The organism is Teichococcus coralli, from assembly GCF_009829925.1.
GTDB lineage: Bacteria > Pseudomonadota > Alphaproteobacteria > Acetobacterales > Acetobacteraceae > Pseudoroseomonas > Pseudoroseomonas coralli.
Map to the genome: position 1 here is coordinate 1 of NZ_SNVJ01000006.1, position 56044 is coordinate 56044.

55 protein-coding genes, 1 tRNA gene and 1 pseudogene (1 of these 57 cut by a window edge) are annotated in these 56044 nt (G+C 71.0%); 22 read left to right on the plus strand and 35 right to left on the minus strand.

What is annotated here, in order from left to right:
• Nucleotides 1-66: 66 nt before the first annotated feature.
• The 5 genes from E0493_RS08620 to E0493_RS08640 form a co-directional block, all read right to left on the minus strand.
• Nucleotides 67-318 (minus strand): hypothetical protein, encoded by a 252-nt coding sequence (locus E0493_RS08620; protein WP_160936541.1) that lies wholly within the window; start codon nt 316-318, stop codon nt 67-69.
• 38 nt (nt 319-356) lie between these two features.
• Nucleotides 357-593 (minus strand): helix-turn-helix transcriptional regulator, encoded by a 237-nt coding sequence (locus E0493_RS08625; protein WP_160936542.1) that lies wholly within the window; start codon nt 591-593, stop codon nt 357-359.
• Nucleotides 594-700: 107 nt separating this feature from the next.
• Nucleotides 701-1402: a hypothetical protein gene (locus E0493_RS08630; protein WP_160936543.1), complete on the minus strand. Its 702-nt coding sequence runs from the start codon at nt 1400-1402 to the stop codon at nt 701-703.
• A 300-nt stretch (nt 1403-1702) separates the two neighbouring features.
• Nucleotides 1703-3067, minus strand: a complete 1365-nt coding sequence (locus E0493_RS08635; RefSeq protein WP_367614475.1) for a tyrosine-type recombinase/integrase — start codon at nt 3065-3067, stop codon at nt 1703-1705.
• Nucleotides 3068-3229: 162 nt separating this feature from the next.
• Nucleotides 3230-3319 (minus strand) — tRNA-Ser (locus tag E0493_RS08640).
• 227 nt (nt 3320-3546) lie between these two features.
• On the opposite strand from E0493_RS08640, the gene rplU reads away from it, so the two are divergent.
• From rplU to proB, 4 genes are all read left to right on the plus strand, one after another.
• On the plus strand, nt 3547-3864 hold the full coding sequence (rplU, locus tag E0493_RS08645) for a 50S ribosomal protein L21 (RefSeq protein ID WP_160936544.1): 318 nt from the start codon (nt 3547-3549) through the stop codon (nt 3862-3864).
• 25 nt (nt 3865-3889) lie between these two features.
• Nucleotides 3890-4159 carry a 50S ribosomal protein L27 gene (gene rpmA / locus E0493_RS08650; RefSeq protein ID WP_160936545.1) on the plus strand — a complete coding sequence of 90 codons (270 nt, stop codon included), beginning with the start codon at nt 3890-3892 and terminating at the stop codon, nt 4157-4159.
• Nucleotides 4160-4252: 93 nt separating this feature from the next.
• Nucleotides 4253-5263 (plus strand): GTPase ObgE, encoded by a 1011-nt coding sequence (obgE, locus tag E0493_RS08655; protein ID WP_160936546.1) that lies wholly within the window; start codon nt 4253-4255, stop codon nt 5261-5263.
• Complete coding sequence (proB, locus tag E0493_RS08660) at nt 5260-6378, plus strand: glutamate 5-kinase (protein WP_160936547.1); 1119 nt, start codon at nt 5260-5262, stop codon at nt 6376-6378. Before obgE ends, proB begins: the two co-directional genes overlap by 4 nt.
• 53 nt (nt 6379-6431) lie before the next feature.
• On the opposite strand, the gene E0493_RS08665 is transcribed toward proB, so the two are convergent.
• Nucleotides 6432-7577 carry a hypothetical protein gene (locus tag E0493_RS08665; protein WP_160936548.1) on the minus strand — a complete coding sequence of 382 codons (1146 nt, stop codon included), beginning with the start codon at nt 7575-7577 and terminating at the stop codon, nt 6432-6434.
• Between the two features lie 175 nt (nt 7578-7752).
• Between E0493_RS08665 and E0493_RS08670 the strand changes: the two genes are divergently transcribed.
• The 7 genes and pseudogenes from E0493_RS08670 to lpxK all read left to right on the plus strand — a co-directional run bounded on the left by E0493_RS08670 (nt 7753) and on the right by lpxK (nt 14737).
• On the plus strand, nt 7753-9018 hold the full coding sequence (locus tag E0493_RS08670; protein ID WP_367614476.1) for a glutamate-5-semialdehyde dehydrogenase: 1266 nt from the start codon (nt 7753-7755) through the stop codon (nt 9016-9018).
• Between the two features lie 53 nt (nt 9019-9071).
• Nucleotides 9072-9668 (plus strand): nicotinate-nucleotide adenylyltransferase, encoded by a 597-nt coding sequence (locus E0493_RS08675; RefSeq protein WP_235913663.1) that lies wholly within the window; start codon nt 9072-9074, stop codon nt 9666-9668.
• Between the two features lie 804 nt (nt 9669-10472).
• A pseudogene (gene rsfS, locus E0493_RS23290) lies at nt 10473-10949 on the plus strand (ribosome silencing factor); the annotation flags it as partial.
• Between the two features lie 194 nt (nt 10950-11143).
• Nucleotides 11144-11593: a 23S rRNA (pseudouridine(1915)-N(3))-methyltransferase RlmH gene (locus tag E0493_RS08685; RefSeq protein WP_160936729.1), complete on the plus strand. Its 450-nt coding sequence runs from the start codon at nt 11144-11146 to the stop codon at nt 11591-11593.
• 106 nt (nt 11594-11699) lie between these two features.
• Entirely contained in the window at nt 11700-12410 is a 711-nt protein-coding gene (locus tag E0493_RS08690) for a lysophospholipid acyltransferase family protein (RefSeq protein ID WP_160936550.1), read from the plus strand.
• 10 nt (nt 12411-12420) lie between these two features.
• Nucleotides 12421-13725: a 3-deoxy-D-manno-octulosonic acid transferase gene (locus E0493_RS08695; RefSeq protein ID WP_160936551.1), complete on the plus strand. Its 1305-nt coding sequence runs from the start codon at nt 12421-12423 to the stop codon at nt 13723-13725.
• Between the two features lie 22 nt (nt 13726-13747).
• Nucleotides 13748-14737 carry a tetraacyldisaccharide 4'-kinase gene (gene lpxK / locus E0493_RS08700; protein ID WP_160936552.1) on the plus strand — a complete coding sequence of 330 codons (990 nt, stop codon included), beginning with the start codon at nt 13748-13750 and terminating at the stop codon, nt 14735-14737.
• A gap of 80 nt (nt 14738-14817) precedes the next feature.
• Here lpxK and E0493_RS08705 read toward each other — a convergent pair whose 3' ends face one another.
• From E0493_RS08705 to E0493_RS08780, 17 genes are all read right to left on the minus strand, one after another.
• Nucleotides 14818-16407 (minus strand): ABC transporter substrate-binding protein, encoded by a 1590-nt coding sequence (locus E0493_RS08705; protein WP_160936553.1) that lies wholly within the window; start codon nt 16405-16407, stop codon nt 14818-14820.
• 21 nt (nt 16408-16428) lie between these two features.
• Nucleotides 16429-17853, minus strand: a complete 1425-nt coding sequence (locus tag E0493_RS08710; RefSeq protein ID WP_160936554.1) for a M20 family metallopeptidase — start codon at nt 17851-17853, stop codon at nt 16429-16431.
• Between the two features lie 110 nt (nt 17854-17963).
• A complete protein-coding gene (locus E0493_RS08715) occupies nt 17964-19307 on the minus strand; it encodes an MATE family efflux transporter (protein ID WP_235913664.1) in 1344 nt (447 codons plus the stop codon).
• Entirely contained in the window at nt 19297-19794 is a 498-nt protein-coding gene (locus E0493_RS08720) for a winged helix-turn-helix transcriptional regulator (protein ID WP_160936555.1), read from the minus strand. Before E0493_RS08720 ends, E0493_RS08715 begins: the two co-directional genes overlap by 11 nt.
• Nucleotides 19795-20025: 231 nt before the next feature.
• The gene (locus E0493_RS08725) at nt 20026-21516 is read right to left on the minus strand and encodes a carboxypeptidase M32 (protein WP_160936556.1); all 1491 of its coding nucleotides are present in this window, start codon (nt 21514-21516) and stop codon (nt 20026-20028) included.
• Nucleotides 21513-22205 (minus strand): SURF1 family protein, encoded by a 693-nt coding sequence (locus tag E0493_RS08730; RefSeq protein ID WP_160936557.1) that lies wholly within the window; start codon nt 22203-22205, stop codon nt 21513-21515. The genes E0493_RS08725 and E0493_RS08730 overlap by 4 nt, the downstream gene beginning before the upstream one ends.
• A 157-nt stretch (nt 22206-22362) precedes the next feature.
• Complete coding sequence (locus E0493_RS08735; protein WP_160936558.1) at nt 22363-23214, minus strand: cytochrome c oxidase subunit 3; 852 nt, start codon at nt 23212-23214, stop codon at nt 22363-22365.
• Nucleotides 23215-23330: 116 nt separating this feature from the next.
• On the minus strand, nt 23331-23960 hold the full coding sequence (locus E0493_RS08740) for a cytochrome c oxidase assembly protein (RefSeq protein WP_160936559.1): 630 nt from the start codon (nt 23958-23960) through the stop codon (nt 23331-23333).
• A gap of 34 nt (nt 23961-23994) precedes the next feature.
• On the minus strand, nt 23995-24150 hold the full coding sequence (locus tag E0493_RS23070) for a hypothetical protein (protein WP_202397035.1): 156 nt from the start codon (nt 24148-24150) through the stop codon (nt 23995-23997).
• Complete coding sequence (locus E0493_RS08745) at nt 24147-25103, minus strand: heme o synthase (RefSeq protein WP_160936560.1); 957 nt, start codon at nt 25101-25103, stop codon at nt 24147-24149. Before E0493_RS08745 ends, E0493_RS23070 begins: the two co-directional genes overlap by 4 nt.
• A gap of 15 nt (nt 25104-25118) precedes the next feature.
• Nucleotides 25119-26720: a cytochrome c oxidase subunit I gene (ctaD, locus tag E0493_RS08750; RefSeq protein WP_160936561.1), complete on the minus strand. Its 1602-nt coding sequence runs from the start codon at nt 26718-26720 to the stop codon at nt 25119-25121.
• Nucleotides 26721-26765: 45 nt separating this feature from the next.
• Entirely contained in the window at nt 26766-27620 is an 855-nt protein-coding gene (gene coxB / locus E0493_RS08755; protein WP_235913665.1) for a cytochrome c oxidase subunit II, read from the minus strand.
• 318 nt (nt 27621-27938) lie between these two features.
• Nucleotides 27939-28280, minus strand: a complete 342-nt coding sequence (locus E0493_RS08760; RefSeq protein WP_160936563.1) for an ArsR/SmtB family transcription factor — start codon at nt 28278-28280, stop codon at nt 27939-27941.
• Entirely contained in the window at nt 28280-29011 is a 732-nt protein-coding gene (locus E0493_RS08765; RefSeq protein ID WP_160936564.1) for a class I SAM-dependent methyltransferase, read from the minus strand. The genes E0493_RS08760 and E0493_RS08765 overlap by 1 nt, the downstream gene beginning before the upstream one ends.
• Before the next feature lie 128 nt (nt 29012-29139).
• Complete coding sequence (locus E0493_RS08770) at nt 29140-30018, minus strand: DMT family transporter (RefSeq protein ID WP_160936565.1); 879 nt, start codon at nt 30016-30018, stop codon at nt 29140-29142.
• 106 nt (nt 30019-30124) lie between these two features.
• Nucleotides 30125-30679 (minus strand): DUF1003 domain-containing protein, encoded by a 555-nt coding sequence (locus E0493_RS08775; protein ID WP_202397006.1) that lies wholly within the window; start codon nt 30677-30679, stop codon nt 30125-30127.
• A 543-nt stretch (nt 30680-31222) separates the two neighbouring features.
• Nucleotides 31223-31942: an SIMPL domain-containing protein gene (locus tag E0493_RS08780; RefSeq protein ID WP_160936566.1), complete on the minus strand. Its 720-nt coding sequence runs from the start codon at nt 31940-31942 to the stop codon at nt 31223-31225.
• Nucleotides 31943-32116: 174 nt separating this feature from the next.
• On the opposite strand from E0493_RS08780, the gene E0493_RS08785 reads away from it, so the two are divergent.
• From E0493_RS08785 to phnE (E0493_RS08810), 6 genes are all read left to right on the plus strand, one after another.
• Nucleotides 32117-32998, plus strand: a complete 882-nt coding sequence (locus E0493_RS08785) for a LysR family transcriptional regulator (RefSeq protein WP_202397019.1) — start codon at nt 32117-32119, stop codon at nt 32996-32998.
• A gap of 94 nt (nt 32999-33092) precedes the next feature.
• Nucleotides 33093-33998 (plus strand): EamA family transporter, encoded by a 906-nt coding sequence (locus E0493_RS08790; RefSeq protein ID WP_160936567.1) that lies wholly within the window; start codon nt 33093-33095, stop codon nt 33996-33998.
• 93 nt (nt 33999-34091) lie between these two features.
• Nucleotides 34092-34931 carry a phosphonate ABC transporter ATP-binding protein gene (gene phnC, locus E0493_RS08795; RefSeq protein WP_160936568.1) on the plus strand — a complete coding sequence of 280 codons (840 nt, stop codon included), beginning with the start codon at nt 34092-34094 and terminating at the stop codon, nt 34929-34931.
• A gap of 49 nt (nt 34932-34980) precedes the next feature.
• Entirely contained in the window at nt 34981-35952 is a 972-nt protein-coding gene (gene phnD, locus E0493_RS08800) for a phosphate/phosphite/phosphonate ABC transporter substrate-binding protein (RefSeq protein ID WP_160936569.1), read from the plus strand.
• Between the two features lie 176 nt (nt 35953-36128).
• A complete protein-coding gene (gene phnE / locus E0493_RS08805) occupies nt 36129-37025 on the plus strand; it encodes a phosphonate ABC transporter, permease protein PhnE (RefSeq protein ID WP_160936570.1) in 897 nt (298 codons plus the stop codon).
• Between the two features lies 1 nt (nt 37026).
• A complete protein-coding gene (gene phnE, locus E0493_RS08810; RefSeq protein ID WP_235913666.1) occupies nt 37027-37878 on the plus strand; it encodes a phosphonate ABC transporter, permease protein PhnE in 852 nt (283 codons plus the stop codon).
• Nucleotides 37879-37973: 95 nt separating this feature from the next.
• Here the strand turns inward: phnE (E0493_RS08810) and E0493_RS08815 are convergent, their stop codons facing one another.
• The 12 genes from E0493_RS08815 to E0493_RS08870 all read right to left on the minus strand — a co-directional run bounded on the left by E0493_RS08815 (nt 37974) and on the right by E0493_RS08870 (nt 51789).
• Nucleotides 37974-38513, minus strand: coding sequence for a GcrA family cell cycle regulator (locus E0493_RS08815; RefSeq protein ID WP_160936572.1), 540 nt, complete (start codon nt 38511-38513; stop codon nt 37974-37976).
• A 186-nt stretch (nt 38514-38699) separates the two neighbouring features.
• On the minus strand, nt 38700-39698 hold the full coding sequence (locus E0493_RS08820) for an acetamidase/formamidase family protein (RefSeq protein ID WP_160936573.1): 999 nt from the start codon (nt 39696-39698) through the stop codon (nt 38700-38702).
• 49 nt (nt 39699-39747) lie between these two features.
• Nucleotides 39748-41652: an ABC transporter ATP-binding protein gene (locus E0493_RS08825; RefSeq protein WP_235913667.1), complete on the minus strand. Its 1905-nt coding sequence runs from the start codon at nt 41650-41652 to the stop codon at nt 39748-39750.
• A gap of 67 nt (nt 41653-41719) precedes the next feature.
• Complete coding sequence (locus tag E0493_RS08830; RefSeq protein ID WP_160936574.1) at nt 41720-43294, minus strand: hypothetical protein; 1575 nt, start codon at nt 43292-43294, stop codon at nt 41720-41722.
• A gap of 177 nt (nt 43295-43471) precedes the next feature.
• The gene (locus tag E0493_RS08835) at nt 43472-45112 is read right to left on the minus strand and encodes an NAD(P)/FAD-dependent oxidoreductase (RefSeq protein WP_160936575.1); all 1641 of its coding nucleotides are present in this window, start codon (nt 45110-45112) and stop codon (nt 43472-43474) included.
• Between the two features lie 95 nt (nt 45113-45207).
• The gene (locus E0493_RS08840) at nt 45208-46344 is read right to left on the minus strand and encodes a DegT/DnrJ/EryC1/StrS family aminotransferase (RefSeq protein WP_160936576.1); all 1137 of its coding nucleotides are present in this window, start codon (nt 46342-46344) and stop codon (nt 45208-45210) included.
• Between the two features lie 30 nt (nt 46345-46374).
• On the minus strand, nt 46375-47358 hold the full coding sequence (locus E0493_RS08845) for an NAD-dependent epimerase/dehydratase family protein (protein ID WP_160936577.1): 984 nt from the start codon (nt 47356-47358) through the stop codon (nt 46375-46377).
• Between the two features lie 245 nt (nt 47359-47603).
• Entirely contained in the window at nt 47604-48923 is a 1320-nt protein-coding gene (locus tag E0493_RS08850) for a dicarboxylate/amino acid:cation symporter (RefSeq protein WP_160936578.1), read from the minus strand.
• Between the two features lie 334 nt (nt 48924-49257).
• Nucleotides 49258-49626 (minus strand): RidA family protein, encoded by a 369-nt coding sequence (locus E0493_RS08855; protein ID WP_367614477.1) that lies wholly within the window; start codon nt 49624-49626, stop codon nt 49258-49260.
• Nucleotides 49627-50034: 408 nt separating this feature from the next.
• On the minus strand, nt 50035-50913 hold the full coding sequence (locus E0493_RS08860; RefSeq protein WP_160936580.1) for a metal ABC transporter permease: 879 nt from the start codon (nt 50911-50913) through the stop codon (nt 50035-50037).
• 1 nt (nt 50914) lies between these two features.
• Nucleotides 50915-51655, minus strand: coding sequence for a metal ABC transporter ATP-binding protein (locus E0493_RS08865; RefSeq protein ID WP_160936581.1), 741 nt, complete (start codon nt 51653-51655; stop codon nt 50915-50917).
• Nucleotides 51652-51789, minus strand: coding sequence for a hypothetical protein (locus E0493_RS08870; protein ID WP_160936582.1), 138 nt, complete (start codon nt 51787-51789; stop codon nt 51652-51654). The genes E0493_RS08865 and E0493_RS08870 overlap by 4 nt, the downstream gene beginning before the upstream one ends.
• A gap of 130 nt (nt 51790-51919) precedes the next feature.
• Between E0493_RS08870 and E0493_RS08875 the strand changes: the two genes are divergently transcribed.
• From E0493_RS08875 to E0493_RS08895, 5 genes are all read left to right on the plus strand, one after another.
• Nucleotides 51920-53194, plus strand: coding sequence for a DUF445 domain-containing protein (locus E0493_RS08875; protein WP_160936583.1), 1275 nt, complete (start codon nt 51920-51922; stop codon nt 53192-53194).
• Nucleotides 53195-53350: 156 nt separating this feature from the next.
• The gene (gene efp / locus E0493_RS08880; RefSeq protein ID WP_160936584.1) at nt 53351-53917 is read left to right on the plus strand and encodes an elongation factor P; all 567 of its coding nucleotides are present in this window, start codon (nt 53351-53353) and stop codon (nt 53915-53917) included.
• Nucleotides 53918-54087: 170 nt separating this feature from the next.
• Complete coding sequence (locus E0493_RS08885) at nt 54088-54933, plus strand: inositol monophosphatase family protein (RefSeq protein ID WP_160936585.1); 846 nt, start codon at nt 54088-54090, stop codon at nt 54931-54933.
• Nucleotides 54934-54998: 65 nt separating this feature from the next.
• Entirely contained in the window at nt 54999-55571 is a 573-nt protein-coding gene (locus tag E0493_RS08890) for a hypothetical protein (protein ID WP_160936586.1), read from the plus strand.
• On the plus strand, nt 55568-56044 hold the 5' end (the start) of the coding sequence (locus tag E0493_RS08895) for a MotA/TolQ/ExbB proton channel family protein (RefSeq protein ID WP_160936587.1). 681 nt of this gene lie beyond the right edge of the window; 477 of the gene's 1158 nt are visible here — the first part of the coding sequence; its start codon is at nt 55568-55570; its stop codon lies beyond the right edge, outside the window. The genes E0493_RS08890 and E0493_RS08895 overlap by 4 nt, the downstream gene beginning before the upstream one ends.

Sequence of the window (56044 nt, forward strand, 5' to 3'; positions counted from 1 at the left end):
CGGTTCCAGGTTCTGTTAGACGCTCTAAGACAGCACCAATGACTTACCCGCAGCCCCCGCCGGTCCTCAGCCGCGCGGGGGTTGTTCGTTGTGAGGGATCGGCAGCGCCACGGCGGGCGCGGCCAGGTCATGCAGCACCTTCACCAAGTCCCGCCGCAGCGCTGGGCTGGCGGCGGTGACGATGGCGCGGCAGGCGGCGAACAGATCGCCTTCAATCAGGTCGCCCATTTCATGCGCGCCGCTGGCGCGGGCCTCGTTCAGCAGCGCCAAAGTCTCGGCGGTATGGGCGTGCAGGGGCGGCAGGGTCCGCGGCGTCACTGCGTCGGATGAGCGGCACTCAGGGGCGCGCGCCATCATCACGATAAGCCCAGCGCGGCATGGAGCACGGAACGGCGCCAGCGGGGCGAGCGGCCAACCTTCACGCAGGGCTGCGGCAGCAACCCGGCGCGCAGATCACGATAGAAGGTCGAAAGCGCGCGGCCCGTCTCGGAGGCGGCCTCCCGCGCGGTCAACAACGGGTCGGCGGGGGTGTAGGTTAGGCGGCGGGCGGAGGATGCCTCGCCGATGGGCGGGACTGGGTGGGATTGATGCATGGAACGCCATCTCCGTTCAGGTGACGGCGCAATCATTTATGGGAAGACTTCGAAGACGCGAAAATAGGAAAACGGAAAATCGGACGTCCGATTTTTCGGGCCTATGTTCAGCCACGACCACCACGAGGGCGCCCGCGTTTCCGACGCTCCTTTATGGTGGCAAGAGCGGCACGAGCTTCCGGGACAGTGATGCCAAGCGCTACACGGCAATCCTCAATCGCATCATCCCGCTTTGGCTTGATCGGGCGCGAATAGGCTTCCCGCATCCATTCAACCGCCTTAGAGGGCGGTGGTGGGAGCGCGCGACCCTTCGCTGCCGAAGTACGTTTCCACTGATCCTGCGTGAAAACTGTCACGTGGACATAGCTGTCCCCATTCCCCACCAATGGGCGTGCCGTGTTGTCGAGACGGAAATCCCACGCATCAAGGGCTGAGGCATCGAAGCTATGCCATTGCGCATTGGCTGCTAGGGGAACCTGCTTACCGGCGAGAATTAGCCAGCCGTCGCGCACCTTCTCGGCAAGCCGGAACCGCATTTCAGCTACCAACCAATCGGGCAGGCGATGCCCGATATATCCTGCCACAGCAGCAGCAAAATTTGCAGGCAGTTCGCCGGTAAGCGCCGCGAAGAACGATAGGGGTTCGTTGCCTGCCTTGCCGCGCGCGATAATGCGCTGTCGCGTTACGAACCCGCCGTGACTCAGTAAAATACGTCCGTCTCCGCGATCCTGGCCACGATCGATGGCTAATCCGCCGTCGGGCGTTACACACCAAACCCAGAGTCCATCAGAGCCCGAAAAGTCAAACATTGCCCGCCTCCGATACGCGCCTCCGACGATTCAGGCGGCGGGGCAGCCCGTTCGGAGTTCCGTGCGTTGGGGATCAGCCTAGCCCCACCAGAGACGGATATAGGCAGTCCGATACGAAAGTAGAATGGCGACGCTGGCGGTCATGCGGAAAGCCAGTTACCCCATCTGCGCCTGCCCACGCTTGCAGCAGGAGGAGCGAATGCACCTCTCCCCACCCGCTAACGTCGCCAGGGCATTGCTCCCTCGGACAAAGGGGCTTTTGGCAGTTTTGGCATCGGCCTAATCAGCGACGGAGAGTAATCAACCCGCCTTCGCCCCCGGCAGCTTCACTACCTCGGCCGGCGCCTTGCCACACCATTCTCCCCAGGCATTCATGAGAGGGCGGCGCTTCTCCAAGAGGTCAGACCGGGCATAGGCGGCCTCGGCCTTGCCCTTGATGGCATGGGCCAAGGCAGCTTCCGCTACCTCTCTCCCCTCCGGTCGCGTCTCTCCGGCCCAATCCCGAAAGGTGGAGCGGAAGCCGTGGGGCACTACCGCCCGGCCCTCGGCATCGCGCCAGCGGGGCAGTTCGCCTCCCGCCTCCTCGTTCATCCGGCGGATGACGGCGGAGAGGGTCATGTCGGAAAGGGCCGCTCCCTCCCGCATAGCGCTCGGGAAGATCAGGCTCTCACCCTCCTTGGCTAGCGGTGCCACGGCATCCAGCACCGCCAGGGCCGCCGGAGAGAGCGGAACGCGATGCACCTTCCTGGCCTTCATCCTGGCAGCGGGCACGGTCCAAACAGCTTGCTCCCGGTCGATCTCCCGCCACCGCGCCAGCCGGACCTCGCCCGTTCTGGCGGCGGTCAGGATGGCGAAAGCTAGGGCATGAATGGCTACCCCCTCCCGCTTCAGCATCGCCGCCATGAAGGCCGGCATTTCCCGCCAAGGCAGCGCCGGGCGATGCTCGGGGCGCTTCACCTTCCGGGGGTTGGCAAGCATGTGGTCGAGGTGCCCTCGCCAGCGCGCCGGGTTCTCCCCTTCCCGCCAGCCTCGCACGCGGGCGAAGTTCAGCACCGCCTCGATGCGCCCACGCAGGCGCGAGGCTGTCTCGGGGGTTTGGGTCCAGATGCCGCGTAGGACGTTCAGCACGTCCTCCGTGCCGATCCGCTCCACCGGCATCTTGCCCAGGGCGGGAAAGGCCAGAGTGCGCAGGGTGGCCTCCCACTGGGCGCGATGCTTGGGGTTGCTCCACCCCCCTTCCCGGTCGGTCAGGAAGGCTTCCGTGACACTCTTAAAGGTGCGCGGCGAGGCTGCCAGGGTAGCGGCGGCATCGGCGGCTTTGCGAGCTTCAGCCTCATCCTGGCGTGCGTCGATGGGGTCTACCCCCTCCCGCATCAGCTTGCGGGCGGTGGCAGCCTTCTCCCGCGCTTCGGCCAGGGTCACGCCGCCGCTGCGGCCTTCGGGATCAGCCGCGCCCAGGCCCATTTCCCGGTCCTTCTCCCGCAGCCGGAAGCGGAACAGCCAGGACTTGCTGCCGCCGGCAGCGATCTGGAGATAAAGCCCGCCGCCGTCACCAATCCGCACGGGGCGCTTGTGGGTGCCAGGATGCTTGGCATTTGCCACCGCTCGCGCCGTGAGTGTGTTCGCCTTGCCCGCCATGCTCCACCCCAACGGAAGGTCCGCCATTGGGGGTCGATGCTACCTTACCCCCAACGCTACCCCCAACGAGAATTGGGGTAGAGGTGGATTTCAGTAGTCCATTATGGACGGAGATAGAGTGTAAGACATTGATATTTCACACCAAAAGACAAGGCTATGGCGTGGAGTGGAAAGCTGCAGAGGGGTGAATGGCGGAGAGGGTGGGATTCGAACCCACGGTACCCTTGCGAGTACAACGGTTTTCGAGACCGTCCCAATCGACCACTCTGGCACCTCTCCGCGGGGTGAGCCTGGCCGACAGGCGGGCGGGGTATAAAGGGGCCGCGCGCGTTGCGCAACGCACCCGGTGCGAGAATCCGCCGAATCCACGCCCAAGATTGACTCTTGAGGGCTCGCGGGGCTATAGGCGCGTCCTCCCGGCGGGGCCATGTGTTCCGCCGATGGCCGTTCTCGGCCATCTATCGTTCCAGATCAGGCCAGTACGGCAGAGCTTTTCAGGGCGTCCCATGACCTATGCAGTGATCCGCACCGGCGGCAAGCAGTACCGCGTCACCCCGAACGCGGTGCTGATGGTCGAGAAGCTGGAGGCCGAACCCGGCCAGACCGTGACCTTCCAGGACGTCCTGGCCGTGGCGACCGACGCCGGCCTGACGATCGGCGCGCCCACCGTGGCCGGCGCCACCGTCACCGCCACGGTGCTCGAGCAGAAGAAGGGCGAGAAGGTCATCATCTTCAAGAAGCGCCGCCGCCAGAACAGCCGGCGCAAGAACGGCCATCGCCAGCACATCACCGTGCTGCGCGTGTCCGAGATCGCCGCGGCCTGAACCGACATACCAGGAGACACCCACCATGGCGCATAAGAAGGCTGGCGGCTCCTCCCGCAACGGCCGCGATTCCGCCGGCAAGCGGCTTGGCGTGAAGAAGTTCGGTGGCGAGCAGGTCGCCGCCGGCAACATCATCGTCACCCAGCGCGGCACCAAGATGAAGCCGGGCCAGAACGTGCTGGTCGGCCGCACCCACTCGCTGCATGCCACGGTTGATGGGCATGTGAAGTTCAGCCGGGGTGCCGAGGGCCGCGTCTTCGTGTCCGTCGAGCCGGTGGCGCAGGCCGCCGAGTAAGTCTCGCGCCTCCGCGAGACAACCAGACCGCAAGCGGGGGCCCCAAGGCCCCCGCTTTTGTTTGTGCGACCCCCTTCCCCGGACCCCCTCCCCATGAAGTTCCTCGACGAAGCCAAGATCTGGGTGAAGGCCGGCGACGGGGGCGACGGCGTCGTCGCCTTCCGGCGCGAGAAGTATATCGAGTTCGGCGGCCCGGATGGCGGCAACGGCGGCAAGGGCGGCGACATCATCGTCGAGGCGGTGCCGGGGCTGAACACCCTCATCGACTACCGCTATGCCCAGCACTTCAAGGCCCGCAAGGGTGGCAACGGCGCCGGCTCCGACCGCACCGGCGCCGCCAGCGACGACGTCACGCTGAAGGTGCCTGTGGGCACCGTCATCCTGGCCGAGGACAAGGAGACGGTGCTGGCCGACCTCACCCAGGAGGGCCAGCGCGCCGTCATCTGCCGCGGCGGCGATGGCGGCCATGGCAACGCCCACTTCAAGTCCAGCACCAACCGCGCCCCCCGCCGCGCCGACAGGGGCTGGCCGGGCGAGGAGCGCTGGCTCTGGCTGCGCCTCAAGCTGATCGCCGATGCCGGGCTGGTGGGCCTGCCCAATGCCGGCAAGTCCACCTTCCTGTCCGTCGCCAGCGCCGCCCGGCCGAAGATCGCCGACTATCCCTTCACCACGCTCACGCCCCAGCTCGGGGTTGTCCGGCTGAACGCGACCGAGGAGTTCGTGCTGGCCGACATCCCCGGGCTGATCGAGGGCGCGCATGAGGGCGCCGGGCTCGGCACCCGCTTCCTCGGCCATGTCGAGCGCTGCGCCGTGCTGCTGCACCTGATCGACGGCAGCCAGCCCGACCCGGTCGGCGCCTACGAGACGGTGCGCGCCGAGCTGGAAGGCTACGGCGGCGGCTTGTCCGAGAAGCCGGAAATCGTCGCCTTGAACAAGCTGGACGCCATGACGCCGCAGGCCAAGGTAAGTCGCGTCAAGGCGCTGGAGCGGGCCCTCGGCCGCCCCGTCCACCTGATCAGCGGCGCCACGCGGGACGGTGTGGACGAGGTTCTGCGCGAGCTGGCCGACACCATCTATCGCGAGCGCGAGAAGGCCCCCGCATGATCTCCCCCTCCCTCGCCGCGGCGCGGCGCGTCGTCGTCAAGATTGGCTCCGCCCTGGTCGTGGATGCCGAGACCGCCGCCCCGCGCGAGGGCTGGATCGCCTCTGTCGCCGCCGACGTCGCCGCGCTGCGGGCGCGGGGCACCGAGGTGGTGCTGGTCTCCTCCGGCGCCATCGCCTTGGCCCGCCGCGCGCTGGGCCTCACTCGCAAGAAGCTGCGGCTGGAGGAAAAGCAGGCCGCCGCCGCGGTCGGGCAGATCCGCCTGGCCGGCGCCTGGCAGGCCGCCCTCGCGCAGCACGGGCTGACCGCGGCCCAGCTCCTGCTGACGCTGCAGGACAGCGAGGACCGCCGCCGCTACCTGAACGCCCGCGCCACGCTGGGCACGCTGCTCGACCTCGGCTGCGTCCCCGTCATCAACGAGAACGACACCGTGGCCACCGCCGAGATCCGCTTCGGCGACAATGACCGCCTCGCCGCCCGCGTCGCCGAAATGCTGCACGCCGACGCGCTGGTGCTGCTCTCCGACATCGACGGCCTCTACACCGCCGATCCGCGCAACGATCCCGAGGCGCGACATCTTCCCATCGTCGAGCGCATCACGGACGAGATCATGGCCATGGGGGGCGAGCCGCCGCCGGGCTATTCCTCGGGCGGGATGCGCACCAAGCTGATCGCCGCCCGCATCGCGACGGGCGCCGGCTGCGCCATGGCGATCGCGCTCGGCAAGCGGGAGCATCCGCTTCAGGCGCTGATGAAGGGCGCGCGCTGCTCCTGGTTCCTGCCGGCGCCCGAAGGCCGCACCGCCCGGAAGCAGTGGATCGCCGGCAGCCTGGCGCCGCTCGGCGTGCTGCGGGTGGATGCCGGTGCGGCGCAGGCCCTGCGCGATGGCCGTTCCCTGCTGCCGGCCGGCGTGCGCGAGGTGGCGGGCAGCTTCACGCGCGGAGACCCGGTCGCGGTGCAGGACGAGGCCGGCGCCGAGCTGGCGCGCGGCCTTTCGGCCTATGATGCCGAGTCAGCGCGGCAGATCGCCGGGCGCCGCTCGGAGGAGATCGAGGCCATCCTCGGCTGGCGCGGGCGGGACGAGATCATCCACCGGGACGACCTGGTCCTGCTCTGAGCCCGGAAGGCCGGGAGGGGGGAACGGTTCTCCCCGACCTGGTTCCGCCGCGCTCAGTCCTTCGGCCGCCACTCGCCCGGCAGCGGGTTCCGCATGCGGAACTCGTCGGTGAAGATCAGCCGGCGCCGCAGTTCGCGGATCGTCCGCTTGCCGACGAAGTTGTTGAACATGTTCTCCCCATGCGGCCGCTTGTCGAGCACCAGGCGATACATGTCCTCGACGTCCTCGCGCGTCACCAGCCGGTCCTCGTCGAAGCGCCTGGCGGCATGGGCGGCGAACATCTCGTCGAACTTCTCGGCGCGGAAGCGGCGCAGACCCTCCGCGCTGCGGGCCTGGATCTGCTCGACTTCCGCGGCGCTGACGGGCGCGAGATGAACGTCCTCCCGGTCCACCCACTTCATGTCGCGGAAGCCGTGGCGGTCGAAGGTGGCGGCGTTGAAGTGCACCCCCTTCTCGCCGATGTAGCGGGCGAAGCAGACGTCGGTGCGCAGCCGCGCCAGGCCGAGCTCGGCGCAGGCCTGCGACTTGAAGGCATCCTGCGAGGTGGCGTTGGTGGCGAACTCGCTCTCCTGCATGAGCTCATAGAGGCGGAAGTGGTTGCGCGCGCCATAGTCCCGCCCCTCCAGCACCGTGTAGAAGGAGGCCAGCCGGGCATCGATCCTGCGCCAGGCGTCGCGCAGCAGGGCGAAGCCCCAGTTGTGCGCCATCGGCAGCAGCTTCACCTCGGGGCCGGGCGCCTGCAGCTTCACGTCGCCATAGGCGGTGAAGTAGCCGATGTTCGGCAGCGGACGGAGGGCAGCGTAGAGCTCCTCCATCATGTGCATGTAGAGCGGCCCCAGTTCGAGGTCGTCCTCGAAGAAGTAGCCGATCTCCTGGTCCAGCGTCTCGAAGACCAGCTTCTCGCCACGCCGGATGTTCTGCGCGATGCCGAGGTTGTCCGGGCTCTGCATCACCACCCCGCCCGGGAAATGCTCCCGGAAGGCGGCCACGCAGGCCGCGATGGCCTCGTCCTGCGCCACCCGCACGCCGCTATGCGGCGAAACGGCGCCGTCCTGCAGCAGGTAGACGCCGCCTTCCGGGATGCTCACCCGCTGCTGCGTCTTCAGCGAGGCGCACAGCCGGCCGAGATATTCGGGCCGGTCGAAAGAGAAGATGACGATGGGGCCCGAGAGAGGGCGGGGCTCGGCATTGGCGGGCAAGTCGGGTCTCCCGGGGAAAGGTCGCGCGGCCTGCGGCAGCGCGCCGAAACTAGAGGTTGGCCCGCTTCCCTGGCAAGGCAGCCGCCGCGCGTTGCGCGCTTCCCCTCGCCCGCGCCGCGCGCTACCGATGGGGCGGGCCCTGCCGAGGGCGGGCCGCCAACAGGAAGCCAGGACCGTGAACGCCATCACCGACACGATCGCCCAAGCGCTTGACGCCGCCGCCCGCGCCGCCCGGGAGGCGGCCGGCCAGCTCGCGCGCGCCGGCCGACCGTCGAAGGACGCGGCGCTCCGCGAGGCCGCCTCCCGTCTGCGCGCGCGGCAGGAGGAGATCCTGGCGGCCAACGCGGCCGATCTCGCCGGCGCCGGCGACCTCACCGCCTCCTTCCGCGACCGGCTGACCCTCACTCCCGCCCGCGTCGAGGCCATGGCGCAAGGGCTGGAGGAGATCGCCGCCCTGCCCGACCCCGCCGGCCGCGTGCTGGCGGAATGGACCCGCCCCAACGGGCTCACCATTCGCCGCGTGGCGCAGCCCATGGGCGTCATCGGCATGATCTACGAGAGCCGCCCGAACGTGACGGCGGATGCCGCCGGGCTCTGCCTGAAGGCCGGCTCCGCCGTGCTGCTGCGCGGCGGCAGCGAGAGCGCGCGCTCGGCCGTGGCCATCCGCGGCTGCATCGCCGAGGGGCTGCGCGCCGCCGGCCTTCCGGAGGCCGCCGTGCAGATGGCGCCGACGCAGGACCGCGCCTTCGTCGGCGCCATGCTGCGCGCGGCGGGGCTGATCGACCTGATCATCCCGCGCGGCGGCAAGGGGCTGGTGACGCGGGTGATGCAGGAGGCCCGCGTGCCGGTGCTCGCCCATGCCGAGGGGCTGAACCACACCTACGTCCACGCCGCCGCCGACCCCGAGATGGCGCGCCGCGTGCTGGCCAATGCCAAGATGCGCCGCACCGGCGTCTGCGGCGCCACCGAGACGCTGCTGATCGACGCCGCGATCGCGCCGAGCCTGCTGCCGCTGCTGGTGCAGGACCTTTCGGCGCTGGGCTGCGCCTTCCGGGCGGACGAGCGCGCCCGCGCCATCCTGCCGGAGCTGCCGCCCGCCACCGAGACCGACTTCGCGACGGAATGGCTGGACGCCATCCTTTCCATCCGCGTGGTGAAGGACATCACGGAGGCGCTGACGCATATCCGCCGCTTCGGCAGCGAGCATACCGACGCCATCGTCACCGAGGATGCCGCCGCCGCGCAGGCTTTCCTCGAAGGCATCGATTCCGCCGTCGGCCTCTGGAACGCCTCCACCCAGTTCTGCGACGGCGGCGAGTTCGGCTTCGGCGCCGAGATCGGCATCGCCACCGGAAGGCTGCACGCGCGCGGCCCGGTCGGTTTGGAGCAGCTCTGCACCTACCGCTACCAGGTGCTCGGCACCGGCCAGACGCGGCCCTGACGGCGATGCGACGCGCCTCCCGGGGCCTCGCCGCCCCGGGGCGGTGGGGCGACATGCGCCGGCGCCGCATCGGGCTGCTCGGCGGCAGCTTCAACCCGGCCCATGCGGGGCATCTGCATGTGGCGCGGCAGGCGTTGCGCGCGCTGCGGCTGGACCAGGTCTGGCTGCTGGTCTCGCCGGGCAACCCGCTGAAGCCGCGCGCCGGCATGGCGCCCTTCGCGGAGCGCCTCGCCTCGGCGCGCGCCATCGCCGACGGCGTGCGGGTGATCGCCACCAGCATCGAGGCGGCGATCGGCCAGCGCTACACCGCGCGCACGCTGCGCCGCCTCACCCGCCTCTTTCCGCACGCGCGATTCGTCTGGATCATCGGCGCGGACAACCTCTGGCAACTGCCGCGCTGGCAACGCTGGCGCACCATGGCGGCGCGTACGCCCCTGGCGGTGCTGCCGCGCCCGGGCTGGACCCGCAAGGCGCTGCATGGCGCCGCCGCCGCGCAGCTTCGCCGCCATCGCCGCCGGCCAGGCGCGCTGCTGCCGGCATCGCCGCCCGGCCGGCATGCCGGCTGGGCGCTGGTGCCGGCGCGCGAGCACCCGGCCAGCGCCACCGCATTGCGGGCCGCGCGCGCGCGGGCGGAGCGGCGCGCGGGATAATCCGCAATTTCGGTGCTGGTTCGAAACCCGGCACTGGCGTCATACATCACACTCAAAGAACCGCTACAGGAGGCCGCCATAGCCCGCACCCCCAAGAGCCCGGACGATACGCGCCGCCGGACGGCGGCGCCCCGCACCGGCAGCACCGGCCGCGCGTCGGCCAAGGGCACGTCCACCCGCGCCGCCGCCGCGAAGGCGCCACGCAGCACCGCCACCGCCAAGCCGGCGCGCAGCACCGCCACCGCCAAGCCGGCGCGCAGCACCGCCACCGCCAAGCCGGCGCGCAGCACCGCCACCGCCAAGCCGGCGCGCAGCACCGCCACCGCCAAGCCGGCGCGCAGCACGGCCGCCGCCAAGCCTGCCCGCGGCGGCACGGCCGCTGCCAAGCCCGCTCGCGGCGGCACGGCCGGCGCCAACCATGTCCGCGGCGGCACAGCCGCCAAGGCTCCCCGTACGCCAGCGGCGACGAAGCCGGCCCGCGCCACGGCCGCCAAGGCGCCGCGCGACACCGCTGCCGCAAAGCCCGGCCGCGGCAGCACTGCGGGCAAGCCGGCCCGCGCCACCACCGCCCCGACGGCTCGCGGCGGCACGGCCGCCAAGGCTCCCCGCACGTCAGCGGCGGCGAAGCCGGCCCGCCCCATGACCGACAAGGCGCCGCGCGGCACCGATGCCGCAAAGCCCGGCCGCGGCGGCACAAGCGCAAGGACGACGCGCAGCGGCACGGCTGCCACGGCCTCGCGCAGCGCCGCCAACCGCACGCCGCGCGCCTCGGCAAAGCCAAGCCGCGCTGCCACCGCCAAGCCGGTGCGTTCCACCACCGCGACAGCCGCGCGGAGCGCGAAGCCGGCGACGCCGCGCGGCGCCGCCAAGGCTCCGCCCCGCAAGGCGGCCCCGGCCGCCGCGCCAGCCGCTCCGAAGCGCCCGCGCGCGAAGGCCAGGCTGGCGCTGCCACCGATCGACCAGATCGTGCAGGCGGCCGTCGCCAGCCTGGAAGACGACAAGGCCGAGGACGTGGTGGTGCTCGACGTCGCCACCCGCGCCACCTTCGCCGACCGGCTGATCATCGCCACCGGCCTCGCCGACCGGCAGATCCAGGCCATGGCCGGCCATCTGGAACGCACCCTGGCCGAGCATGGCATCCGTCGCATCCGCACCGAGACCTCGCCCGACTGGGTGCTGCTCGATGCCGGCGACCTCGTGGTCCACCTCTTCAAGCCGGAGGCGCGCGCCAACTACCGGTTGGAGAAGATGTGGGGCCCGGACAGTCCGCCCGCGGGCGAGAGCGTCACCGCGGATGAGCCCGATGCCCTGAGCGAATCCGGCTTCGAAGCCGGTGAGGAGGAAGAGGACGAGGACGACCTGCCGCTCCTCCAGGACGCCCTCGACGGCCTCGTGGACGAGGAGGAGGACGAGGAGGACGAGGACGAGGAGGGCGACACGGGCCCGGGCAGGACGGACTGAGCCGGGCACCGCTGCTGATCGCGGTCGGGCGGCTGAAATCCGGCCCGGAGGCGGCGCTGTTCGCGCAACATAACGCTCGGTTGCGCCCGCCGCTGGAGGTCCGCGAGATTCCCGAGGCGCGCGGCGCGGCGGTCGAGGTGCGGCGGCGGGAGGGGGCGGGCCTTCTCGCCGCCCTCCCGCCCGGCGCCCTCGCCATCGCTCTCGACCTCGGCGGGCACACGCCCGGTAGCGAAGGCCTGGCCGCCCTGCTGGAACGCTGGGAGGCGGGCGGCAAGCCGCTGGCCTTCCTGATCGGCGGCGCCGAGGGGCTGGATTCCGCCGTGCTGGCCCGGGCCGAGCACCGCCTTTCCCTCGGCCCGATGACCTGGCCGCATTTCCTGGTTCGGGGGATGCTGGCCGAGCAGCTCTACCGTGCGCAGGCGATCCGCACCGGCCACCCCTATCACCGTGCCTGGCGGCCCTGACGGGACCTCCGGCGCAGCCCGGGCGGGAAAGCGGCCGCCATGCGGGCCGCATTTCCGCCTTGGCCGCAACCGTGCTAGGGGCGCTTCCCCTCATGTCACCGATGCCATGCTCCGCAAGCTGATCCGTCACCCCACCAGCCAGGCGGCCTTCGCGCGCCTGCTCACCCTCTACCTCGCCTTCTGCTACCGCACGGCGCGCTGGTCGCTGGCGGGCCACGAGAACATCGCGCCCCTGGCCGAACAGGGCGCGCCGGTGATCGTCGCCTTCTGGCACGAGCGCCTGCCGATGATGCCGATGCTCTGGACGGTGACGCACCGGCTCTTCCCAGGCGCGGAGCACTGGCAGCCGCACGTGCTGGTCTCGCGCCACCGCGACGGGCGCTTCATCGGCGAGGTGGTTTCTCGTTTCCGGCTGGTGATGGTGCACGGCTCCACCTCTCGTGGCGGCGCGGCGGGGCTGCGCGCCATGCTCCGTGTGCTGCGCGACCGCAGCCCGGTGGCGATCACCCCCGACGGCCCGCGCGGGCCGCGCCGCGTGGCCGCGGAGGGCGTGGCGCAGCTTGCCGCCATTGCGGGGGTGCCGGTGCTGCCCACCGCGGCCGCCGCAAGCCGCCACCACCTGCTGCCGAGCTGGGACCGCATGATGCTGCCCCTGCCCTTCGCGCGCGCCGTGCTGGTCTGCGGCGCCCCGGTGCGGGTGCCGCGCGGGGACGCGCTGGTCGCGCTGCCGGCCATCGAGGCGGCGCTGAACGCGGCCTGCGACACCGCCGATGCCTGGGTGGCGAATCCCGCAGCGGTCGCGAGCCGGCGGGTGTGAGGGGCAGCGCATGAGCCTGGCGGGACATGCCGGACGGCTGATCGGCACCGGGCTGGCGCCGGTGCTGCCTTTCTGGCTGCGCCTTCGCGCGCGCCAGGGCAAGGAGATCCCGGAACGGCTGGGCGAGCGACGCGGCCTCGGCGCCGCCCGGCCGCCGGGTCCGCTGCTTTGGCTGCACGCCGCCAGCGTGGGCGAATCCCTCTCCCTGATCCCGCTGCTCGCCGCGCTGGCCGAACGCGCGCCGGATCTGCACCTGCTGCTGACCACGGGCACCGTCACCGCCGCCTCGCTGCTGCGGCAGCGCCTTCCGCCCATCCTCGCGGGGCGCGTTACCCACCGCTTCGTGCCGCTGGACGTGCCCCGCTGGGCGGCCGCCTTTCTTGACGGCTGGCAGCCGGACGGTGCGGTTTTCGTTGAAAGCGAGCTTTGGCCGAACCTCACGGCGGCGCTGGCGCAGCGTGGCATTCCGGCGGCGCTGGTGAACGCCCGCCTCTCCCCCCGTTCGGCGCGGCTCTGGCGCTGGGCGCCGGCGCTGGCGCGGGAAATGCTCGGCCGCTTCCGCCTGGTGGTGGCGCAGAGCGAGGACGACGCCGCCCGGCTGCGCGGCCTCGGCGCCACGGAGGCCGCCTTCTGGGGGCAGCTCAAGGCCGCCGCCGAGCCGCCGCCCGCCGACCCGGACGAACTCGCCCGCCTGCGTGCCCTGGTCGGCGCACGCCCGGTGTTCCTCGCCGCCAGCACCCATGCGGGCGAGGAGGCGGCGGCGCTGGACGCGCACCGCCTGCTGCGGGACCGGCTGCCGGGCCTGCTCACCATCATCGCCCCGCGCCACCCGCAGCGTGGCGACCAGGTGGCCGACCTGATCGCGCCGCTTCCGTTCAGCCGGCGCAGCGCCGGCGGTCTGCCGGGTCCGGAGCAGGAGGTCTATCTCGCCGACACGCTGGGCGAGATGGGGCTGTTCTTCCGCCTGGCGGGGGTGGCGCTGGTCGGCGCCACGCTCGTGCCGAAGGGCGGCCACAACCCGCTGGAGCCAGCACGGCTGGGCTGCCCGATCCTGCTTGGTCCGCATACCGAGCATGTGCGGGAAATGGCCGATGCCCTGGCAGCCGCCGGCGGCGCCCTGCGCGTGACGGATGCCGCCACGCTGGCCGAGGCCGCCTCAACCGTGCTAACGAATTCATGCCGCGCACAGGCCATGACCTGTGCCGCGGCGGATGTCGCCGCCGATGCCGCCCATCTCCCCGGGCGGCTGGCCACGGCAATCCTGGACATGATGCGCCCCGCAGCCGGCACGCCGCCGGTATCGCGCGGGGAGTAGGGAAAGGACGGGTTCGAGCCGGATGCGTGCCCCCGACTTCTGGAGCGGGGGCAGCGGGGGAATCGCGCCCCTGCTGCTGTCCCCCATCGCGGCGCTCTACGCGGCCGCGACCGCGCGCCGCATGGCCCGGCCGGGCTGGCGCGCGCCGATCCCCGTCATCTGCTGCGGCAACGCCACGGCCGGTGGCGCGGGCAAGACCACCGTGGCGCTCGACCTCGGCCAGCGTCTCTCCAACCGCGGTGTCTCGACGCATTTCCTGACGCGCGGCTATGGCGGCAAGCTGAAGGGCCCGGTGCGGGTGGACGCCGCCCAGCACGACAGCCAGGCGGTGGGCGACGAGGCCCTGCTGCTGGCCGCCACCCGCCCGACCTGGGTGGCCGCCGACCGCGCCGCCGGCGCGCGCGCCGCCGTCGGGGCCGGCGCCCAGGCCATCGTGATGGATGACGGGCTGCAGAATCCCACGCTGGAGAAGGACCTTTCGCTGCTGGTCATCGACGGCAGCTACGGGTTCGGCAACGGGTACATCATTCCCTCCGGCCCGCTGCGCGAGCCGGTTGCCGCCGCCGCCGCGCGCTGCCGCGCCGCCGTGCTGATCGGCGAGGACGAAACCGGCGCCGCCGCCGCGCTGCCGCCCGGCCTGCCGGTGCTGCGCGCCCGGCTGGCCCCCGGGCCCGAGGCCGAGCTGCTCGCCGGGCAGCCGGTCTTCGCCTTCTGCGGCATTGCCAACCCGCGCAAGTTCTTCACCACCTTGCAGCAGGCCGGAGCGGTGCTGGCAGGGCGCGTCGCCTATGCCGACCACTACCCCTTCGACGCCGGCGACATGCGGGATCTCCTCGCGCAGGCCGAGGCGCTGCGCGCCATCCCGGTGACGACGCGCAAGGACTATGTCCGCATCCCGCCCGCCTTCCGCAACCGCGTGACCGTGCTGAGCGTGAAGCTGGAATGGGAGGAGCCGGTCTCCATCGAGGCGCTGCTCGATCCGCTCGCGCAGCGCGTACCCGTGCCGGCCTGAAAGAAATGGGCCGGGGGACGCATCCCCCCGGCCCCTTGTTCATCCCCGGCTAGCCTGGGCGACGGAACTCCCGCCGCCGGTCATTTCTCGTGGCCGACGCCCATCGCGAGGGTCTGCTCGTCCATCCGCGCCTCGTAGGTCAGCGGACGGCGCACGGCCCAAGCGTTCTTGTACATGATCATCGGGATCAGCGGCAGGTCCTTGACCGCCGCCGCCACGGCGTCGGCGAGGCGCTTCTCGCGCAGCGCCGGGTCCATGGTGGAAAGCGCTTCCTCGATCTGCCGGTCCAGCGCCGGGTTGGCGTAGCGCGTGTCGTTGCTGGCGCCCAGGCGCTTGTCGTGGTCGTAGCTGTGGACGATGTTCAGCAGCGCGCTGCCGGCCTCGCCCGAGGAACTGCCCCAGCTGTTCTGCACCATCGAGAACTCCTGCTTGGACAGCCGGCTGAGCCAGGTGGCGAAGGGCAGCGTCTCGACCGAGGTGGCGACGCCGATGCGCGTCCACATCTGCGCCACCGCCTGCGCCGTCTGGGCGTCGCCGGGATAACGGTCGCCGCTGGAATGCAGCGTCAGGCGGAAGCCCTGCGGGTAGCCGGCCTCGGCCAGCAGGCGGCGCGCCGTCTCAGGGTCCGGCTTCGGCACCGGGATGTTCGGGTTGTAGCCAAAGGCGCCGGGCGGCATCCACTGGCCGGTCGGCTCGGCCATCCCCTGCTGCACCCGCTCGGCCAGCGCCTGCCGGTTGATCGCCAGCGAGAGCGCCTGCCGCACCCGCAGGTCGAGCAGCGGGTTCTTCGGCAGCGGCTTGCCGTCGTTGCCGGTGAGGAAGGGCTCCTCGCCGTTGCGGCTGAAATCGGGCGAAAGGAACAGCGAGCGCGCGCCCTGCCGCTCGAAGATGCGCACCTCCGCCTCCTGCCGCAGCCGCGGCAGGTCCGAGGTGGAGGGCGCGGAGATCATGTCCACGTCGCCCGAGAGCAGCGCCGCCGTGCGTGCCCCGGGATTGGTGATGATGCGGAAGCTGACCTTGTCCCAGTCCTGCTTCTGGCCCCACCAGTCCGGGTTGCGCTCCACGGCCAGGGTCGAGCCGGGAGCGTAGCTGACGAAGCGGTAGGGGCCGGTGCCGATCGCCGCCTTGCCGCTGTTGAAGTCGGCGGTGGTCGCCCCCTCGCCCGCATGGCGCGAGACGATGGCGATGGCGCTGAGGTCGAGCGGCAGGTTCGGGTTCGGCGCGGAGGTGGTGATGCGCAGCGTCAGCGGGTCCACCGCCTCCGCCTTGGCGAGGCTGCGCAGGTTGCCGGCATAGCTGCCGGGATTGTTCGGCACGTTGGGCACGCGGCCGAAGGAGAAGATCACGTCATCGGCGGTGAAGGGCTGGCCGTCGTGCCATTTCACGCCGGGACGGAGCTTGAACTCCCAGAGATTGTCCTCCAGCGCCGTCCAGGAGACGGCCAGGCCAGGCGCCACGCGGCCATCGGCGCCGCGGGCCACCAGCGCCTCGAAGATGTGCCGCCCGAAGGCCGAGTTCGGCGTAGCGTTGGCGAAGTGCGGGTCAATGGTGCTCACCGGCGCGGCGAGGCCGATGCGCAGCTCGGCGGCGGAGGCGGCCCCCGCCAGCAGCGCGGCCGCGAAGGCCGGCGCCAGGACGAAGCGGTTCAGGGCGGTGCGGAATGAGGTCATGGCTGCGAGGTCCGGATCGGGTCAGTGGCCGCCGGCCATGTCGAGCGGCGGCGGGACGTCCTTCGGGATGGGAAAGACGTCGGGCATCTCGGCGGTGCGGGCGGCGTGGTCGGCCTTGGCGCGCGCCACCAGGCCAGGGTCCTGGAACAGGTCCACGGCGGTGCCGGCCATGATCTTGGCGACGTGCTCCAGCCCCTTGTGCGCCGCCGGCGCCTTGCCCTGCGCCACAAGCTGCCAGGAATGGCCGGGCGTGCCGATCGCGTAGGTGGCGCCGCGCGCCTGCACGGTCGGCACCTTCCAGCTCACCGTGCCGACATCGGTGGAGCCCACCCCGGCCGGCTCGGGGGCCGAAAGCGGCACCAGCCGCTCGGCCAGCACCTCGCCGGGGAGCGGCGCCAGCCCGGCGCGGCGATAGGCGCTCTCGATCTCGTCCGGCGTGAAGGTCGCCTGCATCCGGCGGGCGAAGTCCTTGTCCGCCTCGTCGAACCGCGGCGGCCCGAGGCGGAGGAAGTTTTCCTCCATGGCCTGCTCCAGCGGGGGGTTGGCCACCAGCTCGGCATCGGCGCTCAGCACGCGGTCGGTGACGCGGGTCTCGGTCATCAGCGCGGCGCCCTGGGCGATCTTGCGGACGCGCTCCAGCAGCGCCAGCACCTCGGCCATGGTCTGCGAGCGCACGAGATAGCGCACCCGCGCCTTGCCCTGCACCACGTTGGGCGCGATGCCGCCGGCATCCTGCAGCGCGTAGTGGATGCGCGCGTGGCTCGGCATGTGCTCGCGCATGTAGTTGACGCCGACATTCATCAGCTCGACGGCATCCAGCGCGCTGCGGCCGAGATGCGGCGCGGCGGCGGCATGGCTGGAGCGGCCGATGAAGGAGAAATCCACCTCCATGCAGGCCAGCGAACGCGGCTTGTTGACGCCGGAGAAGGCCGCCGGATGCCAGCAGATGGCGATGTCCACGTCGTCGAAGGCGCCGTCGCGGACCATGAAGCCCTTGGCGGAGCCGCCTTCCTCGGCGGGGCAGCCGTAGTAGCGCACGCGGCCCTTGAGGCCATTTTCGGCCAGCCAGTCCTTCACCGCTGCGGCGGCCAGCAGGGAGGCGGCGCCAAGCAGGTTGTGGCCACAGCCATGGCCGCTGCCGCCATTCTCGAGCGGCCGGTGCTCGGCGACGCCCGCTTCCTGCGACAGGCCGGGCAGCGCATCGTACTCACCGAGGATGGCGATGACCGGGCCGTCCTCGCCCGCCTCCCCCATTACCGCCGTCGGGATGCCGGCGACGCCGGTGGTGACGCGGAAACCCTCCGCCCGCAGCGCTTCGGCATGGGCGGCGGCGGAACGTTGCTCGGCGTAGTTCAGTTCCGGCGTGGCCCAGACTTGGTCGCTGAGTTCGGAGAACCGCGGGCGCTTCGTCTCGACGTGGCGCCAGATCTCTTCGGTGTTGTCCATGCAGGCCTTTTCCCAGGCGCCCGCCCGTCAGGGCGCCATCCACGCCCCCATCATAGGCCCGGCCAGGGCGCGGGGCGAGCATCCCCCCGCCCTGCTGCCGGCGGCGGCTCTCAGGCCCGCCCCGGCCAGACGCCAGGCCGCACCGAGGCGGCGGTGATCAGGCCATAGGCGGTGATGCCGAGGGCGACGCCAATGAAGTGCCCATCCAGCCCAAGGCCCAGCGGGTTGGCCAGCAGCCAGCCGCCACCCACCGCCAGCCCGATGCGCGCCAGCGCGGCGAGCACCGGTCCGCGCATCCGCCCCGCGCCCATCGCCGCGAAGTACAGCGCCATGCCCAGGCCGAAGCCGCCGAAGGCCGGGCCGGTGAAGGAGAGGCCACGCGCCGCGATGGCGGCAACGGCGGCATCCCCCGTGAAGGTGCCGGCAAAGGCGCCGGGCGCGAGCCCGACCGCCAGCCCCGCCGAACCGGCCACGCCGAGTGCCAGCAGGCCGCCGGTCCAGGCGGTTCGCCGGGCGGCCGCCCATTCCCCCGCCCCGGCGGCGCGCCCGACCAATGCCGTCAGTGCCGAGCCGACGCCGAAGGCGAGCGGGATGGTCAGGAACTCCAGTCGCGCGGCAATGCCATAGGCGGCAACCGCCGCCGGGCCATGCCGCGCGAGTTGCGCCGTCACCAGGATGGTCGTCAGGTTGGCGATGGTGGCGAGCGCGCAGGCGACCAGCCCGACCGAGAGAATGCGGCGGAACAGCGTCGCCTGGGGCCGGACGCGAAGCGTGGGCGTGAAGCCGGCGCCGCCACGCAGCACCACCGCAGCCATGACGAGGGCAGCGGCCCAGAAGACAATCGCGAAGCCGGCGCCCAGGCCGGGCAGCCCCATGCCGAGCGGCTCCGCCAGTGCCCAGGCCAGCGGCGGATAGGCCAGCCAGGCGAGCGCCAGCACCCGCGCCGCCAACGCGTGCTTGCCGCCACCGCGCAACACGGAGGCCAGCGTATTCGCCAGCCAGGCCGGCACCGCGCCGGCGCCGAACAGCCAGGCGGCATAGGGCGCGCCGGCCGCGGCCGCCGAGGGCGCGATCAGCCCGAGCAGCGCAGCGGGGAAGCCAGCCAGCGCCAGGGCGAAGATGCCGCCCACCGTGACGGCGATCAGCACCGCATGCAGCACCAGCGCCGCCGCATCCTGCGGCCGGCCGGCACCGAGGGCACGCGCGATGGCGGCGACCACGCCGCCGCCCATGGCGCCGGCCGACATCTGCTGCAGCAGCAGCGCGAAAGGCAGCACGACGGCCCAGCCGGCCAGCGCCGCCGTGCCTTGCCGCGCCGCCAGCCAGGTTTCGGCGAGTTGCGCCCCGACCTGCAACAGGGCAACGAGGCTGGTGGGCGCCGCCAGCGCCAGGATGCGGCGCAGGACGGCCGAAGCCGGGGCCGGGGCGGCGACGGCGATGGCGTCAGGCATCATCGCCTCCCGCTCCGGCGAAGCGGCGGCGCATCCGTTCTCCGGCGCCCGGGCCAGGCAGCACGCGGACATCTTCGGGGCAGAGCGGCGCTCCGCCCGAGCCGATCAGCGGCGGCGAGCGCACCTCCTCGCCCGTCACCGCTTCAACGAGCAGCACCGGCGGGCCGGAGGGGTCCGTCATCCAGCGGTCGGCCCAGCGCTTCAAGGCAACATAGGCCGGAAAGAAGTCGCGGCCCTTTCCGGTCAGGCGGTACTGATGGCGCGCACCCCTGCCGCTGGCCGCCACGCGCTCCAGCAGACCGTGCTCCACCAGCTTCGCCAGCCGCGCGCTCAGAATGTTGGGCGCGATGCCGAGGTGCCGCTCGAACTCCTCGAAACGGGTCGTGCCGTAGAAGGCCTCACGCAAAACCAGGATGGCCCAGCGTTCGCCAAGCACGGACATGGAGCGCGCCACCGGGCAGCGCATGAGCGAAAAGTCGGTCTGGACCATGGGCAGGTTCCCTGCTCGGACTTGCATCATGCAAGCATTTCTTGCTTGCACGATGCAAGTCGCTTCGCGGAGGGCCTGGCCCTCCGGCGCGAGGCCCGGAAAGCCGCGTCTCTCGGGGCTTCCGCCGCCTGGAGCATTTTCCGTTCGCTCTGACTCACGCGAAATGCTTTAGCCGTTTGTTTTGGCAGCATCTCCACCCGTCCCGATGATGCCATGGGAACGGGATCTGCTCTAAAGGTAGCGTTCGGTCAGATGTGCGGTGAAATCCGCCGGGTCGAGCGGCTTGCCTGTGGCGGCGCGCATCAGGTCCTGAAAGCCGAGGCGCGAGCCTTGGGAGTGCACGTGCTGCCGCAGCCAGCCGGTGAGCGGCGCCAACTCGCCCCGCGCCAGCGCCTCGTCCAGCCCGGGCACGGCGATGCGCGCCGCCCGCATGAGCTGCGCCGCCGCCATCGCCCCCAGCGTATAGGAGGGGAAATAGCCGAAGGCACCGTCATGCCAGTGGATGTCCTGCAGGCACCCGCGGGCGTCGTCCGGCGGGGTCAGGCCGAGCAGCCGGGTGAAGCCGTCGTTCCAGGCGGCGGGCAGGTCGGCCACGGCGAGGTCGCCGCCAATCAGCGCGCGCTCCAGCCGGAAGCGCAGGATGACATGGGCGGGGTAGGTCAGCTCGTCCGCCTCGGTACGGATGAAGCCGCGCTCCACCCGCCGCCAGAGCCGGGCCAGATTCTCCGGCGCGTAGGCTGCCGCCTCGCCGCCGAAGGCCGCGTGCAGCTTGGGCCCGAGGAACCGCAGGAAAGGATCCGACCGGCTGGCCTGCATCTCGACGATCAGGCTCTGCGACTCATGCGCCGCCATGCCCGCCGCCTCGCCCACGGGCTGATGGGCATAGGCCGGGGGAAGCCCGCGCTCGTACAACGCATGCCCGGTCTCGTGCAGCACGCCGAGCAGCGCCTGGGCGAAGGCCTCGGGCGTGTAGCGGGTGGTGATCCGCACGTCGGTCGGCGTGCCGCCGCAGAAGGGGTGCAGGCTCTCGTCCAGCCGGGCGTGCTCGAAGTCCAGCCCCGCCCGCGCCGACATCTCGCGGCACAGCGCCTGCTGCGTGGCGACCGGGAATGGCCCCTGCGGCAGCACCGGCGCGGGCTGCCGGGCCTGGCGCTCCTCGGCACGCGGCAGCGCCTCGGCGAGGAAGGCCTCGTAGGCGGCGAAGATGGGCTCCACGTCGGCCGCCCCGATGCCGCGCTGATAGCCTTCCATCAAGGCGTCATAGGGCGCGAGGCCGGTGGCGGCGGAAAGCGCAGCCGCTGTCCCCCGCTGCAGCCTCACCACCTCGGCCAGATAGGGCGCGACGCGGCCGAAGTCGGACTGCGCACGGGCCTCCCGCCACACCGTCTCGCAGGCGGCATTGGCACGGGCGGAGGCCTCCACGAGTTCGGTGGGCAGCGCCACGGCACGGGCATGGGCGTGGCGCATCAGGGCGAGGTTGGCGCCCTCCCAGTCGCCGCCCGCCTCCGCCTCGGCGAGGTCGGCGGCCATTCCGGGTGCCGTCATGAGCTCATGCGCGAGGCCGCTCAGGGTGGCGAGCTGCTCGCCGCGCGCTGCGGCGCCACCGGGTGGCATCACCGCCGCCGCGTCCCAGTGCAGCATGGCCTGCGCCTCGCCCAGGATGGCGATCCGGGCGAAGCGGGCCTTCAGGCGCCCATAGGCAGCGGTGGCGGAGGCGCTCATTCTTCAGGCTCCTTGAGGCGGCGATAGGCCCAGGTGGCGAAAACGCCGACAAGGGCCAATGCCAGCCCATACCACGTGACAACATAGCCAAGATGGTTGTTGGGCGGCTGGGGGAAGCTGCGCGCCGGCTGTGGCAGGGCATCCGGCGGCAGCGTGGGCGGTGCCAGCGCCACCAAAACGAAGGGTGCGACGTCCGGCAGGCCGAGGGCGGGGCCGATCACGGCCGGATCAAGCGTATAGAAGCGGCGCCCGGCCGGATCGTCGGTGGCGCTGAACATGTCGGCCGATTCGCCGGGGCGGACGTAGCCCTCCACCCGCACCTCGCCCTCCGGGTGGTCGATGGGCGTGCGGCGCTCCAGCGGCACCCAGCCGCGGTTGACGAGCAGCGGCGGCCCGTCCTCCCGCCGCAGCGGCACCAGGAGATGCGCGCCAAGCACGGTGTTCCGCACTTCCAGCCCGATCAGCGCCTCGCTGTCGTTCAGCAGGCGGCCGGTGGCGAAAACCTTGGTCCAGGGTTCCGGATTCGCGGTGAGCGGCTGCGCAGGGCCGGCCTGGGCGGCAGCCAGACGGGCCAGGAGGTCGGTCTTCCAGTGCAGCCGCTGCACCTGCCAGGTGCCGAGGCCGAGCAGGATGGCTAGCACCGGCAGGGTGACCAGCAAAGGGACGACGAGACGGCGCCAGCGTTTCAAGCGGAAGGCTCCAGCCATGGCCGGCGCCCGGCGCAGCGCGCGGAGCGGAAGCGGAGCCGGGCTGGCGATGCGGGAAGGGAAAAGGGGCCGGCATGCCCCGGCCGTCCCTACGGGATGCGCGGCGCGGCCCCGCCCAGGAAGCGGGGCCGCGGCCGGCTCAGTGCTCGGCGACTCCGCCGGCGCCGAAGACGTAGATGAAGACAAAGAGGAACAGCCAGACCACGTCCACGAAGTGCCAGTACCAGGCCGCCGCCTCGAAGCCGAAATGGCGCTGCGGCGTGAACTGCCCGGCGCGCGCGCGGAACCAGCACACGGCCAGGAAGATGGTGCCGACAATGACGTGGAAGCCGTGGAAGCCGGTCGCGAGGAAGAAGACCGAGGGATAGATGCCGCCGCCCGAGAAGGCGAAGGGTGCCTCGGAATACTCCAGCGCCTGGAAGGAGGTGAAGCAGATCCCCAGCAGCACGGTCAGTCCGAGGCCGAGCAGCATGTCCTTCCGGTTGTTCTCCAGCAGGGCGTGGTGCGCCCAGGTCACGGTGCAGCCGGAGAGCAGCAGGATCAGCGTGTTCAGCAGCGGCAGGTGGAAGGGATCGAAGGTGTGGATGCCGGCCGGCGGCCAGACCGCCTTCGCCGCGCCGGCAACGTGCTCCGGATAAAGGGCGAAGTGGAAATAGGCCCAGAAGAAGGCGACAAAGAACATCACCTCGGAGGCGATGAACAGCGCCATGCCGTAGCGCATGCCGATGCGCACCACAGGGGTGTGCACGCCGGGCGTCCGCGCCTCGCGCACCACGTCGCGGAACCAGAAGAACATCGCCGTCAGGACGCCGAGCAAGCCCAGCGTGAAGGCCCAGTGCACGCCTTCCCGCGCCCAGAGGATGATGCCGAACAGCATCAGGCCCGCGGCAAAGGAGGCAACCAGCGGCCAGGGGCTGGGATCGACCAGGTGATAGGGATGCTTGTGAAGGGGCGGCGCTTCCGCATCCACCGTCATGTTGCTGCTGGCCATGTGACTTCCTGACTCAGGGAACTTGAATACAGCCAAGGAACCGGCTCGGACCGGCACCGTTGCGCCTCGTTACACGCGCCCCATCAATCCTCAAAACGCGGCCTGGATCAAGCCTCTCACCGTGCCGCCGGCGGGGCCAGGGAGGCATCCCGCTGCTTGCCGACATGCGGGCCCGCCTTGGCCAGGGCACCGGCGCGCTCGGCATCCTCCAGAGTGCGGAAGAAGGTGTAGCTGAGCGTGATGGTGCGCACCTCGCGCGCGGAGGGATCGTCGGCGATCTTGGGATCCACCCAGAACGAGATCGGCATCTCGGCCTTTTGGCCGGGCTGCAGCGTCTGCTGATCGAAGCAGAAGCACTGCACCTTGTGGAAATAGGGCCCGACGATCTCGGGCGTGACGTTGTAGGTGGCGACGCCCGTGGTGGGTGTGCTGCCGGCGCTCGCGGCGGTGTAGAAGGCCAGCGCCTCCTGCCCCACCTTGACCTCCATCTTGTTCTGGCCCGCCTCGAACTTCCAGGGCAGGCCGGGATGGGTGTTGGCGTTGAAACGGACGGTCACCACCCGCTCGCTGGCGCCAGGCGCCGTGCCGCCGATCTGCGGCGTGCCGCCATAGCCCGTCACGGCGCAGAACACCGAGTAGAGCGGCACCGCCGCGAAGGAGAGCCCGAGCATGCCGCCCACCATGCCGGCGGCGACGATGCCGACACGGCGGTTGCGCCGCGCGAGGTTGGGATCCGTGGCAGGCAAGGCGAGCGCTCCTCCGTTGATCTTCCGGCCCGGCTCAGTGGACCGACATGCGTGCCATGGCGACGAAGTAGAACAGCGCCACCAGGGCGAGCAGCGCGATCAGCACCGCCCAGTTCCGGCCGCGGCGACGGCGGACGAAGGCGCGCTTCTCCTCCTCCGTCATGCCGTCCGGCGTGCCCCTGCCGCTCATGCGCCGAACAGCAGGCGGTCGGCCGCCAGCGCCGCGAACAGCATGAACAGATAGACGATCGAGAACTTGAAGGCGGCACGCGCCGGCGCCTCCTGCGTCAGGCTGCGGCCCTGCTCATCCTGCGCGTCGCGCTTCACGCGCCACATGGCGTCGAGAAAGAACCCGCCAAGCACCAGCGCCGCCGCGCCATAGGCCAGCCCCGCCATGCCGATGACCGTGGGCAGCAGCCCGAGCGGCGCCAGCAGCAGCGAGTAGAGCCAGATCTGCCGGCGCGTTTCCTTCGCGCCCGCGACCACCGGCAGCATCGGCACCCCGGCGCGCGCATAGTCGCCGCTGGCGAACAGCGAGAGCGCCCAGAAATGCGGCGGCGTCCAGAAGAAGATGATGGCGAACATCACCACCGCCTCGACCGAGACATGGCCCGTGACGGCGGCCCAGCCGATCATCGGCGGGAAGGCGCCGGCGGCGCCGCCGATGACGATGTTCTGCGGCGTCCGCCGCTTCAGCCACATGGTGTAGATGAAGACGTAGAAGCCGATCGAGCCGGCCAGCACGAGCGCGGCTACCAGGTTGGTGGCCAGCCCCATCACGACCACGGAGGCCAGCGCCAGGAAGACCCCGAAGGCGAGCGCGGCGCGCGGCTGGATGCGCCCGGCGGGAATCGGCCGGTTCGCCGTGCGGCGCATGACCGCATCGATGTCGCGGTCGTACCACATGTTGATGGCGCCCGAGGCGCCGGCCGCCACCGCGATGCAGAGGATGGCGGTGAGCGCCAGCACCGGGTGCATGCGTCCCGGCGCGACAATGAGCCCGACGGCCCCGGTGAAGACCACCAGCGACATGACGCGGGGCTTGAGCAGCGCGATCCAGTCGCGCACCTCGCTCAGGTCAAGCTCGCCGGAAGTGGAGAGGGGGGCTCCCGCCCCCCCCGTGTTGATCGCGCTATCGCTCATCAGCCCAATTCAGCCTCAGCGGATGCGGGGCAGCTCGTCGAAGGTGTGGAAGGGCGGCGGAGAGGAAACCTGCCATTCCAACGTCGTGGCGCCCTCGCCCCAGGGGTTCGCCGCAGCCTGCTCCTTGCTGGTGAAGGTGCGGTAGCAGACATAAAGGAACACGACGAAGGACGCCACCGAGATATAGGCGCCGATGCTGGCCACCATGTTCCAGCCGGCGAAGGCGTCCGGATAGTCCGGGTAGCGGCGCGGCATGCCCTGGGCCCCCAGGAAGTGCATGGGGAAGAAGGTCAGGTTCACGCCGACGAAGGTCATCCAGAAATGGACCTGGCCCCAGAACTCCGGGTACTGCTTCCCGCTCATCTTGCCGATCCAGTAGTAGAACCCGGCGTAGATGGAGAACACGGCGCCCAGCGACAGCACGTAGTGGAAGTGCGCCACCACGTAGTAGGTGTTGTGCAGGATGACGTCCACGCTGGCATTGGCCAGCTTCACGCCGGTCACGCCACCCACGGTGAACAGGAAGATGAAGCCGATGGCGAACAGCATCGGCGTCTTGAAGCTGATGGAGCCGCCCCACATGGTGGCGATCCAGGAGAAGATCTTGATGCCCGTCGGCACGGCGATGACCATGGTCGCGGCCATGAAGTAGGCCCGCGTGTCCACCGAGATGCCGGAGGTGAACATGTGGTGCGCCCAGACCACGAAGCCGACCACGCCGATCGCCACCATGGCATAGGCCATGCCGAGATAGCCGAAGATCGGCTTGCGGCTGAAGGTGGAGAGCACGTGGGAGATGATGCCGAAGCCGGGCAGGATCATGATGTAGACTTCGGGGTGGCCGAAGAACCAGAACAGGTGCTGGAACAGCACCGGGTCGCCGCCGCCGGCCGGGTCGAAGAAGGCGGTGCCGAAGTTGCGGTCGGTGATCAGCATGGTGATGGCGCCGCCGAGCACGGGCACCGAGAGCAGCAGCAGGAAGGCGGTGACCAGCATGCCCCACACGAAGAGCGGCATCTTGTGCAGCGTCATGCCGGGGGCGCGCATGTTGAAGATGGTCGTGATGAAGTTGGCCGCGCCCAGGATCGAGCTGGCGCCCGCCAGGTGCAGGCTGAACAGCGCCATGTCGGGGCCGATGCCGCTCTGGTAGGTGGCGTTGGACAGCGGCGGGTAGAGCGTCCAGCCCGTGCCCGCGCCGCCCACGAAGAGGCTGCCCACCGCCAGCATCAGCGCGGGCACCAGCAGCCAGAAGGAGATGTTGTTGAGGCGCGGGAAGGCCATGTCCGGCGCGCCGATCATGATCGGCACGAAGTAGTTGCCGAAGCCGCCGATCAGCGCCGGCATGATCACGTAGAACACCATGACCACGCCATGCGCCGTCACCGCCACGTTCCAGGCCTGGCCATCGGCGAAGATCTGCATGCCCGGGCTTTGCAGCTCGATGCGCATCAGCAGGCTGAGGCCAACGCCCACGAAAGCCGCGACCACCGCGAAGATCAGGTAGAGGACCCCGATATCCTTGTGGTTGGTACTGAAGAACCAGCGCGCCACGAAGCCGGGCGTGTGGTCGTGATGGCCGTGGCCATGCTCGTCATGCGTATGTGACGCGGTCGCCATGTTTATCCGTCCCGCTCGATCTCGAACCGTCCCGTAAGCGCCGCCTTAGCGGCGCAGATCCGCCAGCTGCGTGGTGTCGGCCTCGGCCTTGCCGGCCGTTGCCACCGCCGGCGCGCCGCCAACCTGCGCGAAGCGCTGCTTCGCCGCCGCCGTCCAGGCCTCGAACTCCGCCTTGGGCACGGCGCGCACCACGATCGGCATGAACCAGTGGTTGGTGCCGCAGATCTGATTGCACTGGCCATAGAAGGTGCCGACCCGGTCGGCGCGCATCCAGGTTTCCATCGTCCGGCCCGGGATCGTGTATTTCTGCACGCCGAGGCTCGGCACGAAGAAGCTGTGGATCACGTCCTGTCCGGTGGTGATGACGCGGATGTTGGTGTCAACCGGGATCACCAGCGGCTCGTCCACGGTCAGGTTGCGCAACTGGCCGGGCTTCAGATCGGCTTCCTGGATCGGGTAGCTGTCAAAGGCGAAGTTGCCCTGGTCGGGGTAGGCATAGTGCCAGTACCACTGCCGGCCGGTCACGTTCACCGTCACCTCGGCGTCCACCGCCCGGTCCTCCCAGTAGATCAGGCGGAAGGAGGGGATGGCGATGACCACCAGGATCAGCACCGGCAGCACGGTCCAGGCCACTTCCAGCAGCGTGTGGTGGCTGGTGCGCGAGGGCACGGGGTTCTTCTCGGCGCGATAGCGCCAGATCACCCAGGCCAGCAGCGCACCCACGAAGGCGGTGATGACGATGATGATCCAGAGCACCAGCTGGTTGAAGTCATGGATCGCCTCCTTGACCACCCCGCCGGCGGGTTGCAGGCCCAAGGCCCAGGCATGCGGGGCGCCCACCATGGGTTGCCCCGCCGCACCGGCCTCCTGCGCCAGGGCGGAGGCCCCGTGCAGAGACATTCCAGCCACGCCAAAGGTGGCGAACAAGCCCGCGAAGCGCGAAACGATCGACCGCCGCATTCCCTATCCCGTCCGCTCGTAATCCGTGCGCCCCGATGGTCCGGACGCCGGCGCGCAACGCGCCATTTCTGGCCTCAGCCGCACCGCACGGCAAAGGCCGGCCTCTCCCCTAAGCGTAGAGTGAGGCGTTCTGCGGGACCATAGTCGCGCCTCCCCGCCCCGCACAAGTGAGGGCACGCCGCCCAACCGCAAGCATCCTGGATTCAGGCGGATTTACACGCCGGAAAAGCCGCCCATTCCGCAGAATCGGCTCGCGCGTCAGCCTGCGGCGGAACCGTCCGGCTCCGCCTCGTCCTCGCTGACATGGTCCACCATGTCGCCCAGCATGGAGCGCACATGCGCATCGGTGACGGCATAGAAAACCTGCCGCCCGCGTCGCTCCGCCTGCAGGAGCCGCGCCGCGCGCAGCAACCGCAGGTGGTGCGAGGCCAGGCTGCCGGAAATGCCGATCCGATCGGCCATCGCGCCAACGGGAGCAGGCGCGTCGAGACAGGCGAGGATGATCCGCAGCCGGGTCGGGTCGCTCATCAGCCGGAACATCTCCGCCAGTTCGACGACCTGGTCCTCGGCGATGGATGCCCTCGTGGCCGGCGGGCGCATCAGGCCGCCGCGGCGGCCCGTTCGCCCAGCGTCACCGACGGCGCGGCGTTGCGCAAATGCACCAGCGTGAACAGGCCACCCGGGCGGCAGGGCTCCATCGCCTCCACCTGCACCGCCTCGCGGTCGAACAGGTCGCTGAACGCGAAATCCGGGTGCCAGCCGAGCAGGCGGGAGAGCGGTGCCATGGTGCGCTCCACCCACCAGCGCGGCCCCGCCTCGGCGGCGAAGTGGTTGACGAACAGGAGGTGCCCGCCCGGTCGCACCACGCGCTGCATCTCGGTGAAGAGCCTTTTCGCGTCCGGCACCACGCTGGCGGTGAACATCGCCACCGCGATGTCGAAGGCGCCGTCCTGGAACGCCATCGACTCGGCGTCCATCTCCAGCAGCCCCTCGACATGCGTCAGCTGCTCGTTCTGAACCCGCTCCTGCGCCTTCAGCAGCATGTCGCGCGAAAGATCGATGCCGATGACGCGCTTCTCCGGACGGTAGCGTGGCAGGGCCAGACCGGTCCCCACCCCCACTTCCAGCACCCGCGTCCCGGGCAGGCGGTTCACCGCCGCCACAGCCCTGCGTCGGCCAAAGGAGGAGACGCCGCCGAAAACGGCATCGTACACCCCCGCCCAGCGACGATAGGCTTCCCTGACCGAATTGGCATCCAGTGCGGCGCGCGGATGGTCCCGCAGCGCCTGATCGACCGCCTGCTCGCGCGGTGTTTCGAGTGTCGTGGCCATTCCCTGTCCTCGCCAGCCTCCCGCTACCCGCTTGCCGCCCCTGGCGCAAGCACCCGCGTGATGGCCAAACTTCCGCGCGGTCGCGGGAGGAGCAGTCACATTGTTGCCATGCACCCGCCGGCGCGGGGTTACGCCGCGCGCCGCGCCGCCTGCCGCGAGGGCCAGGCGACCAGAAGGCCACCCACCGCGATGATGGCCGCCCCAAGCAGGGTGAAGCGGTCCGGCTGGTCGCCGAACACCAGCATGGAGGCCAGGACGGCCCAGATCAGCTGCGTGTAGCTCATCGGCGCGAGCAGGCTGGCCGGGGCGCGGGCGAAGGCGAGCACCAGCAGGCCGTGCCCCACCGCTCCCAGCGCCCCCAGCGCCAGCAGCCCGCCCCAGCCCCAGCCGGCCGGCGTCTGCCACACGAAGGGTTGCGCGAGCGCGGTCACCGCCGAGGCGGCGAGGCCGGTGTGCAGAATGGTGGTGCGCGGATCGTCCACCGCCGCCAGCTTGCGGGTCAGGATCTGGTAGACCCCGTAGAGGAAGGCCGTCCCGAGCGGCAGCACGATGGCCCAGTGCGGCACCGGGCCGCCGGTCAGGAAGGGAGGCCGCAGCGCCACCCCGACGCCGACCAGCCCCACCGCCACCCCCAGCCAGCGGCGCGGGCTCACCTTCTCCTGCAGCCAGACCGCCGCCATCGCCACGGTGAACAGCGGCGAGGCGAAGTTCACCGCCGTGGCGTCGGCCAGCGGCACATGCGCGAGGGCGTGCGAGAACAGGTAGTTGGCCGAGGCCAGGCAGAGGCTGCGCAGCGCTTGCAGCCCCGGGGCGCGCGAACGCCAGGGCAGCGAGCCGGTGAACACCCGCAGCAGCAGCGCGACCAGCAGCACATGGCCGAGGAAGCGCGCAAAGATGAGCTGGCCGATGGCATACTCGGCGGCCATCAGCTTGGTGGTGGTGTCCATCGCCACGAAGAAGGCGACCGCGGCGAGCTGCAGGGCGACACCGATGAGAATGGCGGGCATGTCGCCCGCATCATGCCAGCCGCAGCGGAACCGTGGCAGGCGTGCGGCGGTAACATTTTCCGCGTGTCGAACGAGCGAGGGTAGGCCCCCTTCCCGCCTCCCGCGTTCAGGCGGCGTCGGCGTGCAGGCGCGCCGGCCGCTTCGGCGCTTCACGCTCGGCCACCAGCGCGTCGAGCCGCGCCTGCAGCGCATCCATCTTCTCCAGCACCGTCAGGATATGGGTCTCGGAACGGAGGTTGGTGTCGTAGTCGAGCTCCGCCGCCGCCCGGTCGCGTGCCGCCTGCCGGTTCTGCGACATCAGGATGAGGGGCGCCTGGAAGGCCGCCAGCATGGACAGCACCAGGTTCAGGAACACGAAGGGATAGGGGTCGAAGGCGTGCTCGGCCAGCACCAGCGCATTGAACAGCGCCCAGATTCCGAGGAACACGCCGAAGCCCAGGATGAAGCGCCAGGAACCGCCAAAGGTGGTGACGCGCTCGGCCAGACGCTCCCCGAAGGTCAGGCGCTCCTCAAGCTCGTCGTTCAGGTCGTGCACCTGGGCGCGGCGGGCGATGCGCTCGATCATCCGCCGCTCGCGCGGCGTGAGCGGCGCCTTGCCACGGCGCAGCAGCGCCTGGGCGAGCTGGCGGACTTCGGCCTGGGTCTCGATGATGTCGTTCACGGCGTCCCCCTTCAGGTGAGGGATTGCGGGGCTGGCGGTTCCTTGTTTCCGAGCGTGCGACGCGCGGGCCGGCGCGGCCTGTGCCGCGCGGCGTCCGCGCGTCAGCGCGATCGGGAACGTCCGCTTGCCCGGGGACGCGAGAGACGATGAGGGAGAAAGGGAAGATGGGCCATGGCGGTGCCGCCCCTGCCAACTGTTCCTGGATCCAAGCGCTGCGCGAAACGGCGCTGCGGCTGGGATGCCGGACGCCGTCAGGTGGTTCGACTACTGCCAGGTTCCATCGTGTTCCTCATAAGCCGGTGCCTCGCCGACTCGACAGGTGGGTGAGGCGGCGCGGCAACGGCAGGGCCTCTGGTGTCCTGCCCGCGAAGCTCGTGGGTCCACCCACGAAGGCAACGGACCAGCAGGCCATTGAAAACAAGGGCTAGCACCCTGATCGCGAAGTGCAAAAAATTTCGCGATCAGGGTGCTAGCACGTTCCATGCCGCGCCGCAAAACCGGATTGCCGGTTCCCTGTGCGGCTTCAGGGTTCCCGGCGTCCCTTCAGGGCCGCAGGAGGAACTCGCCGCTGGCCGTGGCGCTCACGGGCACCGCCTCCGGCGCGGAAACGGGAGGCGGAGCCGCTTCCTGGCGCGCCGCCATCATCGCGACCCGCATGCGGGGCATCGGCTGGCTGGCCACCTCCACCTGCAGCTTGCTCAGCCGCGCAACGCGCAGCCCGAGTTGCGCCGCCACCGCCTCCGCCCGTTGCCGCAACGCCTCGATGGCCATCCGACCGGCCTCCTTGCGGGCCTCCACCTCCAGCGGGCGGGAAAGCATCCAGTCCAGCCCGCCCATCGCGAGGCCCTGCGCCTGGAGCTTGCCGGCGAGGTCAAGCAGCGGCGCCGGCTCGGTGCCGCGCAGTATCAGCGCCTGGGTGGCGGTCCAGTCGCGCTTCTCTTCGTTGCGGCCGGTCCAGTAGCCGCCGGTGCTGGCCTGCACGCCCTGAACTGCCCGCGCCTGCTCCAGGGCCCCGGCCATCGCGCCGTTCACCTGCGCCTGCACCGCGGCCGCGCTGGCGCCTCGCGCCTCCACCCGCAACGTGGCGCGCACCTCGTCGGGCGCACGCAGCACCTCCGCCGCTTCCGAGAGCGTCAGCACCGTTCCCGCCTCGATTCCGGCTTCAGGAGCCGGAGCCTGTTGCGCCCAGGCGCCGCCCGCGGCCAGCAGGCCGCAGAACGCCACTGCCGGGAGAACCAGCCTTGGGAGAAAAGGTCGGGTCATACGGAACTCCTCACTCTCGTCTGCGCCTCATATCGGAGCTCTGGGCGGGCGCGTGAAGCGGAGCTATTTCCTTTCGGCCCGCCGCGCGCCTGCCCAGTAGCGCCTGCCCATTAGCGCCGGCGCGCGCCGCAAGGAGCCATCGCCACGTCCGATCGCCTTCCCGACCTCAACCTCCTGCGCCTCTTCGTGGCCCTGGTGGAGGAGCGCCATGTCACCCGCGCGGGCGAGCGCCTCTTCCTGTCGCAGCCCGCCGCCTCCGGCGGGCTGAAGCGCCTGCGCGAGCAGTTCCAGGACCCGTTGCTGGTGCGCGAGGGGCATGAGCTGCGCGTGACCGGCCGCGCCCAGCAGCTCTACGACTCGATCGCACCAAGGCTGGAGGACCTGGCCGCGGCCCTTCACGCCGCCAGCCCCTTCGACCCCGCGCGGGATTCCCGCACCTTCCGCCTCGGCTGCACCGATGCCGTGGCTTACGCGATCCTGCCGCCGCTGCTCGCACGGCTGCGCGAGATGGCGCCGTGGTGCCAGCTCACGGTCCGCGTCGGCGACGTCCGTACCCTGCCGGGCCTGCTGCTGCACGGCGAGATCGGCACCGCGCTGGGCTATCTCGGCGAGGAGTTGCCGGCGAATGCGCGAATCCGCGTCCTGCGCCACGCCCAGTGGGTGCTGGTGCGCGATCCGGCCACCCCGCCAGTCAGCTCGATCGAGGACTTCTGCGCCCGCCAGCATGCCATGGTGACGCCGCGCGGCGACCTCGAGGGCTTCGTGGACGCCCTGCTGCGCCAGCAGGGCCGCTCGCGCCGGGTGGTGCTGGGGGTCAGCTCCTTCGGCCTGCTCTCGGTGGCGCTTCCGGGCAGCGACCTGGTGGCCACGGTGCCGGATTTCGTGGCGGAGCGGCTGAAGCTGCGCGTCAGCCTGTCCAGTGAGGCGCCGCCGGTCGCGCCGCCGCCGCTGCCCAACGCCCTGGCCTGGAGCGACGCGGAAGACCGTGACCCCGCCGAACGCTGGTTCCGCCATCAGGTGACGGACGCCTTCACCGGCGTCTTTGGCCGGAGCTGAGGCGGCCGGAGCTGAGGCGGCCGGAGCTGAGGCGCCCCTCAACAGCCGCGTCCGGGCTGCCTAAGCTGGCCGCCTTCGCCATGCTGGGACTCCCATGCCGCTCTGGATCGCCGTCACCCTCTCCGCCGCCCTGTTCCAGACCTGGCGTACCGCCAAGCAGCAGAAGCTGCGCGGCCAGCTTTCGGTGAACGGGGCGGGGGTGGTGCGCTACCTCTACGGCGTGCCTTTCGGCCTGCTGCTGCTGCTGGCCTATGGCGGCCTGAGCGGCCAGGCGCCGCCCGCCCCGTCCCTTCCGTTCATGGCACTGGTGGCGGCCGGTGGCCTGGCGCAGATCCTGGCCACCAACCTGCTGATCCTTTCCTTTGGCGCGCGCGGCTTCGCGGTCGGCACCGCCTATGCGAAGACGGAGGCCGTGCAGGGTGCCATCCTCGCGCTGCTGCTGCTGGGCGAGCGGATTTCCGCCCTTGCCTGGCTCGGCATCGCCATCGGCGTGGGCGGCGTGCTCCACCTTTCCCTGGCCGGGCGGGAAACCGGCCCGCGCGGCCTCCTGCGCGCCGCGGCGCAACCGGCGGCCCTCTATGGGCTCAGCGCCGGCACCGGCTTCGCGCTGACCGCCGTGCTGATCAAGGCCGCGAACCAGGAACTTCCGCACCCCGATCCCATCCTGCGCGCCCTGACGACGCTGGTGGCCGCCAACATCCTGCAAACGATCATGCAGGGCGGCTGGCTGGCCTGGCGGGAGCCGGAGCAGTTCCGCGCCGTGTTCCGCACCTGGCGGGACAGCCTGCCGGTGGGGGCGCTTTCCGCCCTTGGCTCGGCCTGCTGGTTCACCGGCTTCGCCCTGGCGCCCGTCGCGCTGGTGCGCGCCCTCGGCCAGACCGAGATCCTGTTCACCCTGCTGTTCAGCCGCTTCTACCTGCGCGAGACGATGACCCGCGCCGAAGTGGCGGGCGCCCTGGTCGTGGTTTTCGGCGTGGTGCTGGTGCTGGCCGGACGCTGACAGGCCGGCCCGCTTCCATCGGGATGTCATCCCGGCGTCATCGCCCTGTCATCGGCCGGGCCTATACGCCCCGGCGACGGCAAGGGGCTAGGGATGCTTCAGCTTGAGAACCTTTCACGCCGCTTCGGCGCCACCGCGGCGGTTTCGGGCGTCAGCCTGAGCATTCCCGCGGGGCAGATGGTGGGCGTCATCGGCCGCTCGGGCGCCGGCAAGTCCACCTTGCTGCGCATGGTGAACCGCCTGACCGAACCGTCCGAGGGGCGCATCCTCCACGAGGGCCAGGAGGTCACCCGCCTGCGCGGCCAGGCGCTGCGCGACTGGCGCACCCGCTGCGGCATGATCTTCCAGCAGTTCAACCTCGTCCCGCGCCTCGACGTGCTGACCAACGTGCTGGTCGGGCGGCTGAACCATCATCCCGGCCTGCTCGGCACGCTGGGCACCCTGTTCAAGCGCTTCCCCGCCGAGGAGCGGGCCATGGCGCTGATGGCGCTGGACCGCTTCGACCTCGCCGGCCAGGCGCCGCAACGCGCCGACACCCTCTCCGGCGGGCAGCAGCAGCGGGTGGCGATCGCGCGGGCGATGATGCAACAGCCGCGCATCCTGCTCGCCGACGAGCCGATCGCCAGCCTCGACCCCCGCAACGCGCGCACGGTGATGGACGCCCTGCGCGACGTGAACCGGCGCGACGGCATCACCGTGCTCTGCAACCTGCACCACCTCGAAACCGCCCGGGAGTACTGCGGCCGCATCGTCGCGCTGCAGGCGGGACGGGTGATGTTCGACGGCGCCCCCGGCGAGCTCACCGCCGCGCGGCTGCGCGACATCTACGGCGTGTCCGAGGCGGAGTTCGACGAGCAGAGCACCGCGCCGGCCGCCGCCCGGAGCGCCGGCCGGCAGGCCAGCCCTGGCCGGGTGGCCCCCCTGCCCGCCTGATCCCCCATCGCCCCAGCCGCCGCATGGCTGAAGGCCAAGGAGTAAAGTCATGATCACGCGCCGTACCCTGGCCGGCCTGATGGCCGGTGCCGCCCTGCTGCCCGCCGCGCCGCGCGCCGAGGGCACCGATACCGCCCCCATGCCGAAGCCCGGCAAGCGCGACTGGGCCGGCGAGGTGCCGCAGATCCGCATCGGCCTGCTTGGCGGAGAGAACGAGTCGGACCGCCTCGGCCGCTTCGAGGAGTACCGCAAGCTGATCGAGGACACCTTCAAGGTGCCCGCCCGCCTCTTCCCCGCCGCCGACTACGCAGGCGTGATGCAGGCCTTCTCGGCCGGGCAGATCGAGGCGTCCTCGATGGGCGCCTCCGGCTATGCCGGCACCTGGCTGGACACCAACGGCGCCGTGGAGCCGCTGGTGGTCCCCGTCGAGCAGGATGGCTCGATCTCCTACATCTCCGTCATGGTGACGCGAAAGGACTCTGGCATCACCAGCGTGGAGCAGATGAAGGGGCATTCCCTGGCCTGGGCCGACCCGAACTCCACCTCCGGCTACCTGATCCCCCGCTCCGAGCTGCGCGGCCAGGGCATCAACATCAACGAATACTTCTCCCGCACCGGCTTCGCCGGCGGCCATGAGCAGGGCGTCGTCGCGGTGCTGCAGAAGCAGTACGACGCTTGCTGCACCTGGGCTTCCGGCATCGGCGAGCAGGAGGAAGGCTTCACCCGCGGCAACCTGCGGGCCATGGTCGAGAAGGGCATGCTGAAGATGTCCGACCTCAACATCATCTGGAAGTCGCGGCCCATCCCGAATGGCCCCCTGGTGGTGCGCAAGGCGCTGCCCGCCAGCTTCAAGAAGGATTTCAGCGACTTCCATCTGGCCCTGCCGACGGAATACCCGAAGGTCTATGCCGATGTGGAGCGCGGCGGCGGCAAGGGCTACGCCCGCATCACCCACGAGCAGTTCGAGCCGATCGTGCAGCTCCGCCGCGAGGAAGCGGCCGAGCGACGCCGCCGGAGCTGAGGAACAAGCCGGGCTGGTGCGGCGCCTCCTCGTGGCTGCACCGGCCTCGCCCGGTCCCTCCTGCGGCCCGGCCATGTCGAGGGCCACCCCTCCCGACCGTTCCGCGGCGCTGCCCGTCCGGCCGAGCCGCATCCTTGCGCAATTCCAGAAGGCGGCACCGCGCCGGTTTGAGCCCCATGGACGCCATTGCCGCCCACCTGCCTGCCGTGCAACGCGGCGAGGCCGCCTATCAGGCCCTGCGCCGGCAGCGCCGCCGGGCAAGCCTGATGGCCGCCGTCCTTGTCGCCGCCGGCTTCCTGGTGGCGGCCCGGTTCAGCGAGTTCTATCCCGCCTCGCTGGCAGCCGGGCTGCCGCGCATCGGCGAGTATTTCCAGCGCATCCTGCCGACGCTGCACCTGCCGGTGCTGCTTGCCGGGGCCGGCACGGAAGGCAGCCTCGCCTTCTGGTTCTATCGCCTTGATTCCTGGCTGCTGCTGCTGCTGCAGACCGCGCAGATGGCGGCGCTCGCGACGCTCGGCGGCACGGTGGTGGCGCTGCTGCTGGCCTTCCCGGCGGCGCGCAACCTCGCCCCCTCGCGCTGGATGCACCACCTGACACGGCGCGGCCTGGAAGCGACGCGCACGGTGCCCGAGATCGTCTATGCGCTGATCTTCGTCTGGGCCTTCGGCGTCGGCCCTCTCGCGGGCATCCTGGCGATCGGCCTGCACACGGCGGGCGCGCTGGGCAAGCTGTTCTCCGAGGTGATCGAGAACGCGCCGATGCAGGCCTGGGACGGCATGCGTGCCTCCGGGGCGAACTGGGCGCAGGCCTGCCGCTACGCCATCCTGCCGCAGGTTGCCCCCGACCTGCTGAGCTATGCGCTGCTGCGCTTCGAGATCAACCTGCGCGGCGCGACCGTGATCGGCTTCGTCGGCGCCGGCGGCATCGGCCAGGAACTCTACCAGGTCATCGCCTTCAACTACTATGAGGAAATCAGCGCCATTGTTGTGCTCGTCATCCTGTCGGTCATGCTGATCGACCTGCTGTCCGAGTGGCTGCGGCACCGGCTGATCCATGCCGCGGGAGCGCGCTGAGATGACGCCGCCGCCTTCCGTCATCGCCATCTGGCAGGCACGCGAACCCCGCGCCTTCGGGACGACCCCGTCCATCCGCGCCCTGCGCTGGCTCGGCGCCGCCGCCTTCCTGGCGTGGCTCGCCTGGAGCTTCTGGCTGTTCGACATCACGCCCACGCGGCTGTGGAACGGCTTCACGGGACTGCTGACCATCCTGCGCCTGATGATCCCGCCCAGCCCCGGCGAACTGTGGGTGGACATCCTGAAGGGCATGGCGGAAAGCGTCGCGATGGCCTTTCTGGGCACGCTGCTGGCAAGCCTGGTGGCCCTGCCCCTCGGCTTCCTGGGCGCGCGCAACATCGTCACCGCCGCGCTGCTGCGCTTTTCCGTGCGGCGGATCTTCGACGGGATGCGCGGCGTGGACCAGCTCATCTGGGCGCTGGCCTATGTGCGCGCGGTGGGCCTCGGGCCGCTGGCGGGGGTGCTCGCCATCTTCAGCAGCGACGTCGCGGTGCTGGCGAAGCTTTATGCCGAGGCGATCGAGAACGCGGAAAAGCGGCCGAGCGAGGGCGTCGTCGCCTCGGGCGGGCACCGGCTGCATGCCATCCGCTACGGCATCCTGCCGCAGGTCCTGCCGGTGATGCTGGCGCAGGCGCTCTACTTCTTTGAAAGCAACACCCGCTCCGCCGCCATTCTGGGCGTGGTGGGGGCGGGCGGCATCGGCCTGCAGATCGCCGAGCGCATCAAGGTGCGGCACTGGGACGAAGTGGCCTTCATCATCATCCTGATGGTGCTGACGGTGAGCGCGATAGACCTGCTCTCAGGCTTGATCCGGCAGCGGCTGATCGGGCGGAGCGCCGCCACGCGGGCCTGACAAGGGCGGGCTCGCCGCGAGGGAGCGGCGCGCCGAGGCGCATGGCCGGGCAGGAAAAGCCGGGACGCAAGGGACCCCGGCTTTTCGGCGTTCCGTCAGGCCGCATCCTCGCGGCGGTCGCGGGCCTTCACATAGGCCACGGCGGCATGCTCGGGGCAATAGGGCTTCCCCGGGATCGCCTCCCCCGTGCAGAAACGGAACTCGGGCGTGCCAGGCTCGCCAATCGGCCAGCAGCAGCTGCGCGATCCGGCACGCTGGAAGGGCCGCACCACCGCGGTTGGCGGCGCGGCCGGACGACGAGGCGGCAGCGGACGCGCGGCAACCGGCTGCGTGGCAGGCGGCAGCGTGGAGAGCGCGGGCGCGGGAGCCGGCGCGGGACGCGCGGCCGCCGGCGTGGGCGCTGGCGCCGGGCCTGGCGTCGCGGCCACGGGCTCCGGTGCGGCAACGGGAGCGGGCGCGGCGGCGCCGGCTTCCTCGCGGCGGATGGGACTGGGGCGCGCCGCCAGGTTCAGCCGGTGCGCCTTGCCCACCACGGCATTCTTGGAGATGCCCATGCGGCGCCCGATCTCGGCGGTGGAGTGCCCCTCCGCCCAGAGTGCCCGCAAGGTCTCAATCGCTTCCGCCGTCCACTCCATTGCCCGGTCTCCAGCCTGCCACCACCATATACGGTAGTGAAGCGCGGGGTCCTGGCACAAGATGCGGCGGAGCGGGCGACTCCAAAAAGGTGTGGAAAACCCCACGCGCAAGTTAATTCGCGACGGGCCAACACACGCAGGGCGGAGTGTGTCTTTCGTGTTTTCCCCAGTCCGCCACAAAGGGTTTCAGAACAGCAGGCCCTTTCGCAGCATTCCGTGCACGCCCTTCTCGCCGTTCACGGTTTGCGTCACCCGGAAATCCACCGCGAGCGAGCAGAACTGGTAGGCCTCGGCGGCGGAGAGCTGCGCCCGGGCGACGATGAAGGCGATCATCTCGCGCAGCGCCTGCTTCATGGCGAGGTCGAGGTCCTCATGGATGCCCATGCTGATGAAATGCGTGGGCGTCTCGGCGCGCGGAAAGCGCAGGGCGGGCTGCGCGACGCCGCCACCCTTTTCCAATGTCAGGCGGAAATGCCCGGTCAGGCACATTTCCAGCGCCGTGACGCAGACCTCGCCATCGCCCTGCACGCCATGCCCGTCACCGGCGCTGAACAGCGCTCCGGCCTGGTGCACGGGCAGGTAGAGCGTCGTGCCCTCGACAAGTTCCTTGTTGTCCAGATTGCCGCCATGCGCCCGCGGCTCCTTGGTGGAAATGGCGCCCCAGGCTTCCGGCGGGGCCACGCCCATCACGCCGAAGAAGGGCGAGAGCGGCAGGGTGACCGGCTGCGCCGCGCCGTCCCGCCTGGGGCCGAAGGGCAGCCGGCAGGTTCGCGCGGCGCGGTCCACGGGGATGTGGATCAGCCGCCGATAGGGGAAATCCTCCGGCAGCGTGCCGACCAGCGGGCGGAAGTGGTTGTAGCCCCAGTCCGCCCCCAGCTCGATCTTCTCCACGTCCACCCGCAGGCAGTCGCCCGGCTCCGCCCCCGCGACGGCCACCGGGCCGGTCAGCAGGTGTGGCCCGAGACGCGGCAGCGCGCCCGCCGCCACGGCCGCATGGATGTCCCGCAGCGCCGGCGGCACGGCAAGCCCGCTTTCCGGTGGCGGCATCACCTCGGCAGGGCCGGAGACGCACTGCATCACCACCGTGTCGCCCGAGGCGACGGTCAGCGCCGGCGGAAAGCCGGCATCGAACGCGCCGAACCGCACCGTCTGCGGTGTGGCGGAGAGATGGTGGGTGGTGGCCATGACTCGCGCTCCTTCTGCCGCGCGACAATCCGGAGTCAGCGCCGTGGGGTCAACCTCCCACGAACCCGCCGGACTGCCGCTGCCAGAGCCGGGCATAGGTGCCCTCGCGCGCCAGCAGCTCGGCATGGCTGCCCTGCTCCACGATGCGCCCATGCTCCAGCACCACCAGCCGGTCCATGCTGGCGAGCGTGGAAAGGCGGTGCGCGATGGCGATCACCGTCTTGCCCGCCATCAGGCCACTCAGTTGTTCCTGGATGGCGGCCTCCACCTCGGAATCCAACGCGCTGGTCGCCTCGTCCAGCACCAGGATGGGCGCATCCTTCAGCAGCACGCGCGCGATGGCGATGCGCTGGCGCTGCCCGCCCGAGAGCTTGACACCGCGCTCGCCCACCTGCGCGTCGTACCCGGTGCGGCCGCGCCAGTCGTGCAGTTCGCGAATGAAATCATACGCCTCGGCCTGCCGCGCGGCGGCTTCCACCTCCGCCTCGCTGGCGCGTGGCCGGCCGTAGCGGATGTTGTCGCGCACCGAACGGTGCAGCAGCGCCGTGTCCTGCGTGACCACGCCAATGGCGGCGCGCAGGCTCTCCTGCGTCACGCCCGCGATGTCCTGCCCGTCGATCAGGATGCGGCCGGACTGCGGGCTGAAGAAGCGCAGCAGCAGGTTCATCGCGGTGGTCTTGCCGGCGCCGGACTGGCCGACCAGCCCCACCCGCTCGCCGGGCGCGATCTCCAGGTCGAAATCATCCAGCACGCCGCGCCCGCCGCCGGCATAGGCGAAGCGCACATGCTCGAAGCGGATGGCGCCGCGGGTCACCGCCAGCGGCCGCGCGCCCGCCGGATCGGGCGCGGTGGGCGGCACCGCGATGCTGCCGGTCGCCTCCTGCACCACGCCGACATTCTCGAAGATGGACGCCACGTTGAAGGCCACCCAGCCGGAGATGCTGTTGAGCTGCCAGGCCATCGGCAGTGCCGTGGCGACGATGCCGACCTCGATGCGCCCGCGGCTCCACAGCGCCAGGGAGATGGCCGCCATGGAGAAGATCATCAGCGCGTTGAGCGAGGAGAGCAGCAGGCCGTTCAGCGTGATCATCCGCATCTGCCGCTGGAAGGCCTCGGTCAGGCCCATCACTCCCTCGCGGACAAAAGCGTCCTCATCCTCCGCGCGGGAGAAGAGCTTCAGCGTCAGGATGTTGGTGTAGCTGTCCACGATGCGGCCCGTGAGCAGGCTGCGCTGCTCGGAGGCGGCGCGCGCCCGCGCCCGCAGGCGCGGCACGATGAGGCGCAGCAGCGTGCAGTAGCCGGCGAACCAGACCAGGATGGGCGCCGCCAGCCAGAGGTCGGCCGAGGCCAGGTAGGCGACCGCCCCGGTGCCGTAGACCAGGATGTACCAGACGGCGTTGACCGACTGCACCACGCTCTCGCGCAGCGCCGGCCCGGCCTGCATGACGCGGGTCGCGATGCGGCCGGCGAAATCCTCCTGGAAGAAGGCCCAGCCCTGCCGCACCACGTGCCAGTGGCTTTGCCAGCGTATCATGCTGGTGACGGCGGCGTTGATGGCCTGCTGGCCGATCAGGTTCTGCGACAGGATGGCCAGCGGCCGCCCAACCAGCAGCACCACCGCCATGCCGAGCAGGATAGGCCAGTTCTCCGCCAGCACCGTCTGCGGCGCGCCGGAGGACAGCATGGCGACGATGCGGCCGATGAAGACCGGGATCGAGGCGTCCAGCAGCGCGACGGCCAGCCCGGCGGCGAAGAGCATCAGGAACAGCGCCCGTGCCTGCCGGATGAAGTACCAGTAGAATTGCACGAGGCCGCGCGGCGGCGGCGCCTCCGGCACCGCGCTGCCCAGCAGCCGGCTGGCCGGCATGCCCGGCGCCGCCACGGGGTCGATGATCCGCTCGAAGAACTTGCCCACCATGCCGGCGAGCCATGACCCGCCGGCGGACCCTGTCAAGCGCGGCCGCGTGACGATGCGGCGAGGCGCGCCCGCCCCCTCCGCCGGCCCCTTGCCCAGCCGGCGCCTATTGCAGGCCGGCGGGCGCGCCGCAGCCCTCGCCCTGGCGGCGATAGACCTGCAGCCCATCCACCACCGCGATCTGCTGGTAGCGAGCCCAGACGGCGGCGAAGCCGGGATTCGCCTGCGACAGAACGGCCGGGTAGTTCATCGCCTCGCCCCGGCGGTCCACCACCACGAGGTCCGGGCAGCCTTCCATGAAGTCCTGCACCACCCAGCGGCCGATCGGCCATTCCTCCGGGGCGGTGCCGTCCCGGTGCGCGCGCCACAACTCACCGCGCAGCGCCCACATCGAGTCGAAGCGCGAGGCCCAGGTGACATCGGTGTTGTTCACCACCGGGAAGCCCAGGCCGATCCACTCGGAGAAGGCGACATAGGAGCGTACCTTCTCCTTCTTGATCAGCTTCTCCAGCCGCACCTCGGTTGTGAGGTCGGGCTCCACCGCCAGCACCAGCCGCTCATAGAAGCGGCCCGACACATTGGCGGCAAAGATGGCGAGCGGCAGCAGCGCCACGCCCATCAGCGCGCCGCGCCAGCGGATCGGCTGGCGGCGCTGCAGCACCGCGTCGGCGCACCAGAAGAGCAGCGCGAAAGTCACCGCGATCAATGCAGGGATGCGGTGGTAGAACCAGTTCTTGCCGTCCAGGAACATCGCCACGGTGGCGGCGGCGGCGAAGGCCGTCAGCACCAGCATCACACCGGAGGCGGCGCTGCCGCGCGGCGTCCGCCAGGTCAGCAGCACGCAGGCGCCCAGGCCAAGCAGGAGCCGCCAGGATTCCAGCACCAGCGAGCCAAGCGCCGAGTCCGTCCCGCCGTAGAGGGTCAGCGCCAGCGGCACCGCGCGTTCCACAAAGGCCGGGTAGAACAGCACGATGGCGAGGGCGTAGAGCCCTGCCGCCAGGAAGGCCATGAAGGGCGCCAGCCGCAGGCGGAAGCCCCGGTGTAGCCACGCCGCCACCTCCACCATCACGACGCAGAGCAGGTAGCGCGGCTTCAGCGCACAGCCGATCCCGGCCAGCAGCCCGCTGCCGAGCAGCATGCCGCGCGAGACCGGCAAGCCCTCCATCATCCGGATCAGTGCCGCGAGATGCGGCAGCACGGCGATCACCAGCAGGTGCTCCCGCTGGCCGAACTCCACGCCCGGAGTGATGAGCAGCACGCAGGCGATGGCGGCGAAGACGGGGCCCGGCCGCGCGAAAACGGGGCCAGTGCCCTGCAGCAGCCGCGCCGTGCTCCAGGCCGAGGTCAGCGCCGCTCCGGCGAAGAGCGGCAGCGCCACCTGCTTGGCGGTCAGCCCGAGCAGGTCCGCCAGCATGACCGGGATGGCGTTGATCCAGACGATCAGCGGCGGGTTGACCTCGACGATGTCGACGTAGAGCTCCTCCCCGCGCAGCCATTGCCGCGCCACCCAGAGCAGCCAGGCCAGGTCATCCTTCATCGGCGCGCGCAGCAGCGCGAAGAGAACGACGCCCACGGCCAGCGCGACCAGGCCGACGCAAACAAGGGTGCTGCGATGCTCGGCACCCAGCCGGGCCTGCCGCGGCGCGATTCCGCGCGGCGCCCCCGGAAAGCTGTAGGTCACGCGATGCTCCCCCCAGACTTCAAGGCATCAGAGCCCCGGAAACGCCGAAGCCTCGCCTTGCATTCGGGTGAGATTAGGGCAGCCATTGGCGAAAACTGCGGAAAATGATGAGAAAATGGTGCCGATCCACAAATTTCTGCACAAGACGCCCCGGTGCCGGGGCGTCTTGACTGCGGTTCAGGCGGCGCGGGCCGGAACCGACGCGCCGAGCAGGCTGCGTGCCACCGCCTCGGCCGTCTTGATGCCATCCACCGCCGCCGAGAGGATGCCGCCCGCATAGCCCGCCCCCTCCCCGGCCGGGAAGAGGCCGCGGGTGTTCAGGCTCTGCCGGTCCTCGCCGCGCTTCACCCGAACGGGAGAGGAGGTTCGCGTCTCCACCCCCGTCATGACCCCGTCGCCGCGGGCGAAGCCGCGGAGTTGCCGGTCGAAGGCGGGCAGCGCCTCGCGGATGGCGGCCACCGCCTCGTCCGGCAGGAAGTCCTCCAGCGCGGCGGGCGTCACGCCCGGCATGTAGGAGGGCATCACCTCGCCCAGGGCGGTGGAGGGCCGCCCGGCCAGGAAGTCGCCCACCGTCTGCGCCGGTGCGTGGTAGTTGCCGCCGCCGGCGCGGAAGGCCGCCTCCTCCAGTTGCCGCTGCAGCGCGATGCCGGCCAGCGGGCCGCCGGGGAAGTCCTGCTCCGGCGTGATGCCGACAACAATGGCCGAGTTCGCGTTGCGCTCGTCGCGCTGGTACTGGCTCATGCCGTTGGTGACCAGGCGGCCCGGCTCGGAGGCCGCGGCCACCACCCGGCCGCCCGGGCACATGCAGAAGCTGTAGACCGTGCGCCCGTTGCGGCAGTGGTGCACCAGCCGGTAGTCGGCGGCGCCCAGCAGCTTGTTGCCGGCGGCGGGCCCGAAGCGGCACTCGTTCACCATCCGCTGCGGGTGCTCGATGCGCACGCCGATGGAGAAGGGCTTGGCCTCCACATAGACGCCACGCCGCTCCAGCATCTCGAAGGTGTCGCGCGCGCTGTGGCCGACCGCCAGCACGACATGATCGGATTCCAGCACGGTGCCGTCGGCCAGGGCGGCGCCGCGGACCTGACGCGCGCCATCTGGCGCGGTGTCGATCAGCAGATCGGTCACGCGGCTCCCGAAGCGGTACTCGCCGCCCAGCGACTCGATGGTCCGCCGCATGTGCTCGACCATGGTCACCAGGCGGAAGGTGCCGATATGCGGCTTGGAGACATAGAGGATCTCCTCCGGCGCCCCGGCCTTCACGAACTCCTCCAGCACCTTGCGGCCATGGTGCTCGGGGTCGCTGATCTGGCTGTAGAGCTTGCCGTCGGAGAAGGTGCCGGCACCGCCCTCGCCGAACTGCACGTTGGATTCCGGGTGCAGCTCGCTGCGGCGCCAGAAGCCCCAGGTGTCCTTGGTGCGCTCGCGCACCACCTTGCCGCGCTCCAGGATGATCGGGCGGAAGCCCATCTGCGCCAGCAGCAGCGTGGCCAGCAGGCCGCAGGGCCCGGCGCCGATCACCAGCGGGCGGCGGGCGAAGCCGGCGGGAGCGTGGCCGACAGGACGGTAGGTGGTATCCGGCGCCGCTCCGACATGGCGGTCGCCCTGGTGGCGGCGCAGCACCGTCGCCTCGTTCCGCAGCGCGAGGTCCAGGGTATAGACGAGCTGGATGGCGTTCTTCCTCCGCGCGTCGTAGCCGCGGCGGAAGATCTGCAGGTCCAGGAGGTCGGCATCGGCGATGCCGAGGCGCGCGACGGCCGCCGCGCGCAGGGCCGGCTCGGAATGGTCGAGCGGCAGTCTCAGTTCGGTCAGTCGCAGCATCGGGAGGTTGTTATCCACCGGGGTGAGCGATGCGCCGGCCTATAGCGCCCGCACCCCGGCGGGGGGAAGGATTTCCCCTCCCCCCGGCTTGCGACTCAGCCCGCCGTCAGGCGCAGGGCGGCGCAGACCGTCTCCACCTGGGCATCGGTCAGCTCGGGATGGATCGGCAAGCTCAGCACCTCGCGGCTGGCCGCCTCTGTCTCGGCGCAGGCGGCGGGGCCGAGGGCGATGCGCCCCTGGTAGGCTTCCTGGAGGTGGACCGGCATCGGGTAATGGATGGCGGTGGCGACGCCCTGGGAGCGCAGGCGGGCCATCACCTCCTCCCGCTCGCGGCTGCGGACCACATACTGGTGGAAGACATGCTCCGCGCCGGGCCGCCGGACCGGAGGTGCCAGGGGGCCGCCCGCCAGCGCCGCGTCATAGGCGGCGGCGATCGCCTGGCGGCGCGCATTGGCGGCGGCCAGCAGCGGCAGCCGCACCCGCAGCACCGCGGCCTGGAGCTCGTCGAGCCGGCTGTTGACGCCCACCATGTCGGAGAGGTAGCGCCGCTTCCAGCCATACTGGCGGATGGCCGCCATGCGATCGGCCAGCTCGGCATTCCCGGTGGCGACAATGCCGGCATCGCCCAGCGCGGCGAGGTTCTTGGTGGGATAGAGGCTGAAGGCGGCGACATCCCCCAGCGTGCCGAGCATCCGGCCGTCGAGCGTCGCGCCATGCGCCTGGGCGCAGTCCTCGATGACGGCGACACCGGCGGCGCGGCACGCCTCCAGCAGCGGCGCCATGTCGCAGGCCTGGCCATAGATGTGCACCGGGATCACGGCGCGGATCGGCGGCAGGCCGGGCGGCGGATCGTTCAGCACCGCCCGCAGCTCGTCGGCGTCCATGGTGTAGGTGTCGGGGTCGATGTCGAGCAGCAGCGGCGTCGCGCCGGCCATCTCGATCGCCGCCACCGTGGCCACGGCGGTGTGCGACACGGTCACCACCGTCGCGCCCGCGCCGATGCCGAGGCCACGCAGGGCGAGCACCAGCGCATCCGTGCCGTTGGCGCAGCCGACCGCGCGGGAAAGGCCGAGCCACTCGGCGAATTCCTGCTCGAAGGCGGCGCCCTCGCTGCCGAGGATGTACCAGCCCGACTGCAGCACACGGGCGATGGCGGCATCGATGGCCGGCTGCTGGGCGCGGTAGGCAGCGCCGGGATCGGCCTGCGGGACGGTAATCACGGGCAAGTCCATCTGCCCTTCTCCTTCGGGAGCGTGAGGCGTTCAGAGATATTGGTTGAGGCGGGGCCGGAACCAGTCGAGGCTGCGGCGCAGCCCCTCCGGCAGCGACACCGCCGGCGCCCAGCCGGTGGCGGCGCGGAAGGTCGAATCGTCGGCGTGAAAGCTGCCGATGTCGATCGGGGCGCGGTCGGCGGGGAATTCCTTCACCACGTAGTGTCCAGCCCCATTGGCGGCGATCGCCAGCTCGGCCAGCTCGCGCAGCGAGACGGGCGGGGCACCGCCGATGTTGAAGGCCCGGCCGGCGCAGGCGGGGGTCTCCGCCGCGCGCAGGAAGGCCGCCACCACGTCGTCCAGATAGGCGAGGTCGCGCAGCTGCTCGCCGCCCCAGACTTCGAAGGGTTCGCCCTCCAGCAGGCGGCGGAACCAGATGCCGAGGAAGGTCTGCCGCGCGTCCTTCACCCTCAGGCGGGGGCCGTAGCAGTTGGTCAGGCGCAGCGAGACGACGGGGCGGCCATGCACCCGCCCCTCCATCAGCCAGTACTGCTCGCCGGCCAGCTTGGAGACCCCGTTGGCGTCGGGCGGGGCGATGGGGTGCTTCTCGTCCACCGGCAGGTAGTGCGGGCGGCCGTAGAACTGCCGTGTCGAGGCATGCACCACCACCGCCCGGGGCGAGCCGGCCCGCAGCGCGGCGATCAGCCGGAGCTGGGCGTCGGCGTTGATGGCGAGATCGGTGAAGGGGTCGGCCATGCTGCCGGCATGGCTGGTCTGGGCGGCGAGGTTGAAAACCGCGTCCAGGCCTTCGGCGTAAGGCGCGAGGTCCGCCTCGCGCAGGTCGGCCTCCACCAGCCGGACGCCGCTGTCCTGCAGGTTGAAGGGGTTGGCGCCGGCCTCGGGCAGCATGGCGTCCAGCGCCACCACCTCGGCGCCCGCGGCGGCCAGCGCATGGCAAAGGCCGCTGCCGATGAAGCCCGCGCCGCCGGTGACCAGCACCCGGCGACCCTTCCAGGCAGGTCCGGCCACGCTCATGGCCTGCCCTCCGCGGCGAGGCGGCGGCCAGAGGCCGGTTCGAGACCAGGAATGGCGCGCATGGCAGGGCTTCCCAGGGCAAGAGGCCGAAGCCTGCCCGGCCATTACGGCGGAAGCGGGGCAACTTTCGGCTTGGCCATGGCAGCGCGCGGAGCCGCCTACCGCAAGCTATCCTGTTGAGGTAGATTGCGGTGGCAGCTCATCACGTTCTGAAGATCATTCCGGCCCCGTGGCGAACCGGCCGCTCACTCGGCGGCGCGCGTTGCCCCGCCGGTCGCGGGGACCGCATCCTCCAGCAGGTGGCTGCTCGGACCCGCCGCCAGCTCGGCGCGCAGGCGCTGGGCATCCAGCTCACCCTCCCAGCGGCTGATGGCGACACAGGCGACGCCGTTGCCGCAGAGGTTGGTCAGGGCGCGGCACTCGCTCATGAACTTGTCGATGCCGATCAGCACCGCCAGCGCCTGGATCGGAATGTCCGGAATCACGGAAAGCGTCGCCGCCAGGGTGATGAAGCCGGCGCCGGTGACGCCCGAGGCGCCTTTCGAGGTCAGCATCGCCACCAGCAGGATGGTCAGCTCCTGCCCCAGCGTCAGGTGCGTGTTCGTGGCATAGGCCAGGAACATCGTCGCCAGGGTCATGTAGATGTTGGTGCCGTCCAGGTTGAAGCTGTAGCCCAGCGGCACGGTCAGCCCGACCACGTTGGGCGAGCAGCCCAGCCGCTCCAGCTTGCGCATCAGCTGCGGCAGCACGCTTTCGCTGCTCGACGTGCCGAGCACGATCAGCAGCTCCTCGCGGATGTAGTTGAGAAAGCGCAGGATGGAGAAGCCGCAGAACCGGGCGATGATGCCCAGCACCACCACCACGAAGAGCACGGCGGTCAGGTAGAAGGTGGCCACCAGCTCGCCCAGGCGCAGCAGCGAGCCGATGCCATAGGCGCCAATGGTGAAGGCCATGGCGCCGAAGGCGCCGACGGGCGCCGCCTGCACCACGATGCGCACCACGCCGAAGAAGACGGCGGCCATCCGGTCCACCACATGGGCGGTCGTCTCCCGCGCCTTCTCGGGCAGGGCGTTGATGGCGAAGCCGGTCAGCACGGCGATCAGCAGCACCTGCAGCAGGTCGCCATTGACGAAGGGGCTGAAGAAGCTGTCGGGGATGATGCCCATCAGATGCGCGACGACGCTGTCGCCCTGCGCCTTCTGGGTGAAGCCCTGCACCGCCTTGGCGTCGAGCTGCGTCGGGTCGATGTCGAAGCCGGCGCCAGTGTGGAAGACCTTGGCGACGATCAGGCCGAGCGCCAGGGCGAAGGTGGAGACCACCTCGAAATACAGGATCGCCTTCAGACCGACGCGGCCGACCTTGCTGGCATCCCGCACGCTGGCGATCCCGTGCACCACGGTGCAGAACACCACCGGGGCGATGATCAGCTTGATCAGCTTGACGAAGGCGTCGCCCAGCGGCTTCAGCGCCGCGCCGGTGGACGGGAAGAACGCGCCCACCAGCACGCCCAGCACAATCGCGATCAGCACCTGCACATAGAGCAGGCCAAGCCAGCGTCTCAACATCGACCACTTCCTCAAGAGGCGCGCTCCCGCACGGCTCCGGCCACGCGCGCCCGGCGCGCAGCGCGCTCCGATGCAGGCATGGACGGTTCTTTTCCGGACGAGGGCGTTTCAACAAGCGCTGCGGCACAGGCCGAGGGGCGGCCGCAGCGCGTGCGCGCTCCTAGCGCGTCCGGTGCGGGCGCAACATCGTGGAGTGCATCACGCGGCTTGGCGCGCCCCTTGCCGGACGCCGGAGGAAAGTGAAAAAGGCGTGTCTTATACAGGACTTAGTCGAAGGTTACGAACACCTTAAAAAATCGCCATCAGATCAGAAGGCGCAGGAAAGGCAGCGCGCTTACCCCGGCGCCAGGGCGATCCCGGTGATCTCGACCCTCCATTGCGGGTCCACCAACTTGCCCTGGATGGTCATGCGCGCGGGCTTGTGGGCGCGATCCAGCCAGCGGTCCCAGGCACGGTTCATCGCGGCGGCATCGGCGATGTCCGCCAGCACGATCTGCACCTGCAGCAGCGCGCGCTTGTCCGTGCCGGCATCGGCCAGCAGCGCGTCGATCTGCGCCAGGATGTCGGAGGTCTGTCCCTCGGCGTCGAGCGTGGCGTCGTCCGCCACCTGGCCGGCCAGGAAGATGAAGCCGCCGGCGACGGTGGCGCCACAGAGGCGTTGCTCCTCCGCCAGGCGGCGGATGCGGGAGGATGGCTCGGTCACGGGCGTTCCTTCATGAGATGGGGGAGAAAACACTGCCATGCCCGCCTGGTCGGAGCGAGGGGCGCAATCCGGCGAGGGAGCGCCAAGGTCTCGCCTCAGCCGCGACCTGATCGCCCGTGCCTTCCAGGGAGCCATGCGGCGCCGGCCGCGCCCGAAGCTGGCGCCCTCCGCCACCTCGCCGATTGCCGGTGTGGTCGGTTTGTTCAGGCTGGCGCTGGTGGCGAATGACGGGGGCGATCGCGCTGGCCGCCTATCTGCCGGCCGCCTCGGCGGTGGGGAGATCGAGGTCCCTGCTCCTCGGCTGAGGCGAGTTGCACGCCCCGCCGGCGAGACGGGTGAAGCCCGTTGGCGGCGGCGGAAGGCGGCCGGGCGCCCGGAGCGCGCCGGCGAACGGAGCCGTGGCGCCGGTCAGCCGCTGAAATGCGGGCGGCGCAACAGGCGGCCCAGCAGCCCGTCCACCGGCCCCGCGAGCACCGAGAGGACCCAGGCCGCGCCGGCGACCAGGACGATGGCGGGACCACTGGGCAGGTCGAAGTGATAGGAGACGAGCAGGCCCGCCACGCTGGCGAAAACGGCGATGCCGGCGGCGGCATAGGCCATTCCCCCCACGCTGCGCCCCCAGTAGCGCGCGGCGACCGCCGGCAGCATCATCAGCCCCACGGCCATCAGCGTGCCGAGCGCCTGGAAGGCCGCCAGCACGTTCAGCACCACCAGCACCAGGAACAGCATGTGCCACCAGCCGCCATGCGCGCGCACGGCGGCGGCGAAGCCGGGATCGAAGCATTCCAGCACCAGCGGCCGCCAGGCGAAGGCCAGCGCCAGCAGCGTCAGGCTGGCCACGCCCGCCATCAGGAACAGCGCCGGGTCGTCCACCCCCAGCACGCTGCCGAACAGCAGGTGCGACAGCTCGACCGATCCGGCCCGCGTCGAGATCAGGGTGACGCCAAGCGCCAGCGCGACGAGGTAGAGCGCGGCCAGCGCCGCATCTTCCCGCCCGCCTGTCGCGCGCGAGATGGCGCCCGCACCCACTCCCACGATCAGCCCGGCCACCAGGCCGCCCACCGACATGGCGGTGACGGAAAGCCCCGCCACGAGGAAGCCGATCGCGATGCCGGGCAGGATGCCGTGCGCGAGCACGTCGGCGGTCAGGCTCATCCGCCGCAACATCAGGAAGACGCCGAGCGGCGGCGCGGCCAGCGAAAGCGCGAGGCAACCCACCAGCGCCCGGCGCATGAAGCCGAACTCGGCGAAAGGCGCCCAAAGGGCGTCCTGAAGCAGGTGCAGCATCTCAGGCGGCGCTGCGCTCGCAGGCTTCGGCTTCCGCATCCCAGGCCTCGGCCATCATGCGGGCCTTCATGCGGTTGGCGGCGGTCAGCACCTCCCCCGTCGGCCCCCAGGCAATCGGTTCGCGCGCCAGCAGCAGCGTCTCGGGAAAGTCGTGCCGCACCAGCTCCAGGTCGTGCAGCACCGCCAGGATGGTGCGGCCCTCGCCGTGCCAGCGGTGCACCAGCGCCAGCAGGTCGGCGGCGGTGCGGGCGTCCACGGCGTTGAAGGGCTCGTCCAGCAGGATCACCGGCGCATCCTGCACCAGCAGCCGGGCGAAAAGCACGCGCTGGAACTGGCCGCTCGAAAGGCCGCCGACCGGCCGCCCCTCGAAGCCTTCCAGCCCGACCGCCGCCAGCGCGTCGCGGGCCGCCCGCTGCTCGGCCGCGCGCAGCGCACGGAAGGCGCCGGCGCGGTGCCAATGGCCGAACAGCACCACATCCAGGCAGGAGACCGGGAAGGCGCGGTCCAGCGCCGCCGCCTGCGGCAGCAGCGCGATGTCCCGGCGCGGCGCGGCGAGCTTGCCCTCAACAGCCGGGTGGAGGCCCGCGATGGCGCGCAGCAGGGTGGACTTGCCCGCGCCGTTCGGGCCCACGATGGCGGTCAGGCTCCCTGGCGCGAAGCGGCCGGAGATGTGATGCACCGCCGGACGCCGCCCATGCGTCAGCGTCAGGTCGGTGAGCACGATGCCCTCGCCGCGGCTCATGCGGCGCGCGCCCAGAGCACGGCGGTCCAGAGCAGCGCCAGCAGCAGCGCGGCCAGCGCCAGCCGGGCCGGGGTGCCGGCGTGCAGCGCCAGCGGGTCATTGAGGCGGGGCGTCATGATGTTATAGAATAACATTTCCCTCGTCGTGCACAAGCGCGCCGGCGGACGGCAGGTTGCGGCCCGTTCCCGAACAAGCCGCGGATTGTCATCCCCCACGGCTCCCGCCCGGCCGTCCGCCGCACTACCTTCACGGGCGATGCACGGTATGCCCCCCCTTCCCGACCCCGAGGCCGAACTCCGCCGCAACCTCACCCGCTATCGTCGCTTCGCCACCGCCCTGCTGGTGCTGATGTCCGCCGTGATGCTCGGCGCGTATCAGCTGCCGCCGGGCTACTGGAGCGACCTGCTGCAGGCTTCCGCCAAGGCCGGGCTGGTCGGCGGCCTGGCCGACTGGTTCGCGGTCACGGCGCTGTTCCGCCGGCCGCTCGGCCTGCCCATCCCGCATACCGCCATCATTCCACGCCAGAAGGAACGCCTCGGGCGCGGGCTGGGCCGCTTCGTCGGCAACCACGTCTTGACCGAGGCGGAGGTGCAGCGCCTGCTGGCACGCGTGGATCTCGCGGGCATCCTGCGCCGCGTGCTGAGCGATCCCGCCAACACGCGCCCCTTGGCCGAGGCAATGGCCGCCAACCTGCCGCGCGTGCTCGATGCCCTGGAGGACGGCCGCGCCCGCCGCCTGCTGGCGCGCCTGCTGCCGCGCATGGTTTCCGGCCCCGCCGCGGCGCGCCTGCTGGCGCGGATGCTGCGCGCCATGATGGCGGGCGGCCAGCACCAGGCGGTGTTCGGGCTGGCGCTGGAGCAGATCAAGGTGTTGCTGGCCGCCAAGGAGGAGGACCTGCGGCAGGCGATCCAGGCCCGCGTGCGGGCCGAGGGCGGCGCGCTGGTCGGCTGGCTGGCCGGCGGCGCGGTGGCGCGGCGCATCCTCACCGCCATCAACCAGGAGCTGGAGAAGGTCGAGCCGGGGGACAGCGACCTGCGCGCCGCCTTCGAGGCCTGGCTGCTGACCGAGATCGAGCGCCTGGAAACCGACCCGGCACGCGCGGAGGCGGTCGGAGCGGCACTGCGCAAGGCCTTGTCGCACCCCACCGTGGCGGCCTGGCTGGGCGACGTCTGGAGCCGCCTGAAGGCCGGCGTGGCGGCCGACGCCGCCTCCCCCGAAGGCCGCAGCGCGGCGCTGCTCTCCGGCCTGTTCACCAACCTTGGCCGGCTGCTGGCCGAGGATGAGGCGGCGCGCGAGCGGCTGAACCGCTGGCTGGAAGGAATGCTGCGGGGCGCGCTGCCCTCCGCCCAGGCGCGCATCGCCGACTTCATCGCCGGCGTCGTGGCGCGCTGGGATACCGCGACGGTGGTGGACAAGATCGAACTGCGGGTGGGGCGCGACCTGCAGTTCGTGCGGGTGAACGGCACGCTGGTCGGCTTCCTGGCCGGCGGGGCGCTGTTCGCCCTGATGCAGGCGGTGTTCGGCCGCGTGGCCTACTGAGCCGGCCGCCCCGCCGCCGGCCGCGGGGCGGCCCTTGCCATTGCTCCGCCCTCCGCCCCACGCTAAACCGCGCCGCCGAGCCGCCTTCCGCCCCCGTGGCGGGCGCGGCCTATCTTCGTTCCTTTAAGCCTCCCCCGAGAGACAGGTGCCCCGCCCATGAAGCAGCAGGCCAACCAGATGCGCCCCGGTCAGGTCATCGAGTACGAAGGCCGGCGCTGGACGGTGCTGAAGATCCAGATCATCACTCCGGGCAAGGGCGGCGCCTTCATCCAGGTCGAGATGCGCGACATCAAGACCGGCACCAAGAAGGACGATCGTTGGCGCACCGCCGACACCGTCGAGCGGCTGATGACCGAGGACAAGGAGTTCACCTACTCCTACGCCGACGGCGACAACCTGGTTCTGATGGACCCCGAGACCTTTGAGCAGACCATCGTCCCGGCTGCCATCCTCGGCGAGCGCCTGCCCTTCCTCACCGAGAACATGACCGTCTCGGTGAAGCTGATCGAGGGCGAGCCGGTGGCGATGGACCTGCCGCCCAACGTGACGCTGGAGGTGGCCGAGGCCGATCCGGTGGTGAAGGGGCAGACCGCCTCCTCCTCCTACAAGCCCGCCGTGCTCTCCAACGGCGTGAAGACCCTGGTGCCGCCCTTCATCACCGCCGGCGAGAGGATCGTGGTGAAGACCGACGACGGCTCCTACGTCGAGCGCTCCAAGGGCTGAGGCCCGATCCGCGGGGCGCCGTCCGGCGTCCCGGACTCCGTTTCCCGCCGCCGGACCTACGCTGCCCGGCGGCGGGAGTTCCGGGAAGCCGCGGCATCCCGGCGGAACCAGGCGGCAGGGCGCGCCCCCGCCCGCCGAGCAGCGCATCCGTTATCCGGAGTTCCCCCATCGTGGCCGCATCCGCACGCCTCTCCCCCGCCCTGAACGTCGTCGTGGCCGCCGCGCAGAAGGTCGGCCGCCGCCTGCTGCGCGACTTCGGCGAGGTCGAGCAGCTGCAGGTGAGCACCAAGGGCCCGGGCGACTTCGTTTCCCAGGCCGACCTGCGCGCCGAGGAGACGCTGCGCGCCGAACTCGGCCGCGCTCGCCCGAACTTCGCCTTTCTCGGCGAGGAGGAGGGCCAGACCGGCAAGGAGGACTGGGAGTGGCGCTGGGTGGTGGACCCGCTGGACGGCACCACCAACTTCCTGCACGGCATCCCGCACTGGTCGGTCTCGATCGGCATCGAGAAGCGCACCGGCGAGAACAGCAGCGAGATCGTCGCGGGCGTGATCTACAACCCCGCCGCCGACGAGCTGTTCTGGGCCGAGAAGGGCATGGGCGCCTTCCTGAACGACCGCCGCCTGCGCGTCTCGGGCCGGCGGGACATGCTCAGCGCCGTGCTCGCCACCGGCATTCCCTTCGCCAAGGTGCCGCGCAAGGCCGAGTTCTCCACCATTCTGGCCAGGCTGATGCCGCAGGTCGCCGGCATCCGCCGCATGGGCTCCGCCTCGCTCGACCTCGCCTGGACCGCCGCCGGCCGCTATGACGGCTACTGGGAGCTGGGCCTGAAGCCCTGGGACATCGCCGCCGGGCTGGTCATCCTGAAGGAGGCCGGCGGCTACGTGACCGATGCCGAGGGTGGCGACTCCTTCGCCAGCGGCAACGTCATCGCCGGCAACCCCTTCATGCAGCCCAAGCTGCGGGAGGTGGTGAACGAGGGCATCGCCGCGGTCGGCAAGGCGCGCGGCGAAGGCTGACCTGCCGCGGGCGCCAACCCGGCGCCCGTTTCCCCTCTCGCGGATGTGGGCTAGGGTGCGCAACGATGCGCGCCTTCAACTTACCATTTCTACCGCCGCTGCGGCGGTCCGTTCCACTGCTGGCGCTGCTGGCGCTGGCCGCGACCGCTCACGCGCAGCTGCCGGACGGGCGGCTACCTTCCGATCCCGCGGCCGCCGCACCCCGCGCCCCGGACCTGACGCGCCCGCCGCGTCCCGCGCCCGCGATGCCGCAGCCCGGCTTCAACCTGCCGCGCGGCATCGAGGCCATGCCGGGCGGCGGCTGGCGGCTGACGGGTTCGCTGGCGCGCGGCACGCTGGACGGTGCGCCGCATTCCACGCTGGCAGAGATCGCCCATTGGCTCTCCAGCCGCACCACGGGCCGGGTGACGCTGGTCGCCCAGGTGGCCAATCCCGAGAACGACGTCTCGCTCGCCCGCCGGGATTCGCTGGCGCACGCCCTCGCGATCCGGCATGTGCTGGAACAGGCCGGGCTGGACGGCACCCGCATCGACATCCGTCCCCTGGGCCGCACCGCCGAGGCACGCGACGCCATCGAGCTGCTGCCGCCCCCCGCCCGCAGCGACACTCCCGCCAGCGAGAACCTGAGCCGCCCATGACCCGCCCCAACCAGTACCTGCTGCGGATGTTGGTCTTCCTTGCCGCGGTCCTCGCCCTTGCCGTGGTGCTCTCGGGCGCGCTGACCCGTGCCTTCGCCGCCAACCCGGTGCTGAACAGCGTCATCTTCGCCGTTCTGCTGCTGGGCATCGCCTGGAACATCCGCCAGGTGCTGGGGCTGCGGCCGGAGGTGGACTGGGTGGAGGGCTTCCGCAACGCGCGCTCCGGCGGCGCCGCCCGCACGCCGCCGCGCCTGCTGGCGCCGATGGCCTCGATGCTCGCCACCCGGCGCGGCGACCGCATCACCCTCTCCGCCTCCGCCATGCGCAGCCTGCTGGACGGCATCGCCTCGCGCCTGGACGAGAGCCGCGAGCTGTCGCGCTACATGACGGGGCTCTCGATCTTCCTCGGCCTGCTCGGCACCTTCTGGGGCCTGATCCTGACCATCGGCTCGGTGGCCGACGTCATCAACACC

Excerpts from the sequence above, each read along its gene's own strand:
- rplU (WP_160936544.1), top strand. The coding sequence starts at position 3,547 with ATGACCTATGCAGTGATCCGCACCGGCGGCAAGCAGTACCGCGTCACC.
- E0493_RS08635 (WP_367614475.1), bottom strand. The coding sequence starts at position 3,067 with ATGGCGGACCTTCCGTTGGGGTGGAGCATGGCGGGCAAGGCGAACACA.
- E0493_RS08815 (WP_160936572.1), bottom strand. The coding sequence starts at position 38,513 with ATGGAGTGGACGGCGGAAGCGATTGAGACCTTGCGGGCACTCTGGGCG.
- E0493_RS08890 (WP_160936586.1), top strand. The coding sequence starts at position 54,999 with ATGCGCGCCTTCAACTTACCATTTCTACCGCCGCTGCGGCGGTCCGTT.
- E0493_RS08850 (WP_160936578.1), bottom strand. The coding sequence starts at position 48,923 with ATGTTGAGACGCTGGCTTGGCCTGCTCTATGTGCAGGTGCTGATCGCG.
- E0493_RS08710 (WP_160936554.1), bottom strand. The coding sequence starts at position 17,853 with ATGGACAACACCGAAGAGATCTGGCGCCACGTCGAGACGAAGCGCCCG.
- phnD (WP_160936569.1), top strand. The coding sequence starts at position 34,981 with ATGATCACGCGCCGTACCCTGGCCGGCCTGATGGCCGGTGCCGCCCTG.
- E0493_RS08745 (WP_160936560.1), bottom strand. The coding sequence starts at position 25,103 with ATGAGCGATAGCGCGATCAACACGGGGGGGGCGGGAGCCCCCCTCTCC.
- E0493_RS08715 (WP_235913664.1), bottom strand. The coding sequence starts at position 19,307 with ATGATGCCTGACGCCATCGCCGTCGCCGCCCCGGCCCCGGCTTCGGCC.
- phnE (WP_235913666.1), top strand. The coding sequence starts at position 37,027 with ATGACGCCGCCGCCTTCCGTCATCGCCATCTGGCAGGCACGCGAACCC.
- E0493_RS08835 (WP_160936575.1), bottom strand. The coding sequence starts at position 45,112 with ATGCTGCGACTGACCGAACTGAGACTGCCGCTCGACCATTCCGAGCCG.
- E0493_RS08845 (WP_160936577.1), bottom strand. The coding sequence starts at position 47,358 with ATGAGCGTGGCCGGACCTGCCTGGAAGGGTCGCCGGGTGCTGGTCACC.
- phnE (WP_160936570.1), top strand. The coding sequence starts at position 36,129 with ATGGACGCCATTGCCGCCCACCTGCCTGCCGTGCAACGCGGCGAGGCC.
- E0493_RS08705 (WP_160936553.1), bottom strand. The coding sequence starts at position 16,407 with ATGACCTCATTCCGCACCGCCCTGAACCGCTTCGTCCTGGCGCCGGCC.
- obgE (WP_160936546.1), top strand. The coding sequence starts at position 4,253 with ATGAAGTTCCTCGACGAAGCCAAGATCTGGGTGAAGGCCGGCGACGGG.
- E0493_RS08765 (WP_160936564.1), bottom strand. The coding sequence starts at position 29,011 with ATGGCCACGACACTCGAAACACCGCGCGAGCAGGCGGTCGATCAGGCG.
- E0493_RS08720 (WP_160936555.1), bottom strand. The coding sequence starts at position 19,794 with ATGGTCCAGACCGACTTTTCGCTCATGCGCTGCCCGGTGGCGCGCTCC.
- E0493_RS08675 (WP_235913663.1), top strand. The coding sequence starts at position 9,072 with ATGCGCCGGCGCCGCATCGGGCTGCTCGGCGGCAGCTTCAACCCGGCC.
- E0493_RS08735 (WP_160936558.1), bottom strand. The coding sequence starts at position 23,214 with ATGGCCAGCAGCAACATGACGGTGGATGCGGAAGCGCCGCCCCTTCAC.
- rpmA (WP_160936545.1), top strand. The coding sequence starts at position 3,890 with ATGGCGCATAAGAAGGCTGGCGGCTCCTCCCGCAACGGCCGCGATTCC.
- E0493_RS08790 (WP_160936567.1), top strand. The coding sequence starts at position 33,093 with ATGCCGCTCTGGATCGCCGTCACCCTCTCCGCCGCCCTGTTCCAGACC.
- E0493_RS08860 (WP_160936580.1), bottom strand. The coding sequence starts at position 50,913 with ATGCTGCACCTGCTTCAGGACGCCCTTTGGGCGCCTTTCGCCGAGTTC.
- E0493_RS08865 (WP_160936581.1), bottom strand. The coding sequence starts at position 51,655 with ATGAGCCGCGGCGAGGGCATCGTGCTCACCGACCTGACGCTGACGCAT.
- E0493_RS08770 (WP_160936565.1), bottom strand. The coding sequence starts at position 30,018 with ATGCCCGCCATTCTCATCGGTGTCGCCCTGCAGCTCGCCGCGGTCGCC.
- E0493_RS08695 (WP_160936551.1), top strand. The coding sequence starts at position 12,421 with ATGAGCCTGGCGGGACATGCCGGACGGCTGATCGGCACCGGGCTGGCG.
- lpxK (WP_160936552.1), top strand. The coding sequence starts at position 13,748 with ATGCGTGCCCCCGACTTCTGGAGCGGGGGCAGCGGGGGAATCGCGCCC.
- ctaD (WP_160936561.1), bottom strand. The coding sequence starts at position 26,720 with ATGGCGACCGCGTCACATACGCATGACGAGCATGGCCACGGCCATCAC.
- E0493_RS08870 (WP_160936582.1), bottom strand. The coding sequence starts at position 51,789 with ATGTTATTCTATAACATCATGACGCCCCGCCTCAATGACCCGCTGGCG.
- E0493_RS08630 (WP_160936543.1), bottom strand. The coding sequence starts at position 1,402 with ATGTTTGACTTTTCGGGCTCTGATGGACTCTGGGTTTGGTGTGTAACG.
- E0493_RS08725 (WP_160936556.1), bottom strand. The coding sequence starts at position 21,516 with ATGAGCGCCTCCGCCACCGCTGCCTATGGGCGCCTGAAGGCCCGCTTC.
- E0493_RS08840 (WP_160936576.1), bottom strand. The coding sequence starts at position 46,344 with ATGGACTTGCCCGTGATTACCGTCCCGCAGGCCGATCCCGGCGCTGCC.
- proB (WP_160936547.1), top strand. The coding sequence starts at position 5,260 with ATGATCTCCCCCTCCCTCGCCGCGGCGCGGCGCGTCGTCGTCAAGATT.
- efp (WP_160936584.1), top strand. The coding sequence starts at position 53,351 with ATGAAGCAGCAGGCCAACCAGATGCGCCCCGGTCAGGTCATCGAGTAC.
- phnC (WP_160936568.1), top strand. The coding sequence starts at position 34,092 with ATGCTTCAGCTTGAGAACCTTTCACGCCGCTTCGGCGCCACCGCGGCG.
- E0493_RS08780 (WP_160936566.1), bottom strand. The coding sequence starts at position 31,942 with ATGACCCGACCTTTTCTCCCAAGGCTGGTTCTCCCGGCAGTGGCGTTC.
- E0493_RS08820 (WP_160936573.1), bottom strand. The coding sequence starts at position 39,698 with ATGGCCACCACCCACCATCTCTCCGCCACACCGCAGACGGTGCGGTTC.
- E0493_RS08875 (WP_160936583.1), top strand. The coding sequence starts at position 51,920 with ATGCCCCCCCTTCCCGACCCCGAGGCCGAACTCCGCCGCAACCTCACC.
- E0493_RS08690 (WP_160936550.1), top strand. The coding sequence starts at position 11,700 with ATGCTCCGCAAGCTGATCCGTCACCCCACCAGCCAGGCGGCCTTCGCG.
- coxB (WP_235913665.1), bottom strand. The coding sequence starts at position 27,620 with ATGTCTCTGCACGGGGCCTCCGCCCTGGCGCAGGAGGCCGGTGCGGCG.
- E0493_RS08625 (WP_160936542.1), bottom strand. The coding sequence starts at position 593 with ATGCATCAATCCCACCCAGTCCCGCCCATCGGCGAGGCATCCTCCGCC.
- E0493_RS23070 (WP_202397035.1), bottom strand. The coding sequence starts at position 24,150 with ATGAGCGGCAGGGGCACGCCGGACGGCATGACGGAGGAGGAGAAGCGC.
- E0493_RS08760 (WP_160936563.1), bottom strand. The coding sequence starts at position 28,280 with ATGCGCCCGCCGGCCACGAGGGCATCCATCGCCGAGGACCAGGTCGTC.